This window comes from Mesorhizobium sp. M0019, from assembly GCF_040323975.1.
Lineage (GTDB): Bacteria > Pseudomonadota > Alphaproteobacteria > Rhizobiales > Rhizobiaceae > Mesorhizobium.
This window is the reverse complement of record NZ_JAMYVK010000051.1, coordinates 1-45,692: the sequence shown is the minus strand read 5'-3', so window position 1 is coordinate 45,692 and position 45,692 is coordinate 1. Positions and strand designations below refer to the sequence as shown.

Below are 45,692 nucleotides of genomic sequence, written 5' to 3'. Positions count from 1 at the left end.
CGGCCTGACCATCGCCATCCTCGCAGCGAAGGGCATGGGGATCGGCTTGGTCAATCCCTCCGTCATTGCGGACGGCATGATCGGCGGTATTTTGGCCAGGCCATTCGAGCCAGCCGTCAATTTCCGCGCGCTACTCCTGCGCCCGCCGGACGGCATCAATTCGACTTTGATCACCGACTTCATTGGCGAACTCTATGCCGCTCGCAATATGCTATCGAGCGAGGCCTAGGCAACTGGCTCGACGCCTGGTTCTAGCTGCACACGAATGCCATCGACGAGAAGCAGGACACGCAATCCCGGTCCTATCCCTCCCCCATCGTCGAGCGGAGAAGAGCTTGCATATGCTCTGCCAAGTCGAGCTCACCGCGCGCCTCGATCTTCAAAAGATATCGGGCCTTGGACCGGCGATCACCTTCCCTGACCGCAGGATAGGCGCATACAGCCAGCAGCGCCCTTTCCTCAGCCCGGCTGGCTCTGTCGTGGTCGCGGTTACTGCCGCCCATTTCGTGGATCGCCTTGCCGAATGCCGCGTACGCTGCCTTGTGCGCATTGATCAGCGCCCGCAGATCGCGGGACGGTTCCCGGTCCTCCCGTCGCGGCTTTGTGGCGAAAGCCGATGCCGCAACCGTCGAGGCGACAACGGCGCTGGCGGCGTTGAGAAGCAAGGCGCGGCGATTCATTCTGGACATGGTGAACTCTCCTCTTCACTTCATGGCAGGCTGCCAGAACGATGTCGTAGGATCGGCCAGCTGCGCTTCCACAGTAGCATGACTGCCGGCGCGTTCATGTCAGGATGGATGGTAACGTTGGATGCGTTGCAGCCAGAGCATAGCTGGCGCGACTGCGCGAATCGGCATCTCGCGAACTGTTCAATCAATTGTCCCTCGGCCTCGCCACCAAAGAAAGGATCGCCATTCCCGAAAAACTCCATAACTTCGAAGAATTGCGATCCCTTTCGGCGCGGCTCACGAGGCGTCCTCGACGGTGATGGCTTTCATCACCCGTTCGTCCACCATTGTCCGGGCCTCGTTAAGATGGCGCTGCCAAGTGCCTTGCGACGACGGCGACCAGCGAAAGCCGTTGGCTTCAGCGCCCACCGGTCGCCTCGTCGGGCTTAGCCGGGAAGATCATCTGAATGCGAGCCATGTCGACGTCGATGATGTCGACGGCTCTGATTCCGATCTTGGCGATCTGGCTTTCGTTTGCCCACTCCTGCATCCTCACCAGTGATTTCAGTCGCGATTGCAGACGGCGGATTTCGGCCCGGTTGCCGACCTGTCGAAACCGCGTTTCCGTTGCCAGTCTGCCAGTATGATGGCTGTCGACCGACGCTGATGATTGCGTGCTCCGACAATTTCAATGCGGCACAAGTCGGCAGAAGCATGCGCAAGTTCCCGAGAAGGCGAGCGCCGCGTAGGCACGCTGCCGGCCTTCACCGCTTTCCCAGCCAAGCACTAGGTAGTTTCCCGTAGGGATAGAACCGAATTTCGCGACCTGCTGATTCGCGCGATTGCTGTGCTACGGATCAACCGGGAAACAGCCATGCACGCCCAATCGACCTCCAGAATTTCACTGCCGTCGCACGGCTTACAGTCGAGCCTGCCTACGGCATTCGATCCGACACTGCTACAGCCGGTCAGCTTCTTTCGCTGCGGTTCGGAAATCTATGCGCAAGGTGAAAAGGCCGGAGCCTTCTATCAGGTCGAGTTTGGCGCCGTGCGTGTTTACCGCCTGCTTGCGGACGGTCGCAGGCAGATAAGTGCCTTCCATCTGGCCGGAGAGACATTCGGTTTCGAAGCCGACACCACCCATCATTTTTTCGCCGAAGCCATCAACGCCGTGGGTGTCCGCGTCTTCCGCTTTGCCACTGGTGCGGATCTCTCCCGTCAGCTGCTGCCGTTGGCTCTCAAGGGCCTGACGAGAGCGCAGGAACATCTCTTGGTTCTCGGCCGTCAGAATGCCATCGAACGCGTCGCCGCGTTCCTGGTCGACATGGCGGAGCGGCAGGGCGGCTTGCGACAGGTCGAACTGCCGATGTCGCGCATGGATATCGGCGATTATCTCGGCCTCACCATCGAAACCGTGTCGCGGGTTTTCACCCGGCTGAAGGACAAAGGCGTCATCCGCCTGCTCAATCTGCGCAGCATCGAGATCATCAAGCACGACGTGCTTCATGCGATGAGCGAGTGAGGCTACTTGGTCACTTGCCGCGCGTGGCAGACCGTAAGCGTTGCCGCTTTTTCGACCGACTTTGGTCACTCGGGCTTCAATCGCCATGCGGCCTTGGCCAAGCGCGCAGCTAGGCCGCCTTCTTGATCTCCGCGACCTGAACGCCCAGTCGGAACGCCTGACCGTCTGCAAACGAACGCGCGTAGCTCTCAGATGTAAAAGGGACCGTGGTGGTGGTGCCGTTGACCGTCACGCGAACCGACCACTCTTTGTCCCTAATGATTTCAACGGCATGTTGCTCATGCGCAGCCATGCGTTCCTCCCAGAATGGTCCGTTGAGGATGGGAGGATAGCGTCGTAAAACTGGTTTGCATGCAAATAATCCGACACCGCGACGTCGAAATGTCAAAACACGCACAGCTAGGCTCAAGTCGATGGCGTTGCCTTGAGCTTGGTCGATGCAAGAGGACACCACAGCGGCGAACTCACCTTCAAGGGCGACTGCGCAGTTCACGCCCCTGTCTGGGGAACATGCGGATTACCAGGCGGACAAAAAAGCCCCAGCGCTGGGTCGATGCGCCGGGGCTTTGGGCACGTACAAGCTACACCAACATGTCCGCATATGAACGTGCGCTAATAAAGTGAAGGAATGGTGAACCACGCATATGCCGAAGGGCGCACGCTAAAAGCTGGGGTGAAGCGCAGTATCAGTAATGACAAGTTTGCGCACTCTGATTGTCCCACCTTACTTTCGACCAAACGACGGGGTGAGGATGCGGGCAGTCTTATTGCTTTGATGACGTATGCCGTCACCGCTCATGCCGATGAAGCGAGCCGGCTCACTGACGCCGTCCTCGACCGGCTGCGAAAGACTGTCGCAAGACCGGCTGATTGTATCGAACCCGGAAACAGACCAACGCCGGCGCAACCTCACCCTGAAACCAAAAGACAATATCGATGACCTCCAACAGCTATGCTCCCAAGGGTTCAAGCGCCTGCAAACGTTGACCACGCCCACTTTCGCTATCGCCGCCTGGATGATGACGGCCGCATCAATTTCATGGGGCAAGCATAGCCGCCAAGGGGTTCTGCCCGATGGCCGCGACCAGGCTCGTGGATACCTCGAACCATCACCAAGACACCGCGAGACGCGAAAGAGGCAAGCCGCTTCATCAACCGGCAACACCGAAAGCTGCTGATCAATGTGAGCCGCAGTAACGAAGCGTAATCGGGTTCCCACTACAAAAAGGCTCAAACCGCGCAAGACCGCGGATCGATCCGACCAGGATCTTCAACGGTCTGCCCAATGGAAGTCGCCGCTATGGAAATCGTCACGAACAACCCCACGAACAGTCATCTGATGACTTCACGGCGTTTTGCGCCTCTCTTCTGGACGCAGTTCCTGTCCGCCTTCAACGACAATTTCCTCAAGAACACGCTGGTTTTCCTTATTCTGTTCACCCTGGCGGCGGACAAGGCGGCATCACTGGTCACCCTGGCGGGTGCCGTCTTCATGGCTCCTTTCCTGCTCCTGTCCGCCCTTGGTGGCGAGATCGCCGACCGGTTCGACAAGGCGCTCATCGCCCGTCGGCTGAAATTCACCGAGATCGCCGCTGCGGCTGTCGCTGTCGTTGGGATCGCGCTGTCGTCGATCCCGGTGCTGATGATGGCGTTGCTCATGTTCGGCATCATCTCGGCACTGTTCGGACCGATCAAGTACGGCATCCTGCCGGATCATCTCGAGCGCAAGGAATTGCCCCGCGCCAATGCCTGGATCGAATCGGCAACCTTCGCCGCCATCCTCGGCGGCACTATCGCCGGAGGCGTCGTCTCGGCCGATGGCATAGGCGTCTCGGTCTTCGGGCCGATGATGATGATCCTCGCCATCGGTTGCTGGTTTGTCAGCCGATACATTCCGTCAACCGGTTCTGCTGCACCCGACCTCGTTATAGACCGGAACATCTTTCGCTCGACGTGGCGACAGGTCAACGGCTTGCGTGCCGACAAGCGGATCTGGCGCGCCGGACTGATGACGTCGTGGTTCTGGCTTATCGGGGCCATTGTCCTTTCGATCCTGCCTACGTTGGTCAAGGATTCGCTCGGTGGCGGAGAAATCGCTGTCACCGCCTATCTCGCGGTGTTCGCCGTCTCGATCGCGATTGGCTCTGCCATAGCCGCATGGATGTCGCAGGGCCGCATCGTGCTCTTGCCAGCCCCGGTTGGCACGGCGTTGATGGCACTATTCGGCTTGGACCTGGCCTGGACCATCTGGAGCATGCAGCCCTCGCCCAGGGCCGAAACGCTCGCAATATTCTTCGCCGGGCCAAACACGGTCCATGTTGCGATCGACCTTGCCGGCATGGCTATTGCCAGCGCCTTTCTTGTCGTGCCGACCTTCGCCGCAGTGCAAGCCTGGGCGCCCGAAGCCAGCCGCGCTCGCGTCGTCGCCGCCGTGAGCATCGTCAATGCAGGCTTCATGACGGTGGGCGGCATACTTGTCGCCGCGATTCAAGCAGCGGGCGTCTCCACTGGAGGTATCCTGTTCGGCCTCGCCGCACTCAACGTGGTCGCCGCCTGGCTGATGCTGAGATACCTTCCGACAAACGCCTTCCGCGATTTCGTTTCCATTCTGTTCCGAGCCTTCCATGGTCTGGAGGTGGAGGGGCTGGAAAACCTCAAGGCGGCCGGCCCGGCACCCATCCTGGCGCTCAACCATGTCAGTTTCCTCGACGGTCCGCTGGCCCTGACGCTGACCGAGGAAGAGCCCGTCTTTGCCATCGACCACACTATCGCCCAGGCCTGGTGGATGAAGCCTTTCCTCAAGCTCGCCCGTGCGCTGCCGCTCAATCCAGCCAAGCCGATGTCGACCCGCACGCTGATCAAGATCGTGCAAGGCGGCGATCCGCTGGTCATCTTCCCCGAAGGGCGGATCACCGTCACCGGCGGCCTCATGAAGGTCTATGACGGCGCCGCCATGGTGGCCGACAAGACCGGCTCGATGGTCGTGCCCGTGCGCATCGACGGGCTGGAGAAGAGCTATTTTTCGCGGCTGACCTCGCTGCATATTCGCCGCCGGCTGTTCCCGAAGGTCAAGGTGACCATTCTGGAGCCCGTCAAACTTGAAGTACTGCAGGATCTGAAGGGCCGGAAGCGCCGCGCCGCGGCGGGCGCTGCCCTCTACCAGGTCATGTCGGACCTCGTCTTCCGCACCCAGGACATCGACAAGGCTGTGCTGGAGAAGATCATCCAGACGGCGAACGAACGCGGCATGAAGCAACTGGCCGTTCAGGACCCGGTCACCGGTTCGCTGAGTTACGGCAAGCTGCTGACAGCCGCCGCCGTGCTTGGCGAGAAATTCAAGAAACTCTATGCCGGCCAGCAGACGCTCGGCATCATGCTGCCCAACGCTAATGGCGCCTGTGCGACGCTGCTCGGCGTTATGTCGGCCGGCAAGGTTCCGGCGATGATGAACTTCACAGCCGGTGCAGCTAACATCCTCTCCGCTTGCAAAGCCGCCGAGGTGCGCACCGTGCTGACCTCGCGCGCCTTTGTCGAACAAGCGAAACTCGGCGCCGTGGTCGAGGAACTCGGCCGATCGGTCGACATCGTCTGGCTCGATGATCTGCGGGCCACCATTGGCCTCAGGCACAAGCTGCTCGGCCTTCTGCGCAAGAGCGCACCCCGGGTCGCCCGCAAGTCTGAAGATCCGGCGGTGATCCTGTTCACCTCGGGGTCCGAAGGCACGCCCAAGGGCGTGGTGCTCACCCACCGCAACATCCTGGCCAATGCCGCCCAGGCCGCCTCGCGTATCGACTTCCACTCGGGCGACAAGGTCTTCAATGTGCTGCCGATCTTCCATTCCTTCGGCATGACGGCGGGCACGGTGCTGCCGCTGATCTCGGGCGTGCCGGTCTATTTCTACCCCTCGCCGCTGCACTACCGGATCGTGCCGGAGTTGGTTTACGCCTCGAACGCAACGATCATCTTCGGCACCGATACGTTCCTTGCCGGCTATGCCCGCACCGCACACCCCTACGACTTCCGGTCAGTGCGCTACTGCTTTGCCGGCGCGGAACCGGTCAAGCCTTCGACCCGCGCGATCTATATGGAAAAGTTCGGCCTGCGCATCCTCGAAGGCTACGGCGTGACCGAAACCGCGCCGGTGATCTCCATCAACACGCCGATGTACAACCGGTCCGGCAGCGTCGGCAAAATCATGCCGGGTATGGAGTATCGCCTGGATCCGGTGCCTGGCGTCGAGGATGGCGGACGGCTGTTCGTGCGTGGGCCCAACGTCATGGCAGGCTATCTGCGCGCCGAGAAGCCGGGCGTGCTCGAACCGCTCGAAGACGGCTGGCATGACACCGGCGACGTCGTCGCCGTCGACGATGTCGGCTTCATCACCATTCGAGGCCGCGCCAAGCGCTTTGCCAAGATCGGTGGCGAGATGATCTCGATGGCCGCCGTCGAGGCGCTGGCGGGCGAATTGTGGAAAGGCTCGCTCTCGGCGGTCGCCGCCGTGCCAGATGCGCGCAAGGGCGAAAAGCTGATCCTCATCACCGAGGCCGTCAACGCCACGCGTGCCGAATTCCTGGCCTTCGCTAAGGCCAACGGCGCCATGGACCTGATGGTGCCCGCCGGAGTGCGCGTCGTTGCGAAAGTGCCCGTCCTCGGCTCCGGGAAGCTCGACTTCGCCGCCGTGACAAAGATGGTGCTCGGCGCAGAGATGAAGATTAACGCCGCTTGAGCACGTCCTACCAACGGCCGACGAACCAAGCTGGCCCGCTCTCCCGCGCAGTCCGCATCCAGTTGCCGCCCGCGTAGGTAACGCCGATACTTCATTAGGTCCCGAAAATCACCGGATGCGCGGCAGCCGTCTCTGTCTGACCTTTGGAATCTTAAACATATAACTATGACGATCGCCGAACTCAGCACGAGCAGTTCTGGACTCTTTATGAACGCCTTCGGCTTGTTGCCCGCTCTCTGCCGAGAAAGGACCGAGCATGACTCCCATCATCGGGAAGCCCTAGCGAGCGTTGTCGCTCCATAATGAACCTTTGTCGATCGACGACGTGGGCCGATCAGGGCAAGCGATCCGGCAGCAATACTGTGAGGCGAAGGGTATGCGGCATGCCCCGAACTTCCCTGCGCGCCGGTGTTCCACCGCGTGAAAAAAAGCCCGCCGCACGGTTAGGTGCGGCGGGGCGGGACGGGCGCTGTTGCACCAAGCGGGGGACTAGGGTGGGCGGGCTTGCCAGGTGCGCGCGGGCCGTAGGCAAACTTAGGCGCATGAGTTGCTATACGTCTAGCAACCGCCAGTTGGACTGGCCCGAAATCAGGGTTCCAGTGCCAAGGGACAGGACAGTTCCCGGAGCCCAGCCCGAGGCGCCCGTCGGGGCCGGCTCCGTGCTCCAGCCTACCGGTTCAGATCATCCGAGCCGTGCCCACATCTTGAACAGGCAAAGCCGCGCACGCCTGTGAGGTACGAACCGCCGCTGATTTCCATAATGACGCTACACGTGTCGGCCCTTGATACCTGCGTGAGGGGAGCTGTGCAAAGACCGGTTCTCGGGGCTCCTCAAGCTATGTCCTTCAACGTGTCCAGCGGCCCTTTCAGAGCCGACCTGGGTTGGATCAACTCCGGCGCAATCAGGAAAATCTGCGGTGCCGCCCGGGGGTTGATCGATCAGCTCAAACTGCAATCAAACAGATTGGCGCGACCGCAAGAACGCCTCCTCAACACTGGGTCTTGCGATATAGCGGTCTACAACTCGAACCCGAACACGTTCGCCAATTGTTGACGTATCCGAGAAGACCCTGAGGCATAGCGAGGATTGCTATAGCTCACCTGTCGTGGCATAATGAGTTATAGAAAGGTGCTCTATAACTCATGGTATGGAATTGGGAGCAGGCTGACTGGCCGCATTTTACCTACGCTGAGAAGGTATTGGAACCGCTGGAAAGCGAGTTCCTGTTGCGATCGGGCGAGTTCCTGGGCGTCTTTCGTCATGTGGGTGCCAACGATCGCGACCAGATCCGCATCGACCTTATCAGCGAAGAGGCCTTGAAGACATCCGCGATTGAAGGGGAATACCTCAACCGCGAGAGTCTGCAATCATCCTTACGCCAGCAACTTGGCCTGGGAAGCGAGATCAGGCACATTCCGCCGGCCGAGCGCGGCATCGCTGAAATGACGGCCGATGTTTACTTGCATTTCGCCGATACACTCTCGCACCGCACCCTCTACGCTTGGCACAAGATGGTGATGTCGGGTGAGCGGGGTATCGGGACCATCGGCAGCTACCGCCAGCATGCCGATGCTATGCAAATCGTTTCCAATCGGCTGGATAAGCCCAAAGTGCATTTCGAAGCGCCGCCGTCGGCCCGGGTGAAGACCGAAATGGACGCCTTCGCGGCTTGGTTCAACGTAACCGCGCCCAAAGGCAAGATACCGATTCCGGCGTTGACGCGTGCCGGAATCGCGCACCTTTATTTCGAGAGCATTCACCCGTTCGAGGATGGCAACGGGCGCATAGGGCGTGCCCTCTGCGAAAAGGCGTTGGCGCAAAGCCTGGGTGAGCCCAGTCTCATCGCTTTGGCGTACACGATTGAACGCCACCGCAAGGCCTACTACGACAATCTCGAGGCCAGCAACAAGAGCAACGCGATTACGGATTGGCTGCTCTACTTCGCTAAAACGATCCTTGAGGCGCAGCGCGTAACGCTTGCCCGTGTCGAATTCTCCGTCGCCAAGGCCAAGTTTTACGAACGCTACCACGGTCACTTCAACGAGCGACAGGAAAAGGCCATCACCCGGATGTTCCGCGAAGGTATAGATGGTTTCAAGGGCGGTCTCAGCGCCGAGAATTACATCGCCATCACTCAGGCATCTCGCGCGTCAGCGACAAGAGATTTGCAGGACCTCGTTGCCAAGGGTGCACTGATTAGAACTGGCGAACGACGATACACACGTTACGCATTGAACACTCTTGCTGGCCGAGCGTAAACCACAACAGGGACAGAAGAAGCGGGCTGTCGAAGAGCCTGCCTGCCTGGACCGTCAGCACCCAGTAGAAGCCGAACAGCGGGCGAAGCTGATGTTCGACCACCAGCGCGTGGATGAAAGGCAGAAATCGGTTTGATTTGTTCGTCTATGTGACGTACATTGTCTGCGAAACATAGACCATGACAGGAGTGATCCCAATGCCGCGCAAACAGCCCCAGATCGAACGAGAGACGCCCAACCGCGTCGAACGCCTCGGATTCCGGTTGGATGAAGAGACTAAGGATCTTATCGAGCGGGCAGCGCATCTGTCACGACGCAAAGTCAGCGACTTCTGCGTCACTGCGCTCACTGACACCGCGCGCCGCACGATCGCCGAGCATGAGACGTTGGTGCTGTCCGATCGCGACCGCGCGGCATTCTTCGACGCGCTGGTCAATCCGCCAGAGCCGAGTGAGCGGCTGGTCCGCGCCTTGGCCGAGCACAAGCGCCGGGTCGCGTCCTGAGCATGGCGGCGTCTCGGCCAGATTTGAAGATCGAGGCGCTCGCGTCGCATCACGACCGGGACGGCTTTGCCTGCGGCGTCGACAGACTCGACCGTTATCTCCGGACGCAGGCAAGCCAAGATGTGCGGCGCAAGGCGAATGGGGTCTTCATTCTAGTGGAGCCTGATAAACCGGATGTCGTGCTGGGCTATTATACGCTTTGCGCAACCAGCCTTGCACAGGGCAACGTGCCGGCCGCCGCGCGCAAGCACATCCCGCGCTATCCGCTGGTCAGCGCCACGCTGATCGGACGGCTGGCGGTCTCGGAAGCCCGTCAGGGCGAACGCCTGGGTGCGATGCTTCTCGCCGACGCCGTGCGGCGCGCCTATGCGAGCGCGGCCACAGTCGGTTCCTCGATGCTGGTGGTGGATGCCATCAGCGAGCGCGCCGTTGCCTTCTATGAGGGAAACGGCTTCGTGTGGCTGCCGGACTCCCTCCGGCTCGTCCTACCGATGCACGCAATCCAGCAACTGGTGGAGCCATGATCGACGCAGCACCTACATCGCCTAACGCGGAGCCTTCGCCGTCGGACCGCGACGGGTTCGGCCACCCTGTGCTTTGCCGAAGCCCTCAGAAGCATCTCGCAGACCCAGTAAAAAGACCCTCTTTCGTCGTGCTACGGCGCCCTGTCAGGTGCTCTGTCGCCCGGGCAGCCAAAGCCGGGCGACAATTTCTCAAACATCGCGTCACAGCATGCCCTGTTGCCTCTTCGACAAAACAGAACCGAAAGAAGGGAGAACTTTGTGTGCAGCGAGTGTGCACGTCGCCCTCTAAACACTGGTTCCTATCCTGATGCCGAATCTATCACTTGATACCTCAGAGTACCCTGAATGATCCAAACGAAATTCGGCAGCGGCTGGTCGGCCTTCAAAGTCCCTTGGCCGGGAAGTTGGTACGGATAGTCGGAATCTTGCAACACCCGTTTCCGAACTGGATTTTGAAGCCGTGAATGAGCGGCTATGATGAACGTGCCGAATGCAAGCAAGGTCGCGGAGGCCTCGAACAGTCGGCTATAGAGGAGACTACGTCGATGACGAACATTCGCGCCCTTGTCCTTGAACGCCAGCACGAACTCAAGCTGCGTGAGATCGATCGGCCACAGACCGTCGGCGCGGGCGAAGTTCGCATCAAGATCCATACGGTGGGCATCTGCGGCTCGGACGTGCACTACTACACGCATGGCCGCATCGGCCCGTTCGTGGTCGAAGCGCCGATGGTCTTGGGCCACGAAGCCGCCGGCACCGTCGTCGAAACAGGGGAAGGCGTCGAGCATCTGAAGGTCGGCGACCGCGTCTGCATGGAGCCGGGTATCCCCGATCCCAATTCGCGGGCGAGCCGGCTCGGTCTCTACAACATTGACCCAGCTGTCAGATTCTGGGCAACGCCGCCGATCCACGGTGTGTTGACGCCCTATGTCGTCCACCCCGCCAACTACACATTCAAACTGCCCGACGATGTCAGCTTCGCCGAAGGCGCCATGGTGGAGCCCTTCGCTGTCGGCATGCAGGCGGCTGCCAAAGCAAAGATCGCGCCTGGTGACACGGCGGTGGTGATTGGCGCCGGGCCGATCGGGACGATGGTGGCGATCGCGGCACTCGCCGGCGGGTGCGCCCGCGCCATTGTTGCAGATTTCGCCCAACCCAAGCTCGACATCGCCAGCGGCTATCAAGGCGTGATCCCGGTCAACATCCGCGACAAGAACCTGGCGGCGGAGGTAAAGCTCCTGACCGATGGCTGGGGCGCCGATGTCGTTTTCGAATGCTCGGGCTCGTCCAAGGCATGGGAGACCCTGCTCGATCTGCCGCGGCCCGGCGGCGCGGTGGTGGTGGTCGGCCTGCCGGTGGCGCCTGTGGCGCTCGACATTGCCACCGCCTCGACCAAGGAAGTCCGCATCGAGACTGTGTTCCGATATGCCCACCAATATGAGCGGGCAATCGCGCTGATGGGGTCGGGCCGGGTCGACCTAAAGCCACTCATTTCGGCGACCTTCCCGTTTGAAGATTCCATCACCGCGTTCGACCGCGCAGTCGAAGCCCGGCCCGCGGACGTAAAGCTTCAGATCCTGTTGCCGGATTAAGGGGAGTTCCAAAAGCCCCCGGGCTGTCCTCCCGATCTCCTCGATGCTTTCCGTAGCTTTCCTTGGGCTGCCAAAGTTGGCGGCGGCCCTGAGTGCTTTTGATGCTGGTCCACCGCATTTACCGGCGATCCCTCCAAAAACAACTTCATACCCGGCGATGTCGGGATCTACCACGAGCAAATCCCTTGAGCGCTGACAGACCCGACACTTGACAAATCGGCGGCCGTCCGACACGTTCTTAACAAAAGGCACAACAAACTTACAAAAGTTCAAGTTGGCACAATCTGGCCGATAGGGAGAAGGCCGATGCGTCTCTGTGACCGAGCGGAGATTTGCACGTGAGCAGCGCTATCCTCACGCGGCCGACTTCCAGGTGGGCCCTACCCCGGTTCATGACGGCCGAGCATCCTTTTCCCTGGCTCGCGCCGATCACGGTGATGCTTCTCGTTTTCGGCATCTATCCCCTCGCCTATTCAGTCTGGCTGTCGTTTCACAAACGCAATGTCGTTTCCCGGCAACTCGACTTCGCCGGGCTCCACCAATGGACGCGCGCCTTCTCGGATGCGCGTATGTGGCATTCGCTGGAAACCACGCTGATCTACACCTTCGTCGCGCTTGCGGTTCAGCTTGCGCTCGGCATCCTCATTGCCCTTCTGCTTGACACCGATCGCAAAGGTTACGGCGTGCTGCGGGCGCTGATGACACTGCCGCTGGTGGTGCCGCCTGCCGTGACCGGAATGATGTTCCTGCTGATGCAGGACGGCTCTTTCGGCGTCCTGTCGTTCTACCTCTATGCCCTCGACCTGATCTCGCCGGCACAGCCGATCCTGACGCAGCCCGGAACCGCATTGGCGGCGATCCTGCTGGCAGACATATGGCAATGGACGCCGTTCATGGTGCTCATCATCCTAGCAGGGCTCAGGGCGCTGCCGAAGGAACCTTTCGAAGCCGCCGCGATCGACGGCGCCAACGGCATCCAGACGTTCTTGCGGCTCACATTGCCCATGCTGCGCAAGGTGATAGCGGTCGCGGTGCTGATCCGCGGCGTCGATCTCTTTCGCATCTACGACTACGTTTACATCATCACCGCCGGCGGGCCAGGCACGGCCACCGAGACACTTTCATTCTACGCGGGTCGAATCTACTTCACCGGAGACTTTCCCTATGCCGCGACCCTGTCGCTGATCGTGCTCGTCGTCTTGATCGTCGTGTCGAACCTGTTCGTCAGGCTGTTCAAGGTGAGGTTCTGATGGAGTCGTCGCGCGCCCAAACGATCACCCGTGACGTGCTCGCCGTCCTGGTGGTGGCGATCTTCATGTTCCCGATCGCGTGGTGGGCGCTGTCGTCCATCAAACCCTATTCGGCGATCTTCGACCGCAGCGGACCGGTTTACACCGGTTTCACGCCGACGCCGGACAATTACCGTGTGACCTTGCTTGGCGTTTCGCGCGTCGACATCGGCATGGAACAGGGCGGCGAGGCGGCCGGGGTCATCAAGGGTGGCGCCAGCTCCTACGATTCCCGCCAGTCGTTGCTCGATAGCGCCGTCATAGCCGTCGGATCGACGGCGCTGACGCTGCTGCTGGCCACGCTGGCCGCCTATTGCCTGTCGCGAATGCAGTTCAGCGGCCAGCAGTCCTTCCTGTTCTGGATTCTCTCGCAGCGCTTCATGCCGCCAATCGCGATCGTCATTCCGATCGTTTTCATGTTCCGCGATCTCGGCTTGCGCGATACTTATACGGGGCTCATCCTCGTTCACAGTTTGATTAACCTGCCGCTGGCGGTTTTGCTTTTGAAGTCGTTCTTCGACGATGTTCCGCGCGAGGTTGATGAGGCGGCGCTGATTGACGGCGCGACGCGCTGGCAGACGTTTCGACGCGTCGTCCTTCCCATGGTCAAGGGCGGCATCGCTGCGACGGCCGTGCTGTGTTTCATCTTTTCGTGGACCGAGTTCCTGCTCTCACTGTTTCTGACAACGTCGATCCGCACTGTGCCGGTGAAGATCTCGACCTTTGTCACATCGACCGCGACCGAGTGGGGCTACATCACAGCGCTCGGCACATCCGCGATCATACCCAGCTTCATCTTTATCCTGCTGGTTCAACGGCATCTGGTCCGCGGCCTCACCCTCGGATCCCTGAAGGAGTGAGGCGCAGACGAGAAGAACGACGACAAAAACGCAATGGAGGAACGATCATGAGCTTCAGTGAACACGACAAGAAGACATTCGTCGCCGATACCTGCAATGACTTTACGGCGCGCCGAATAAGCAAACGCGACTTCATGAGGAAGATGGCGCTCGCTGGTGTCGGCTTTTCCGCCTTCGGATCAGCCATGCTAGGTGGTGGCCGCACCAGTCGGGGGATGCTGGGCCTCGGGGTTGAAGAAGCCCGCGCCCAGGACGCCGATATGCTGAAGTGGCTGGCCGACGTCGGCAAGCCATATGCCGGCACCAAAATCCGCTACACTTCGGAAGCGACGCCGCCAACGATCGTTGCCAACCAGCTTGTCGCGGGTGAATTCACCAAGGCAACCGGCATTGAGGTGGAAGTCGAGATCGTGCCGCTGGAGCAGGTTCTCGCCAAGGCGACGCAAGACGTACAGGGCCAGCTTGGCACCTACGACGTCTACTATCTCGACCAGTCCTGGATGGCGACATTTGCCCAGGATGTCGTCGATCCGCGCGAGTATTATGACCAGAACAAAGACCTGGCGATGCCCAACTTCGACTGGGACGATTTCTCCAAGCCGCTGGTCGACGGCATTGCCATTTACAACGGCAAACAGTGCGGAATTCCATTCGATATTCCGATCTTCATCCTGATGTACCGCAAGGATCTATTCGACAAACACAACATTGCCCTGCCGACAGACCTCGACACTTACCTCAAGGCCGTGCAGGCGCTCACAGAGGCAGAAAAAAGCAACGGCATCTTCGGCACCGCGTGCCAGGCGAAGTCCGGCCACTATTCGCTGGAATGCGACTGGACCTTCGCATTGTGGGGCCATGGCGGTTCGATCTTCAACAAAGACAAGAAGTTTGTCGGCAATGACGAACGCGGCGTGGCCGGGCTGCAATTCTATCAGGAGCTGGTCAAGAACTCGCCGCCCTCGGCGACGACGTGGACCTGGGACGGTCAGGGGCAGGCACTGACACAGGGTCAGGCCGCCATGGCAATCACCTGGGGCGAGGATTTCCCCGGCTTCGACGCCAATGATTCCAAGGTCAAAGGCCTGTTCGAGGCCCTGCCCGCGCCCAAGGAGGTTCCTGGCCGTCGAGCCGCCGCCGATTGCGGCTTCAACGAAATCCCGGCCGTCGGCCACCAGGGCGGCTCGACGATCTCGCTGTCGCAATATTCCAAGAACAAGGAAGCAGCATGGCTGTTCATGCAGTGGGTCTGCTCGAAGGATGTGATGGCGCGGGTATCGACGCTCGGCGGCGGCGCCTCGCCGATGCGCAATTCCTCTTTTACAGATCCTCGGGTCAAGGCGAAGGCCGTTGTCGGCCCCGGAACGACACGCCACTTCGACGCGATCAAATACACTATCGACAACCAGATGGGATCGGAGCCGGACATGCCGATCTGGGCGGATTTGTCGAACAACGACATTCCGGTTGAGCTCGGCAAATTGCTTACGGGCCAAGACTATGGCGACGACGCCAAGGCATGCCTGGATGCCATTGCCGGCATTGTCGACGGCAAAGTCAAGGATGCCGGTCTTTAGTGGGTAATCGGTGATTTGGGCGAAGGCGGTTTCGACCGCCCTCGCCCGTTGGCAACGTGGCGGCAATGGTTCCTGATCTCGTCATCGGCATTGATTCCTCGACCTCGGCAACCAAGGCGATCGCCTGGGACCGCAACGGTCTGGCCGTGGCTGAAGGTCGTGCACCGCTTGCGCTGTCGAACCCGCGTTCGGGCTATTTCGAGCAGGATCCGGCCGAATGGTGGGCCTCGACGGTCACGGCGCTTCGTGCTGTCGCGGCAACAGTTTCGCCGGCACGCATTGCCGCCCTTGCGATTGCCAACCAACGCGAGAGCTTCGGCCTTTTCGACGAGCAGGGCCAGGCGGTCGGGCCCGCAACGCTCTGGCTCGATGAGCGCGCCCGGCGGAAGGCACACCGCTTCGGCGAGAGCTTCGGCGCGGCACGCGTCCACGCAATATCCGGCAAGCCGCTGGACGTCATTCCTTGCCTTTACCGCATGATCTGGTTCCGCGAGCAAGAGCCCGAGATTTTTGCCCGGGTGGAGCGAATGGCCGAAGTCCACGGCTATCTGGTCTTTCGCTTGAGCGGCCGGTGGGTGACGTCCACCGCATCCGCGGACCCGATGGGCATACTCGATATGCGAGCTATGGAATGGTCGAACGATATACTGGAGGCAGCCGGCGTCGCCCGGCGCATGATGCCGGACCTGGCGCGGCCCGGCACGGTTCTGGGCCAACTGACTTCGGAAGCGGCCATGCTGACGGGCCTGCGGGAGGGCACGCCGATCGTCGCCGGCGGCGGCGACGGTCAATGCGCCGGCACGGGCGCGGGTGTGTTGCAGGCGCGATGCGCTTACATCAACCTCGGGACGGCGGTCGTCTCCGGCAGCTTCGGCACGGACTACGTCCACGACCAGGCCTTCCGCACCGAGACGGCGGTCGCCGATGATGGCTATATCTACGAGACGTGCCTTCGCGCCGGTACTTTTCTTGTCGACTGGATGGCGCGCGAGATGCTTGGCGTCGATCTGCATGGCGCAAGCGATGCCCTGGAGGCGCTCGAGGCCGAAGCCGCTGCCAGCCCGATCGGCGCAGGCGGCATAATGCTCCTGCCCTACTGGCAGGGCGTCATGGACCCACACTGGGATAGTGCGGCCCGTGGTGTGATTGCCGGGCTTTCGGGCTCCAGCCGCCGCGGCGACATCTATCGCGCCGTGCTGGAAGGCATAGCGCTGCATCAGGCCGCGACAAGTCAGCGGGCGGCTGCGGCCGCCGCCCAGACCATCGACCAGTTCATAGCGATCGGCGGAGGAGCGAAGTCCGACCTGTGGATGCAAATTCTGGCGGATGCACTCGATCGTCCCATAAAGCGTTCGACGACCGTCGAAGCCTCCTCGCTTGGCGCGGCGATGGCGGCGGCAAAGGGCGTGGGCTGGTTTTCCACCATCGCCGAAGCGTCGCTCGCAATGGCCAGCGAGCCGGCCAAAACCTTCGAACCGGACACGAAACGGGCCGCGCTCTACGCCGAACTTCTTGCGATCCATGCCGATCTTTGGCCAACGCTTTCAGCCTGGAACCAGCGCCTCGCGGCCTTCATGGAGGCCGATCATGGCTGAAACGACCAACTGGAACGCGTTGATCGAGGACGTTGTCGCGGGACGCTGGACAGATCCCAAGACCGGCGCGGCCGCGGTCCTGCCGTTCCAGACGATCGAACTGCTGGAGACGACGGAGGGCCGCGAGTCGGATCTCGTTGCGCCCCTGGCGCTAGGCAGCCGCATCGCTGTTGTGTCGGATATCAACACCGTCGATGTGATGGGCAGGCGCGTCGCGAAGGCGCTGCGTGCCATCGCCGACATCGATGAAATCGTGCTGCCTGACGGCCTCGACTGCGATGAGGCAATGATCCAGATGGTCAGGGAGAAGACGCGTCACGCCGACGGGGTCGTGGCCGTCGGGTCGGGCGTCCTCAACGACGGCTGCAAGCATGCAACCTTTCTCGACGAGCGGCCCTATGCCGTCTTCGGCACGGCCGCCTCGATGAATGGCTACGGCGCCTCGACAGCGTCGGTGACCTTGGCCTCCGGGCTCAAGATCTCGCTGCCCTCACACGCGCCCCGGGGCATCTTCCTGGACCTTGGCGTGTCGGCCGCAGCGCCCGCCTGGCTCAGCGCTGCCGGGCTTGGTGACAGCCTCTGCCGCTCAACCGCCCAGATCGACTGGTGGGCTTCGCATCGGCTGTTCGACACTTACTATTCTGAGGTGCCCTACCTGCTGCAGGCGGGCGATGAGGAGCCGATGCTGGCCCATGCGCCTAGCCTTGCCAGGCATGACGTCACCGCTGTCGGGCATCTCCAGCGCGTCCTGACGCTGTGCTCGATGGGCGTGTGCTTTGCCGGCGTTTCCCATCCCGGGTCCATGGGAGAGCACCAGATTTCCCATTGGGTCGACATGTTCGCGGGAGAGCGCCATCCCGGCACCACGCATGGTCAGCAGGTTGGGGTTGCCTCGCTGGTCATGGCGCGTCTGCAAGCGCGGCTGCTGGACATGAAAGAGCCGCCGCAGGTGAAGCCGACCGCCATCGACGAAGCGGCGATGCTGGCACGCTATGGAGCGCAGCTTGGACCACTTTGCATTGCCGAGATGAAGAAGACGGCACTCGACGCCAGCCAGTCGGAAATCTTCAACCGCAGGCTTGCGGAAATCTGGCCGGCGCTGCGCCAGGAGGTTCGGCCCATGGCAATGCCGGTCGCCCGCATGGCGGCAGCACTCAAGGCTGCGGGAGGGCCGGTCACCGGCGCGGAACTAGGCCTGCCGCGAGCGCTTTGGCACGACGCCATTCGCTATTCGCGGGAAATCCGCGGTCGATGGTCCTTCATCAATCTGGCCGCCGATGCGGGACTCTTGGAAGAGTTTCTGGAGAGCGAATGGTGAGAGCGCATCCGATCGCCAATAGCTCGCATAGCGAAAATGCGATCCAACCCGCAAGGGCAATCGAAGGGTAGCAATTTATGGCGTCTGTCACCATCAGCAACATAAAGAAGGACTATGGCGCCCTCTCGATTATCGATGGACTCGATCTCTCGATCGAGGATGGCCAGTTCGTCGTTCTGTTGGGGCCGTCCGGCTGCGGCAAGTCCACGCTGTTGCGCATGATAGCCGGTCTCGAGCCCATCACATCCGGTGAGATCGCCATAGGCGACAGGGTCGTCAACACGCTCCATCCCAAAGACCGCAACATCGCGATGGTCTTCCAGAATTACGCGCTTTATGCGCACATGACCGTCTTCGACAACATGGCCTTTTCCATGCAGTTGAAGAAACGCCCAACCGAAGAAATCAAACAGAAGGTCGGATGGGCGGCGGCGATCCTCAATCTGACCCCCTATCTGGAACGGTACCCTCGCCAGCTTTCGGGCGGCCAGCGGCAGCGCGTCGCCATGGGCCGCGCCATCGTGCGGGACCCAACTGTGTTCCTGTTCGACGAGCCGCTGTCCAACCTCGACGCCAAGCTGCGCGTGCAGATGCGCACCGAAATCAAGGAGCTCCACCAGCGGCTGAAGACCACCACCGTCTATGTCACGCATGACCAGATCGAGGCCATGACCATGGCCGATGTCATCGTCATCATGCGCGACGGCCATATCGAGCAGATCGGGCGCCCGCTCGATGTCTACGATCGCCCGGCAAATCTCTTCGTCGCCTCCTTTATCGGCTCGCCCGCAATGAACATGTTCCATGGCGAGGTGGCTGCCGAGCGCGACGTCTGGGTGGTGCGGACCGACGAGCTATCGCTCCCGCTGCCGCCAGGGGCTGCGGTTCGGCCCGGCCAAAAGGTGATCTACGGCATTCGCCCCGAACATCTTCGACCAGTGGCCGACGGGCGCGGCATTCCGGCGAGGATTACGGTTGTCGAGCCGACCGGCCCCGAAATCCACATCTTTGCCAGCATGGGCAACATCGCGATCTGCTCGGTGCTGCATGACCGCATGGAGCTCGCTCCAGGAGCTGTGATCCATCTGGAGCCGGCGCCTGAGCGAATCCACCTGTTCGACCAGGGTAGCGGCGAGCGGCTGGACAAGGGAAGAAGTTGAATGGCGCGGATCCTCATCCTCGGCGCCGGCGTCATGGGCTCTGCCATGACGCTTCCGGCCGCTCACGCTGGTAACCGCATCACTCTTGTCGGGACCCATCTCGATGAGGAGATCGTCGGCTCGGTGGCCAGCACAAGTCATCACCCACGCCTCAACATCACTCTGCCTGATGTGGTAACCGCCTGTTCCTGGACCGAATTCGGGGCGGCGATGAACGATGGACCCGATCTGCTTGTACTCGGCGTCTCGTCGGCCGGCATTCCTTGGGCGATCGACCGCATTGCAGAAAGCATCAAGTCGCCCGTGCCGATACTGATGATTACGAAAGGACTTGCAGCAAGCGACGAAGGCGTGGGAATCCTGCCACATCTGCTTGCCCGCGAGATCGAGCAACGCACTGGCTTGTCTGTCCCGGTCATGGCCGTCGGCGGACCGTGCATTGCCGGCGAACTGGCGGCACAGCGCGACACCTCTGTGATCCTGGCCGGGCACAATCCCGACCAGGTGGCCGCGGCGTCCCGCATTCTGCGCGCGCCTTTCTATCATGCGCGATCGTCATCCGATCTCGTCGGCGTCGAGATCTGCGCTGCGTTCAAGAATTTCTACACACTCGCCGTTGGGGCTCCCGTCGGGCTGCTCGAGCGCGACGGCAAGGCGCCCAATGGCGCGCTCATGCACAACCTAGCCTCGTCGCTTTTCTCGCAGTCCCTCGCCGAGATGGCGATTCTGGTCGAAGCTCTGGGTGGAAAGGTCGAAACGGTGCTGGGGCTGGCCGGCTCCGGCGATCTTTATGTGACCTGCCAGGCGGGCCGTAACGGTCGCATGGGGCGCCTGCTCGGCCGCGGCCTGCCCTATTCGGTGGCGAAGCGCGAACATATGAGTTCGGACACGGTCGAGGGCGCGCAACTGGCGCTGGACCTTGGTCCGACTTTGAAGAATATGATGGCCCGGGGTGTACTTCCCCACGATCGCCTGCCGCTGACGAGGGCCATCATCGACGCGATTTGCCATGATGCTCCGCTGGTTTTGTCCTTCGACCGCTATCATCGAGGCTAGCGGAGCCGGGAAACTCGATTGATACCTCATCTCGATGAGCACATGGCTCCGCCGAGCCGCTCTGGACCCGCTGCCGCGGAGTGGACAGGATGATCTGATGGAGAAACCAGCACGAAAGAAACGCGACGGCCGCCAAGCCGTAACGAGTTCCGTCACGGCCGATCGCGAGGAAGGGCTGCTCGTGCGCGCCGCCTGGCTTGCTTACGTCGGTGACCTCACCCAGGCGCAAATCGCCAAGTCTCTTGGCCTGACACGTCTTCGCGTCAACCGGATGCTGGCGCATGCCCGTCAGCGGGGGATCGTTCAGATTCGCATCAATTCCAAGGTGGCGAACTGCATCGAGCTGGAGAACCGGCTGCGGGACGCCTATGGCGTTTCCGACCCAATCGTGGTTCCGACACCGCCCGATCCTACCCTGGTGCCACAGGTCATCGCAGCCGCTGCCGGTGAAGCCCTGTCGCATAGAATCCGTGACGGGATATCGGTGGGCGTGGGATGGGGACGGACGCTCCAGCTTAGTCTGCGGTCAGTGACCGTACGCCCCGTCAGAGGGATGTCGGTCGTTTCCCTGCTTGGCGGGCTCACACGTGGATCGGCGATCAACATCTACGAGATCGCTTCCCGGCTCGCGGCGCTCTTCGATGCGGAATGCTTCTACATCGCAGCACCGGTGTTCACGGATACGGAGGCCACGCGCGATCTGCTTATGCGCCAGTCCATTCTGGAAGACGCCTTCACCCATGCCCGCGACGTTGACGCCGCTTTCGTTTCGGTGGGCGCGGTGCACAAGGACGCCACCATCTTTCGGATCGGACTGGTAGGAGACGATGATCTCAGATCGCTCCGCGAAGCCGGAGCCGTCGGCGATATTTGCGGCCACTGGATCGGCGCCGACGGACAACTCGTCGATCACCCGCTAAACAGCCGTGTCATCGGCCTCGCCCCCGAACATCTGCGCGACGTCGACACTGTGATCCTGCCCTCCGGCGGCCTCGACAAGGTTCCGGTGCTGCGCGCCGTGTTGCGTCTGGGAGTCGTCGATGTGCTGATCACCGACGAGAAAACCGCTGAGGCGATCCTTGCGGAAAAGCCGTAGCGCAGACTGACCTCTGTCAGCAGAGTGGCTCGCGAGTGATCGCTTCTCCACGTCACAGAACCTCGTGGATTTCCTCGATCGAAGTCTCGCCGATCCGCTTGTCGAGAACGATCTCGCCGCGCGCCATCGCCACGACCCGGTCACAGCATTCGAAAACATGATGCATGTTGTGGCTGATGAAGACGCTGGTGATGTTCTGGCCCTTGAGGGCGCGAACGAAGCCGATCACCTTTCGCGTCTCCTTCACCGAGAGATGATTGGTCGGCTCGTCGAGGATCATGACTTTCGACTTGAAGTGCATGGCCCGGGCGATCGCCACGCCTTGGCGCTGGCCGCCCGACAGTTCGCCGACCAGCGCATCGGGCGACCTCAGATGCAGATCGACGTCGGCGATCGCCTTGACGCTTTCGTCACGCATGCGCTTCTGGTCCAGGATGCCGATGCCGAAAACCGAGCCCTTCACCGGCTCGCGTCCGATGAAAACGTTGCGGGCGATGGTCATGGTCGGGACCATCGAATTGTACTGGTAGATCGTCTCGATGCCGCGATCCATGGCGTCGCGCGGGTTCGAGAAGCGGACCGGTTCACCGTCGATCCTGATCTCGCCGCCATCGGGCTTTTGGGTGCCTGACAGGATGTTGATCAGCGTCGATTTGCCGGCGCCGTTGTCGCCGACGAGGCCCAGCGCCTCGTCTGGATAAATGTCCAGAGTGACGTTCTTCAAGGCGTGGACGCCGGAATACCATTTCTGGAGTCCCTTGATCGCGATGATGGGTGCCGCCATGATCAGGTCTCCACCTTCATTGCCCTGCCCCGCTTTCGAAGCCAGGCGTTCACGACGACCGCGAAGATAGTCAGGAAGCCGATTGCCATCTTGAACCAGTTGGCGTCAACCTGGCTCAGCACCAGTCCGTTGTCGATGACGCGGATCAGGGCAGCCCCGATGATGCCGCCGAAGATGGTGCCGATGCCGCCAGCCAGCGAGGCGCCACCGATGACGGCAGCCGACACGGCTTGCAACTCCAGCCCCTCGCCGATCGACGGCAGCGGCGCGCCGAGCCGCATCACCTGAATGGTGCCGGCAAAGCCGGCGAGCACCGAACAGATCATGAAGCAGGCGACCTTCACCCGGGCCGTCGGGATGCCCATCGACTGGGCGGCGGGCAGAAAGCCGCCGGTGGCGCGCACCCAGTTGCCGAAATTCGTGCGCGACAGGAGCACCGTCACCAGGATTGCCACGGCGACAAACCAGAAGAACGACATGCGAAAGAGGTCGCCCGGTCCCACATAGATCGTAAACAGCCATTTCGGCAGAGCGTTGGCTGGGATGACAGGAGGGAAGCCACCGGAGATTACCACCGTCAGCGAACGCGCGATGAACAGCATGCCAAGCGTGGTGATGAAGCTTGGTATCGCGAAACGAATCGTTATGAACCCGTTGAAGAAGCCAATCAGGGCGGCGATCGCGAGCCCGGCGGCAAAGGCCGGCGCGAACGGCACGCCTGCCGCCAGCATCACCGCCATGGTCATCGGGGTCAGCGCAAATACCGAGCCTACGGAAAGATCAAACTCGCCGCATATCATCAGCAGGGTCACGCCGATCGCGACCAGCCCCATTTCAGGCAGCAGCCCAAGCATTCCGCGCACGTTCTGTGTATTCAGAAATACGCCGTTCGAGCGTATCTGAAAGACGAGGAGGAGGAGGAGCAGGAACACGACCGCGGCAAGCTCCGGCTTCTCCAGATAAATCTTCATCAAGCGCTTCATCATTCGCTCCGGCCTGGATTGTTGGCGCTGGCTTGCCGCATCGGCAAGCGGGATGGCGGCAGTCTGTCTTCTCCCGCCCTTGACGGGGAGATGTGGTGGCAGGATGAGGGGTGGAGCTAAAACGCCCAAAGGCCACGCGGCCTGCCCCCCACCCTTGCCCCCCTCCCGTAAAGAACGAGGAGAGGACGCCGGCTTCGCCGCCTACCGCACGCCTTGTGCGGCCAGTTCCTTGAGCTTTGGCACGTCTTCCTTGACGATGATGCCTTTGCCGGTGTCGATGTCTGCCGGCAGCAGACCGACGTTCTTGGCGAGATAGGCTTCCATCACCGGCATGAAGCCCTGCATGTAGGGCTGCTGGTCGACCTGGACCTGGATGTAACCCGCTTCCATCTGTTGCAGGACTTCCGAGACGATGTCGAAGCCGCCCATCAGCACCTTGCCCGGCTCGATGCCGCGATCGACCAGGACCTGGGCGACGTAGGCATGCCAAAGGCCGGTGTCGAAATACACCGTGGTGTCCGGGTGGGCAGACAAATAGGCGCCAACACGATCGGCGACGACGGCGCCATCTGTGCCGGTGTCGAGCCGTTCAATGACCACTTCGCGTCCGGCATTCGCGGCCTTGTATTCCTCAAGGAACTTCATGACGCCGGCAGCGCGCTGTTCCGACCAGTTCTGACCGGGCGCGGAGACGCCGACGAGCGCCCTGATCTTGCCTTCCTTGGGGAAGAACTCGGACATCTTCTTGCCGAGTTCGTAGCCGGCGGGAATGAAGCCCTGGCCGATGAAAGCCTGGCGGGCATTGCCGGCTGCACCCTCGGTGTCGTCGACGTTGGACGCGATGACCGTGACGCCGGCAGCGCGGGCGTCGGCGATGATCTGGTCGAAGGCATTGTTGTCGACGATCGAGGTGATCAGCGCGTCCGGTTTTGCCGCGAGTGCCGCCTGCATGTTGGCCGATTGTTGCTCGATCGAGCCTTCGGTCTGCGTGAAGACCATCTGGCAATTGGCCTGGATCTTGGCGCAGGCGTCGTCAAACCCCTTCTTCACCGCCTGCCAGAACGGGTTCGACGCCGACGAATGATGCGTGAAGACGATGTTCATCGGCTCCTGTGCGCGTAAGCCGATTGCCGAGCCTCCAGCCAGTACTGCTCCCAAGGCTGCCGAGATAAGTAGCTTCTTCATGGTTCTCCTCCGTAGAAAGCTGCTTCAGGTTCATTTTCAGAGAGTAGATGCGTCAGTCACCCGTCGAAGCGCCGTGAAGGCGCGATCGATCTCCGGGTTCAGTTCCATGCCGAGGCCCGGTCCGGGAGGCACGGTGATCATGCCGTTCTTCACCTGCGGCAAAGCGGTCACAAGGTCGCGGTACCAGGTCTTGTAAAAGGCCCTGACACTCTCCTGGACAAGCGCGTTCGGCGCATTCAGTGACAGGTGGGTCGATGCGCCGAGCACGACTGGACCGGTGCAGTCATGTGGCGCGACCGGCAGGTGCCATGCTTCAGCCATGGCAGCGATCTTGCGCGCCTCCGAGAGCCCGCCGCACCAGCTGATATCAAGCATGATGACACCGGCCGCTCCGGTTTCGAGAAGGTCGCGGAAGGCCCACCGGGAACCGAGCGTTTCCGAAGCCGATATCGGCGCCAGCGAAGCCTCGGCATAGCGTTTCAGGCTGGACAGGCTGTCCATCCTGATCGGATCTTCGTGCCAGAAGGTCTTGTAGGGGGCAAGCTCGCGAGCGATCTGCATGGCCGGCAGCAGCTGCCACATTGAATGGAATTCAACCATGATGTCCATCTTGTCGCCGACCGCATTGCGGATTTTCTCGAATGGCACCAGCGCGGAATTCAAATCGGGCTGCGATACATACTGGCCGCGCGTTTTCTCGGCGGCCATGTCGAACGGCCAGATCTTCATGGCCGTGATGCCTTCCTCCAATAACGAATGCGCCAGTTCGTCGGCGCGGTGAAGGAAGCCGTTCAGATCATCATAGGCGTCGCCGGGCTTATCGAGCCCGTAGTTGGCCGTTGTCTGCCCGGTGGCCTTCTTGATGTATTCGGTTCCGGCACAGGTGTTGTAGGTCCTGATCTCGTGCCTGGTGAACCCGCCGAGGAGTTGTGCGATCGGCTGACCCGTCGCCTTTCCGAACAGATCCCAAAGCGCGATATCGAAAGCGGAATTGCCCCTGACTTCCGCGCCCGTCGATCGGAAACCGAGATAGCCGACGAGGTCGGCGGCAAGCAGGTCGATCTGCAAGGGGTCGCGCCCGATCACGCGCGGCGCGACATATTCGTGCAGATAGGTCTCGACGGTTTCAGCCATGAAGAAGGTCTCGCCCAGTCCCACGAGGCCTTCGTCCGTGTGAACCAGGACCCAGAGAAGGTTCGGCCGCTCCTCGAGCCGCAGCGTTTCCAGTTTCGTGATCTTCATTGCGCCCCTGCTCCTCAGGCGATGCCGGCCGCCAGCAGGGCCTTGACGCTCTCGTCAAAATGCCTCGCCATCAGGTCACGCGCCGACTGGGGATCACCGGTCTCGATTGCTTCGGCGAGGTCGATATGGATCTGGATCATCGCCAACTGCTCGGCATCCGAAGGGCGGGTCCGCCAGCCGATCGGCCAGGTCTGGCGCGATACGCGCTCGAACGCGCCGACGATGAGGCTGAAAACCGGATTCTTCGCAGCCTTGGCGATTTCGAGGTGAAAGGCGAGATCGTGCTCCATGACCTGTTCCGGCCGCTGGAAATTCTCGCGCATGGCGAGCGCGTGCGTCCTGATCCTTTCCACTTCGTCGGCTGTTCTGCGCAAGGCCGCCAGCATGGCGGTGCGGGTCTCAATCGTGCGGCGCACGTCGTAGATTTGCTGCACCGTGATCTGCTCGGTGTGGACGCCATGCTCGATCACCAGCGACATGGCGCCATAATCCAGCTCGGCGACGGTAGCCCGTCTGCCTGCCCTCAAGTCGATAAGCCGCATGGCGGCGAGCGAGCTGAAGGCCTCGCGCACCACGGTACGCGAGACGCTCAATTGTCTCGAAAGCGCGGCCTCGCTGGGCAGCCGGTCGCCGGGCCCGAGCTCATGCGCGCGGATATGGCGCGTGATCTCGCCGATCGTATTGCTGACCAGGCTCGCTGCGTCGGAATGTTTTGCGGATGCGGCCGTGCTCACGCAATCTCCAGTTCAGGAGTCGGCAAACCTGTATGGCAGGTTTTCCAGATATGTTGATAGTACATAGGAAAGCTGTATGTCAATCGAGTCTTCGCCGGGAGACCCTCGGCATCATCGCCGGGGAGATCGATGACCAGAGGCTTGCATGACCGATGCTGTTGACGCGACCGATACCGGTCGGCCGGGTGCGGGAGCCTGCGTGATCGAACAGCGATCATCGCGCTTGGGTAGGGCAGACATTCTCGTCGTGAACACTGGCGGGTGGCCGACCATGCCGCCCGAAAATATCTCGGCGGACAATTCACTGATATTTCGATCGACGCACCCCATATGAGCGGAAAGAGTGTCACTTGAGGACTTGCCTATGCTGATTTCGCGTTGGGGACGGTTTGCAGTTGTGTTTGCGGGGTTGTTCCTGGCATTTTCCATGGTCGCTGTGGATCACGCCGATGCGCGCCGTGGCGGCAGCTTCGGCAGTCGCGGCATGCGCACTTTCCAGCCGGTCCCGCCGACCAGAGTTGCGCCGCAACCGGCCGCACCGGTCGAGCGCTCGATGTCGCCGAATGCCGCAACGAACAATGCGGCCCGTCAGCCGCAGGCATTCCAGCGCCCGGGCTTCTTCAACGGCCTCGGCGGGTCGATGATGCGGGGGCTGCTTCTTGGCGGTTTGATCGGCGTTCTTCTGGGCCATGGGTTCGGCGGCTTGGCCGGCATGTTGGGTCTTTTGCTCCAAGTACTGCTGTTCGGCGGCGCGATCATGCTGGCGATCCGCTTTTTCCGCTCGCAATCGGCCTACAACCCAGCGCCCGCTACGGCTGGAGCCTTGCGGGGCGCAGGGAATTTTGGGCGAAACGCAGCAGCCCGGCCCGAGCCAAGCAACGTCCAAGCATTCCCCATTCCGGGCGTGGGGTCGGGATTTGGCGGAACGAGCCAAGCCAACGCTTCCGATGAGATCACGCTCACCAAAACCGACCTCGACACGTTCCAGCAACGGCTGACGGAAGTTCAGGAGGCATTCGGGCGCGAAGATCATGCTGCATTGCGCCGGTTGGCGACACCCGAGATGGTGTCCTATCTGTCCGAGGAGCTTGCCGACAATGCCAAAAAGGGCGTCAGGAACGACGTCTCGGAGGTCAGCCTGTTGGAGGCCGATATTGCGGAAAGCTGGCGGGAGGGTGATCGCGACTACGCGACGGCCGCTTTGCGCTATGAGTCTCGCGACGTGACCCGCGATCGCGTCAGCGACAAGATCATTGAGGGCCAGGCCGATCAGCCGACGGAGACAACCGAACTGTGGACCTTTACGCGCCAGGCCGGGGGTGACTGGAAGCTTGCCGCAATACAGCAGCCTGGCTGATGTGCTTGCCTTCATTGAGATATCGCGCAGAGGTTGTTCAGGTTTCGCGCTACCACTCGAAGGCCAGCGCCCTTTTCGCGCGCTTGATCAATCCATCACGGACTGATGAGGTAGCTCACCAGGGCGCGCCGGCGTCGCCTTGGGCCGGTCGGTCAATCGAGTCTTTAGCACATCGATGAGGCTGATTGTGATGGCGATCACCGCAGGTCCGAGGACAAGGCCGGATGCTCCGAACAAGACGATGCCGCCGACCGCGCCGATAAAGGCCACCACCGTGTGGAGGCGCAACCGGTTCCCGACAAGCATCGGATAGAGCAGATTGTCGATGCCGCCGACGATGACGCCGCCCCAGACGGTCAATATCGCCGCACTGGCCCAAGCTCCCTCCAGTGCGAGATAGACCGCTGCGGGCACCCAGATCACAAATGCCCCGAGCACGGGCACGATGGCAAGAAGTCCCATGACAAGGCCCCAAAAGACTGGCGTCGGCAGGCCGAGCCACCAGAATATCAGGCCACCCAATGTTCCCTGGACGGCGGCGACGAACACGGTGCCGAGTAGTGTTGCATGGACGGTCTCCGCAAAGCGGGACAAGATGTAGGCTGTCTCCGGAGCGCGCAGGGGCGACAGGCCCGCGACGGCTTGCAGGCCATGTTGGCGGTCGCGCAGAAAATAGAACAGAAGATAAAATGTCAGCCCGAACATCGCGACTTGATAGATGGAGCCACGCAATAGCGATGTGCTTTGTCCCGTCAGCCATTGCACGAATGCGGCGACTGAGCCGGCCGGATCGAATTGGTTCTCGATCCATTGGGCAATGGCCGAAAGCGTGGGATAGCCAGACATGAAGCCGTCTGCGTCCCAACCGCGGATGACCTCCTCCAGATAAGTCGCTCCGTTTACCGCCTCGCGAACGAGCTGTTGTGCGACGAGCGCCAGCGGCAGGCCGACGGCGATCGCCGCGACACTTACCGATATCAGCGCTGCCAGGTTTCGATTTCCGACCCGTCTCTCAACCCACCGGTGAGCCGGAGACAGAACGATTGCCAGGACGAGCGCCCAGGTCAATGCCGGCAAAAAAGGCAACGCCAGCAGATAGCAGACGTATAGACCGATCACCGTCGCTGCCACGACGCCGAGCAATCTCAATTGTTTTACATCCGGCATCTGTTTCAGATCGGGCACCTCTCGCTGTCTCGCAAGCCCAGCGAGCCTAATGGGTTTCCTGAACAAAAGTCAGGTCGGTTGCCGTACCCTTACGGTCAGGCTGCCGGTGAGGCGCTTCGAGTGACCTTCAGGGATTTTGACGGCATGCAAATCGAACCTGATATCGCTCGCCTGCGCTTGGCGGCCTTTCAGGCCGTCTGTGACTGGCAGATGGGGCTTGAACAAAAGCGCCGACAGGAAAACGTTTCAGAACTCCCACGGAGATGTCAGAACGAGTCCTGCCGTCTCGAAGTCAGTCAGATTGCGCGTGGCGAGGCGGCCACCGTTTACTCGAGCGATCGCCGCGATCATGCCATCGGGTGCCGACATGCCGCGTCCCTGGCGAGCAGCAGCACCCATAATTTCCCCATAAACCAGCGCAGCTTCTTCTGTCAGACCGAAGATGCGGTCTGCGAAACGCCGGCGCCAGTCGGCCAACCCTTGCTCCAGCCGTTCGGCACGTTGATCCGGTCTTATCTTCTGGATGCCGAAGGCGATCTCGGCAATCGTCACCGTTGGAAGCGCGAGTTCGGCATCGTATCGGATCAGCCAGGCAATGACTGCCTCGTCTGGGGTCTTTTTCAACGTTTCGGAAACGACGTTGGTATCGACAAAGATCAAAGCTCGACGCCTCGATTCGGCCGGCGACTCTCACGGATCACCGCCTCAAGGTCGATGTCTGTGCCGGATTGCGCTGAAAGCCGCGGATAGAAGGCAGAAGCAGGCTCACGACCGGCCTCGCGGACCTCGTAAGATTCGAGGGCGCGCTCGACCACCTCCGCAATCGAGCGGTTTTCACGGCGGGCAAGCCGGTGTGCAAGATCACGCGCCTTAGCGCTGCGGACTGAGAGTTGTGGCTCGGCCATATCGGACTCCTTGGCACCCATTGTATAGGCTCATTTCGCCTGCTAGCAAGATGGCTTCTGATGGCTTGATGTCAAAACCAATCTTGCAGGGCATATTGGCGGTCGCGCAGAAAACAGGCAGTAGACCTGCCCAAGCTCCACCGACCGAAGAGTCCGTGCGTTGCGGCCGCCCTAACGCCGGATGTGAGCGCCGCATCTACCGCTCGCGACTTCGCCTACTGCGCTCAACATCCGGGCGTTTCGACGGGCAACTCTAAGTTCGGCAAGCGTCGGTCTCCACCAGCCGCTGAAGCGTTCGGTCGGTTTGGCCGAGAGCCGAGCGGGCCATGTGCTTACAAGTTCTGCAAGCGTAGCCGAACGCCACCTGCCCCAAACGAAGTCGCCGTTCGCAGGCAGTCCATGGGAATAGAAGGCGGCTGCGTCTGATAGCTCAACGAGTTCACCGGAAATCTCAGTGAACACGACAGTCCCGTACTGCTCGGTCGCGACAGCGCGGCCCAGGGTAGGTAGATCTTGAACTGGCAACGGATAGCGATGACGCCGGCGCTCAGCAGCCCGCTTTTGTGCGGCCCTATAGGATTCGGTGTTCCTGGCGGCCGCCCGTTGCCCTTTCCTTTCCTCCGGTTCGGCTTGCTGCGCAGCCTTTTCGATGCTTGGCCATCGGCGCCGGAGCTCTTCATATGAGCGGAATGGAACTCTCCAGGCCCGCAACTCATCGTCCCAACTCGCCCACGGAACCGCACGCAATTCTTCAAGCACCGTCCTCGAATACGGCGTGCGAATACGGAGGTCGTCCGCAATTTCCAGATACCGGCTCGAAATTGGGTCGAAGGCGAAGGCATCGCATCCCTTGCTATCGTCATGGGGCGCCCGTAACGCTACCTCTTTCGCCAGCCAGCGGTCGATCCGCCGGGCTGCTGTGTTGCCGGGGACAAACCAGCTCCTGCGCTCGTTGGCGGGGCTCGGCCTCGCGGTGCTGCCCCGCATCATCGGAGATAGCGAGCCGGGGTTGCGGCGGTTGACCGGGGAAATCCTGGGGCGGCAGAGCCTCTCGGTCGTCTACCGCCGCGAGGCCGCGCTGGCGAGTTCGGTTCCAATCATCGTCCGTTTCCTGATCAACGTGATGCGGCGACATTTTGGCGCGATGCCGCGCTGAGCGGTCAGAACCTGAAGGTCGACGAGACAATCGACGGCTTGTGTGAGTTGAGCCTTTGCCCATGGCCGTGCGGCGGCTTCCCTTGCTGTGTTGAAGGCCAGTGCCAACTGTTGCTACCGGTGGTGCTCGGCTGGTGCGACGAGAACTTCAGCCATAGTGAAAGCGCGGTTTGGGCACTGTTTCGGTGAACTGCACACCGACGCGGTCGTTCCTGCGCCAGCGCAACACAGACCGATAGGCAACGCCATCGGTCGGCACGTAGAGAAGGAAATGCTCCGGCACCAGGGCTTCGACCGGCACCTTGAGTTCGGCTCCGCCGACGTTCTGGTTTCGAATGGTGCAGCTGATTTCGGAGTTGTTGATGCCGTTAATGATCGCGGCACCCTTCAGGACGCGCTGTCTCCGTTCGCGGCGGTTGTCGCCTTCTTCAACCATTGTGACCTCCGTTAGGCGCCCCACTTGTATATCAGAACCGCCCACGCGCGAGCCGGATTAAATCGCGGAGCGTTGTTACCCGCGTCGAGCTGCGATCGCTGTCCAGTCGGGTCAAAAGGGTGTTTCCATATGCCTCGGCCCCTTGCCTCGGCCTGATACAGCGCCCTGTCAGGATTCTTGAACTACCCTTCCGGGTAGCCTATGGGTCCGCCCGGAGGGGGTGCCAACGTCCGCCTTTAGCCGTTGCGCCAAGTTCTTCATGAGCCGCGTCGGGAGGCTAACGTCGCCGGTCCCATCGCAGGGCCGGACATCAGCAGAGCGAATTCATCTCCACCAATCTCGCAACCAAGCCACCACGTCTGATTGCTTTCTCAAGACGCCGCGCAATCGCGACCAGAAGCGTCTCGCCAACGGCATGCTCGAAATTGTCCTCGCGTGGCGTCGCCAGTTTTTTTCGGAGAGATGATCGTCCAGGCTTGTGCCCGGACCAAGCGGCTCCTCCCGATGTTCGACAGGCGCCTGAATGATATCGGCGAATTTGTCCGCGGCACCCGCAGGTGCGCTGTGCGAGGGAATAACTGCCGGAATATGTGCTCTTCGTCGCCAGGCCGGCGCCGACCGCCGTTAAGCGATAGCGCCCGCTGTGCATGGACTTCCGCACTGGCGAGATCGTGAGCAAGCGCGGAGCCGGCGGCCGGCATTATCTCCGTCAGGGAGTCTCTGCCGTCGGTCCGCGCTGTGCAGCGCGCGGTGTTAGGCAGGGAATAGCGGCCGAGGTGAGGGACGGCAAGCCGCGCATTGCCGGGGCAAAGGCCGTGATCATACATGCCGTCCCCGATCTATAGCCAGGATGAAGGCCCGCGCCGAAGTCTACGTTCCGCGCCGGTGGCGGTGAAGCAGACCTGAACGCAAGCAAAGAAGAACAAGCCGATCACTGCGCATGTTGCCTAAAGAGACTATTGGGTGCGCTCATGACGCAACCAACGGAACTGTGACAGTTGTCGCATAATTTATCGAGTATCGGTCGAAGTACGGAAACTCGATCGCGAACGCATATTTGGCGGTCAGATGGGCCATTCGAAAGCCGCCGCTGGGGGCGTCGATTGCTATTGTTATGTCGACATCGGTTAATCCCAAACTCAGCAATTTTGCCGTGGCTATCGCTTTTATCTCGGCTTCGGTCAGCGAATTCTTCATTTGCAGCGCTCGTGAGGACGTTTCCAGAGTATAGCGAACACTTGACATGGCATTCAGAGCCCAGCCGAATGCGAAGATGCCGATCAAAAGCATTATCAGAATAGGCGCGATCAGCGCGAACTCCAGTGCGGCTCCGCCTGATGCCTCACGTATGAAGGCTCTCCCTTTAGCGAACACGTATCACCTGTTTGTGGCTGAGCTCGCGCGAGAGGGAAAACTCGCCGAAACTGAAGGGCGGGGACCAGGTGGCCGTCGCCTGTATTTCAACGAAAACCGCGGAAGCTTTCAAACTGTCGCACAGCACAGATGGATCGACCACGATGATCCCGCACATATATTTCCGGCTCAGCGTCACCTGCGCGTCATCGGGATGATTTTCCCAGCTCGAAAGGGCGACGGTCTGGGTAGCCGCGTCGTCGGCTGCGCCTTGCATCACGAGATTGGCCGCCGTTTTCACGCCCGCACGCATCGACAACGCGCTTGATACAAAAGACCAGCCGTCAATGATGCCAAGAAGTACCAGGCAAAGGATCGGCACAACCAGCGCAAACTCCACCGCGGCAATACCCGAATCGCTCCCGAACATCCGGGCTGGTAACCGTGCCACGAAGATTACTCGACAAGCTTTATCGATTGCGTGGCCGGAATGTCTCGCATCCCAAGGCTCGTGCAATCCTGATTGACGTTCGCATTGCCGGACCACTGCACGGTACTGGCGACGACCTGAGTGCAACCACCTTTGCCCGAGAAATTGCCGAGGTAATTGACATCCTGTGTTGGAAAATACAAAGCGCCGGTCAAAAGCGAATCTGCCGTGCCATTAAACGTGTTCGATCCCGTCTGGTTAGCTTTGTCTCCGTAAAACAGCACCCCCGAATAGGTGCCTAACGTCGGTGCGCTGAGCTTGACAATGGCCGTGCCGTTCATGCTGACGCCCGAGCTGCCGGCCAGATAGATAATGACTCCCTCGCCTGAAATATTTGCATTCGAGTTCGCTTTGAAATCTCCTCCCTGAATGACGTATACCCCGGGCGAGAGCGTCACATTGCCGCTCAAGCTGAGCCCCCTGCAGTATGTTCCAGGTTGCAACGTCGACTGATTGCTGTTTTGACAGGGGTTCGTGGCCGGTGGCGCCGGCAAGTCGGCAAAAGGATCGGCAGCGGGCAACGCCTGGGTTATCGGACTGGCGCAGACGGTCGTCACGGGGTTGCTCAACGAAACACCGCCTGCCGATATTAGGCAATCGACCTGAAGGTTTGCCGATCCCTGAAGCTTGATGGCGTCCGCGGCTATCGAATTCGACATCACGACGCAGCCGGTCAGTTTGAGATTCGAACTGCCGGAAAACAGCGCCGCTTTCGGAGCGGAACGATTGAGCGACAAAGCGCAGGCCTTTGAAGAATCCGTGATAAGAGCCACCGCTCTTGCCCGTGCGCCGACCGGGTTTTGCGTGAATATCGATGTGAAAAACCGATCGAGGGTCTGATGAACGATAACCTCGACGGCCTTTTGGGCGACATTCGGGCCAGAGGACGGAGGCGTGAAGATTTCGATTGTGCCTGTTGACGGGTCCCAGCCGTTCGTCGTCGCTGACAGTGTCGCGGCGGCGACAATCGTTGGCTTGTCAGATCCCGAAATCTTTTCCAAAGCGCCAGCATAGGCCGCCGCATCCGCCACCGCCTGTAATTTCAGGCTGCTAAAATACCAGTAGGAGGTCTCGATACCGAGACCCGCTGCGCCGACGACAATCGGCAAAGACAGGGCAAAAATAGTAGCAACGTTGCCGCTCTTGCCTGTTTGTCGCAGACAGCTAACAAACCGCCTCAAGATACGGGCACCCCATTCCATGGAAATATTTAAGCCAGGATGAATGAAGGAACGACTAAGGATTTCACTCCATTTGACAGGTGCGCTCCTTGGGCGGCCGGCACGAGCTCCGGCGGCCGCACTCGGCCAGCACGCTGCTAATAGCTGTACCTGCGCGCCGGCGATGCCGATGTCGCGATTCGTTACGCGCACAGGATGCCTCCGGCCGTTGTGATTGTGGACCCGCCAGAGCGCAACTGCTCGACGACGCCTTTGCTATTGATGATAATGCAAATTTGCATTATCTAATCGTGTGGATGAGTTGGAGCTGCGAAAATGACTACATTGACGGTGACGGCACGGGGACAGGTGACCTTCCGCAAGGACGTTCTGCAGCATCTGGGCATCAGGCCGGGCGAGAAGATCGAACTTGATCTGCTCCCCGACGGCCGGGCGGAATTGAAGGCGGCGCGGGCAAAGGGATCATTCCGGGAGCTCTACGGTTTTCTCAAGGGCAAGACGAATGGCCGGGTGTTGAGCATTGAAGAGATCAACGAGGCAATCGCGGAAGCGGGTACTGCAGCGGGATCGAGCAAGGAATGAAAGTCACGGCCGATACCAACGTTCTGCTGCGTGCCTATGTCGCCGACGATGAACGACAGGCGGAAGCGGCCGTCGATCTCTTGGCGAAGGCAGACATCGTGGCCGTTAGCCTTCAGGCCTTGTGCGAGTTCGCATGGGTTTTGGGCCGACAGTATCAAACCGCACGCGCAGATATCGTGGCGGCAATCCGAGCCTTGGCGAATACCGCAAATGTCGTCGTCAACCGGCCAGCTGTCGAGGCAGGGCTTGCAGTGCTTGAGGCCGGCGGTGATTTTGCGGACGGCGTGATTGCCTTCGACGGCGACTGGCTGGGCGGGGAGACATTCCTCTCCTTCGACCGCAAGGCGGTCAAACTGCTGTCAGTGCAAGGACATCCTGTTCAGCTTCTTTCCTAGCTGTCCTCAGGCGTGTCGACATTGTATTGCCTGACGCGCCTGGCGGAATCCAACCCATTAAATGCCGGGACTAAACAGCTAGCCACAACGAGAGCAACTGCTGATCTGTAGAATGAGCAGGTTCGGTGAACTTTGCGTTCTCCTTACAGATCGTTTCCTGGACACTCCGCAGTTCACGTTCGACGCGCTTGCCGGCGCCCGCGTCTGGTACATCTCGAATGATGTGACAGTGCAATATGCTGGGTTCTCCTTGTCGCGCGAGGAGGATTTCGGCTGGGTCGATCCGGTGATCGGGGCGCGCGCCTTCTACAACATCACCGACAGGCTTTCCGTGATGGCGCAGGCGGATATAGGCGGGCTTCGGGGTGGGCGCCGATTTCACCTGGCAGGTGCTGGGAACCGTGAATTACCTGCTTACCGACCACCTCTCGGTTTCCGCCGGCTATAAGCACTTGGCGATCGACTACGATGACGACGGCTATGTGTTTGATGCAACCCTGTCCGGTCCGGTTCTCGGCATAACATACCGCTTCTGAGCCGCCCATGTCTGACGTTCCATACTGACGGTGTGCCTTTCCTGGTCGTGGATTGATCCTTCTGCCACGGGAGTGCTGATTGCTTCACGTGTCGGCGGTTCGGCATCTTCGCCGTCATTCTGCTATTTTCGGCTCTCCGCTGAAGCTGGCGGTCTGGTTGGGTCGGAACTGGTTGACCAATGTCATCCTGCGCCGACAAACTCGATCACGGCGCGAGCTGGTCAAAGCACCCGATCGGTCCATCGCGTTCCGCAACGGGCCCGACACGGTCCGTCGCATGGACATCCGCTACGGCAAATCGGCAAATGAAGCGACTTGGCATCAGTCGGCCCGCGTAGAGGGCACTTCCGGCATTTCGTCTTCCGAAACTCTCGCTTCAGGAAATTGAAGGGCAAATCGTGACCCTGAGCGGTCCCTGACCGCGACTGGCACAAACGTCGCCAAAGGTATACCTAGCGCCTATTCATAATCCCCTGAGAGACACGATTGCGCTACCAAGGTCAGGCATGTAGCCGCTCATCGCTGTGAGGCAGGGCTCAATGGCTAAGCTGCCAGCTCCAATACGCGCTGCCAGCGCGGATGCTCGTGCAGTGGCGCAAAGTCAGAATCCTGCTTCACCCATGCCTTGGTCTCGTGGTTTGCATGAGGCAGCAGGCGTTCCAGCAGATCGAGCGCACGATCGAGCTCGCCGAAATGACAGCAAAGGCAGGCGGTATTGTATTGCGTCAGAATGTCGTCCGGATCGATTGCCAGCGCACGTGCCGACCATTCCTTGGCACGTTCGGTCTCCCCGATCAAGGCGAGAGCATTTGCGCCGAGATAGGCTGGCCGGGGGTTCTCAGGATACTTCGCCAATTCGCGCTCGGCGCGTAACACGCCTTTGCGAGCCGCTTCCCTTTCGTCTTCCGGCCGCCCTAGAGAACGATAAACCTGCATAAGCAGAAGAACAGACTGATAGTCATCGGGCTTGATCTCGGCGGCCCGCTCGTAATGGTGGGCAGCCCCTTTGAGCTTACCTTGTGCATAGCACGCACGCGCGTAGAAATAATGCGCTTCGAATAGATTGGGATCACTTGCGATAGCCTGCTCGAACTCCTTTTCGGCCTCTTCATATCTTTGGCCGACCGAGAGAGCGAGACCACGCGACGCGTGTGCTTCTGCAAGTCCACTTTCGATATCGAGCGCCTTACCGCTGTTGGCCAGAATGCTTTCGAGAGAAACTTTCTCGTCGTAATTTAGGAATAGAAAGGAGTCGCAGTCGGCGATGCCCGCATAGGCGCGCGCATAAAGTGGGTCGAACTCGATTGCTTTGCCAAACATCCGCTTCGCCAGCACATAGTAGGTTTTGGACGTTCGGTGAAAAAACTCTCTCCCCCTCAGATAATACGTATAGGCCTCTACATTGTCAGTGGGCGCAGCCCTGATCGCCTTCTTTTCGGCCGGCAGCAGCTTGACCTTGAGCTGATCGACGATGGTGTGAGTGATCTCGTCCTGGATCGCGAAGATGTCGGTGAGTTCACGGTCGTATCGGTCGGCCCAGACGTGACCGCCATCAGCCCCGTCGATAAGCTGTCCCGTGATACGGACGCGCTGACCTGCCTTCCGTACGCTCCCCTCGAGCACGAACTTGACGCCGAGTTCCCGCGCCACTTGCTGCACCTTCACGGGCTTGCCTTTATAGGTGAACACCGTGTTGCGGGCGAGGACGTGGAGGCCGGAGATTTTCGACAGGTCGGTGATGATGTCTTCGGTAATTCCGTCGGAGAAATACTCCTGCTCGGGGTCGCCGCTCATATTTGTGAACGGCAGGACAGCGATTGAAGGTTTTGCCTTCATGTGGCTTTGAGGAGATGCTGTCATCGCGCTGTCCTCAAAACTAAACGGCGCCGCGAGTGCGACGTGGTAGACCCTGACCGGCCGGTCGATGTTCTTGAGCTCGTGTTCCCCCGTGTCCTCGAAATCCAGATCAAGATTCTTGCCAAGATGGTCACGAACCGCGCCGGAGATAGCGATACCTCCGGGCCGGGCGATGCTTTCAATTCGCGCCGCCACGTTGACGCCGTCGCCATAGATGTCGTTGTCATCGAAGATAATGTCGCCAACATTGATGCCGATGCGAAATTCGATGCGGCGCTCCTCTTGCACGTCGGCGTTGCGCTCGAGCATCCTGCGCTGGATGTCGGTCGCGCAAGCGACAGCGTTCACCACGCTCTGGAATTCCACCAGCATACCGTCGCCTGTGAGTTTCACGATCCGGCCCTGGTGCTCGGCGATCTTGCTGTCGACCAGTTCTCGCCGATGCGTCTTGAGCGCCGAAAGCGTGCCGCCCTCGTCGAGACCCATGAGCCGGCTATAACCGACCACATCGGCAGCAAGTATCGCGCTAAGTCTCCGTTCCATGCGCGGCTAGCCTGTTTTACGGCGAGTCAGGGTAACAGGTTCTCACAGCAGCGGCATCACACTAAATCGGCTCCTCGTAATATTCGGAAGGAGAAGGCATCAACTGAGGTGCGGACGAGGCGTGTCACGGAGATGAAGCGGAAGCGATGAAAGCCCCTGCGTCAAGAGTGTCACCGCGGCCTCATGGTTTTTTCTACGGCGATCACGGAGCGTCCGCTTACTGTAGCTATCCGAAGTTGACAGGCACGTTCTGGAAGGCCCGCTACTGGCGCTCCTTGTCCTGCTGGTGCAAGCGTTTCCCTACCCCCGCACCGTACTGCGGTCGGATTCAGGCATCTTGCCGGAACTCACGATAATCGTCATCCTTGCCAGCCCGACGGCCAGCGTTCCGACCGGCCGTCACGGAGTGCCCCGCCCTTGCAAGAAGACGACGCCGGAAACGCATTCCAAGAGGCGATCCTCGCTTCGGTGGTTCGCTCATCGCTCGACTGCGTGATCGTCACGGACGAAGCCGGATTCGTTGTTGAATTCAACCCGGCGGCCGAGGCGACCTTCGGCTATTCGCGCGCTGAAGCGGTCGGCAGACAGATCTCGGAGCTCATCGTCCCGCCGCATCTGCGCAAGGCGCACGCAAACGGGCTTGCGGCCTATCTGGCGGGTGGCGCCCCGCGGTTGCTCGGGCGTCGTACAGAGCAGACTGCCATGCGAGCGAACGGCACCGAGTTTCCGGTGGAACTCACGATCACCGAAGCCCGGAGCGGCAAACGTCGTTTCTTCACGGCGAGCTTGCGCGACCTGTCGCAGCGCCACGCTGCCGACGCCGCTCTGCGTGCCAGCGAAGCCCGATTGGCGGCGTTCATGAAGCATGCTCCCGTAGGCATGTACCTGAAGGATACCGACGGGCGCTATCTGATCGCCAATCCCGAAATGGGAAAGGTCTTCGGCCGGCCGGCCGAGAGCGCAATCGGATTAAGCGCGGCCGACATTTTCGGGCCCCAGGAGGCCGCGATGATCGCGGAAAACGATCGCCGCGTCCTGGAATCGGGACAGGCGATTGCAATCGAGGAATTCCTAAGCAACGCGGCCCACTATGCCTGGAGCCTTGTCGTCCGCTTTCCCGTTCTGGGGGCCGATCAGCAGCAGGCGCGCATCGGCGGCTTCGATATTGACATTTCCGAGCAGAAGCGCGCGGCCGAGCGCCTGCTGCGAAGCGAGCGGCGCTTCCGAGACCTCACTCACCATCATCCGGTTCCGGTCGTGTTCATAGACTCGCGAACGAGGCAGCTGATTAGCGCCAATCCCGCCTTCCGCGAGATCATGGGTATAGGCCCGCATGACGAGGACCGCTTCCGGCGGCACCGCTGGTTCGCCACACGGGAAGACTATCGGCGCCTCAGAACCCTGTCACGTCAGCAGCCGCGCGCCGACGGCGTGGAGGCTCAACTTCGGCGTCTGGACGGCTCCGCGTTTACCGTGTCGCTGAGTTGGCGCCACATCGAGATGGACGATCGACCGGTGATCGTCGGCAGCATTCTTGATCTCACCGCAACCAAGGCGGCTGAAGCCGAACTGGCGCGGTCGCGTGAGGCATTGGCTCAGAGCGAGCGGCTCAACGCACTTGGTTCGCTGCTTGCCGGCGTTTCGCACGAACTCAACAACCCCTTGGCGGTCGTCGTCGCGCAGGCCCAGTTGCTGGAAGAATTTCTAGGCGGAACCGCCCACGCACAGCGGGCCGGCAAGATCAGACTCGCCGCCGAGCGCTGCGCACGCATCGTGAAGACCTTCCTGGCAATGGCGCGACAACGCCAGCCGGAGCGCCGCAGTACCAACATCAACGATCTGATCCGCGCAGTTCTCGGCATCGCCGGCTACGGTTTGCGCACGGCGGGCATCGAGGTGCTATGCCGGCTCGCCGAGGGCCTGCCGCCTCTGGAAGTCGACCCTGACCAGATGCATCAGGTGTTCTACAACCTGATTGTCAACGCGCAACACGCCCTGCAGGAGATACCCGCACCGCGGCGGATCGAGATCGAAACGTCGCTTGAAGGCAATGACCTCCAGATCGTGATCGCCGACAATGGCCCCGGTGTGCCCGCCGAGATCCGGAATCGCATTTTCGATCCGTTTTTTACCACCAAGGCTCAGGGGGCGGGAACCGGGATCGGGCTCGCTTTCTCGCTCAGTGTGGTGCAGTCGCACAATGGACGACTGGCCCTGCTTGACCGTGCGGACGGCGCGCATTTCCGGTTGCTGTTGCCGGTGGAGGCCTGCACTTCATCAGATTCAGTCGAAGGTGTTGCGGCGCACTCGGTCGCGGGCATCGGTTGCACCGCCCTTGTGGTCGATGACGAGCGGGAGGTTGGAGAAACGATGGCAGAGCTACTAGAGGCTGAAGGTTTTGCCGTCAGGATCGTCGAGGACGGCGCCGGCGCCAAGGCAGCGCTGATGAGTGCTGTTTTCGATGTGATCTTTTGCGATCTGCGAATGCCGAACATCGACGGCCCCGCTTTGTTCGACTGGGCCTGTCAGGCAACCCCGGGCATAGCGGAGCGATTCGTTTTCGTTACCGGCGACACGCTCGGCGGCGCTGCGGCGCGCTTCGTTGAACGGGCCGGTCGACCAGTTGTCGAGAAACCGTTTTCGCGCGATTCTATCCGCCGGGCACTAAGCTCGTTGGCAGACGTTCCGCGCTAGCCAACGACCCTCTTTGCGCGCTGGCGCCTTCGGACAACACCGCAGCGTCAGCGAACACGCATCGCAGTCCAGCTTGCTCGTGCAATACCGCATAAAGCCTTTTTCTTTGACACTGGCCTTGGAATACCTGCGTTTCACGAAACTCGGCCCGCAATTCGATCAGCCGGTAGCGACCAGAAGACCTTCCGTTCAGGGAAAGCGTGAAGGGCTGCTATCCCATCGGTAAGCTGCTGATCGCAGTCATCTCTCCAAAATTCAGGTTATGGCGCGACCGAGCCGGCCGAAGGGTTCGGCTCCACCCTACTGCCGTGGAGCGTTTTACGTCGCGGTTGGGTGGTGAGCAGACCTCCGGTTCGCTAGAGTCCCAAGTCTCCACCGGGCTGCAGACCGAAACCCGGAAAACGCTTAACTCATAGTAAGCTGATGAATCTGGAGCGCCTATGATGAAGCCGACCGGATCCAACGAGGCAGTGAGGATCGAAGACCTTGACGACGCCGGGCTGGTTGAACACGCGCGTCAGCGTGACCCCGCCGCATTCTGGTTAATCATCAAGCGTCACAATCAGCGGCTTCACCGGCTCGCCCGCGCCGTCCTGAATGACGACACTGAGGCGGAGGACGTACTTCAGGAGACCTATATCCACGCCTTCACCCATCTGGCCGAATTCCGCGCGGAGGCGCGGCTGTCGACCTGGCTCACCCGGATCGCGCTGAACGAGGCGCTGGGACGCCGCCGGAAAAGGCGGCCCACTGTCGATGTGAAAGTCATCGAAGGCATGGTCGCTCCGTTCAGCGCCCACAAGCCTGATCCCGAAGAGGCGGCCGCTCTCGCTGAAATCCGCAGCCTCCTGGAGCGAGCCGTCGGTGGCTTGCCAGAGCCCTTTCGGATCGTCTTTGTCATGCGGGACGTCGAGGAAATGAGCATTGAGGAAACGGCTTTTCTTTTGGCATTGCGACCTCAGACAGTGAGCACCCGCCTTTATCGCGCACGCCGGCTGCTTCGCGAGGCGCTGCGGGACAAGCTCGCCACCGTGTTCACGGATACGTTTCTCTTCGCTGGCGCCCGTTGTGACCGCCTCGCGCAATCAGTCTTAGATCGGCTCGCAATCAGCCTGGTTCGAAAAAATACTCATCAGTTGAACGTGGCGAGCGAGCGCACGTAGACGCAGTCCACGTCGAGCTTACGCCGGCTCCCTTCGCAGGGCTTTTGTAGCGGGACGCGGGAATATTTTGGCGCCCCGGACCATCCAATCGTCGGGCAAATGCATTCGGCGCCGCGGTGCTGACAGCGGTGTTGAATCAACAAACATAGGAGACCGCCATGCAGGGCGCACTTCACCTATCCCGGCGTCAGTCGCTTCAGGGACTTGTCGTACTCGGTGCCGGAGCGGCACTCGGCGGAATCGCGCGGCCTTCTCCGGTATTGGCACAGGACATATCGGACGAGGACATTTTCCGTTTTGCGCTCAATCTCGAATATATGGAGGCTGAATACTACCTCCGCGGCACCACCGGAAAGGGTATCGACGACGCCGATGCCGGCTCGAAACCGGGCGATGTCGTCGGCGGAAAGAAAGTGTCCTTCGAAACACCTGCCATCGGCCAATTCATGCAGGAAGTTGCTGAAAACGAACTCGCGCACGTCCGATTCTACCGCAAGACGCTTGCAAAGAACGCCGTCGACAGGCCGGCCATAGATTTCGATGCGGGGTTCAAGGCGGTTACGGAGGCAGCTGGCCTCGGGCGGGACTTCGATCCCTTCGGTAACGAAACGAACTTCGTTCTCGGCGGCATGCTGTTCGAGGATGTCGGGGTCACCGCCTATGCGGGTGCGGCGACAGTTCTGAAAAACAAAGACTTCCTCGCCGCCGCCGCAGGCATCCTGGCGGTCGAGGCCTACCACATGGGAATGGCGCGATCTACGCTATACCGGAAGGGAGAGGAAGCCTGGAAGGCCGCCAACGCTGTCTCAGATGCCCGAGACAAAATCGACGGATCGGACGATAAGGACCAGGGGATCCAGGTGGACGGCAAAGCCAACATCGTTCCTTCAACGCCGGACGCAATCGCCTTCACCAGAACACCGCAACAGGTGCTCCGGATCGTCTATCTCACCGACAAGGACGGAGTGAGCAAGGGTGGCTTCTATCCGGAAGGGATGAACGGCACGCTCAAAAGCACCTAAGCCAGTTGCGACGGGTGACGATTGGCCGCCGGAAACTGAGCGGCCTGATATCGGCTGCTCTCGGAAAAAGACCATGAATAATGATGATAATGGAACCACGGATCGTCAGCTTCGCCACAAGCGAACCTCGGCCCTTCTATGCGCCATGAGTGAATCCTGGCGCTGACGACATCGCTGTGGCTTGTCGGGTAGTACAACGCTACGCTGCCTTGGCCCTAGCCGACACAGCGCTCTTCGCAAAGTCGCGCACGACCTGCACGAATGCCTCCGGTCTTTCGAGGGGCATGAACTCGCCAGCTCCACTGATGACCTTACCTGTCAAGGCCTCGGCACCAATTGCCTCGATCCCAGCAACATAGTCCTCGATTCCGCGGCCGTCCGCGTCGCCGCGCAGATAAAGCATGGGCGTCTGATCCGCTTGTGCCGCATGTTCTTCTTGGCGTCCGCCTCGAACGCTCGATACCAGTCGATTGAGATCGTAGGCCACTACGGCTCGGAAGACCTTCCCATTGGCGCGCGCAGGGTCTTCGTTGTGGTTGAAAATACCGCCAAATCGGTCATTCGGGGCCAAGAGCTCCAAACAGAGCAAATCAGAAATCGATGGGATAGAAGAAGGTTGGTCGCTGATCTGAAACGTGACCGTTGAAGCGCATGAGAGGCCAGTGCGGAGCGTCAGTTTTGCCGCTTGGCAGTTAATCAGCCGGAGTGCTTTTCATGGACCTGGTCGAGCTTGGCCCAAATCAGCCGGTGATCGTCAAAGTCGAGCCCACCGGTGACGACGATCTTTGAGCCGGGAGGAAAGAGCACCTCATAATCGAACCGCTTCTTCGTCATCGAGGACGTCACGGCTGTCGATCCATCGCCGAGGTGAATTGCGGTGGTTGACCTTCGACCCGCTGTGCGCAAGTGAGATTTGCCGTGCTGCTACTGAAAAATTCGGAAAGCCCACTTGTCCTGCCTCGGGTTCCGACGCACACGCGAGAAGCACGGTTCGGCCATAACTCGAGGGCACGCGCCGCGGTCTGGAGCGGCGATCGCTGTCTGGTCGAGACCGCCGGCACTATCCGAAACAATGTGAGGCGCGATCGCGATCATGTGGCGCTCTATGGCGATCCTCGTAGTCCTGCCCGGGTTGGACAAGGAAGCTGTGGCAGAGCAAATTCGCGGGAACATTGAGGCCCCCGCTTTTCCGAGCCCTGCACCTGGCGTGTCGCACCGCGTCACTGTCAGCATCGTAGTTGCGGTTCAGGCGGCCGACGAGGCCATCTCACCGGAGCATCTTCAGTGTCAGGCGGATGCGCGACTCTATCTTCCCAAGCAGACCGGCTGCGCCGAGTGCTGCTCCACAGACCGGAGTCGTCCGAGCGCAAAGATATTCGGTTGACGGTAATGCCGTCAGCCGGGTGCAGTGCAAGAATAGTCGTTTCGCTCCGCCCTCCTTGAACGGCCGAGGTCGATTTTGCGGAGGACCGCTGCTGCTGGTCGCCATCTCCGCGCTCAGAACACCTAGTCTCAGTCTAGCGAGGAGCTCGATCGACGTGGCCGTGACGATCGGCTGAAGCCATCGCAGGACATTATTTTGAAGGGCCCGCTGCACCTTCCCGGGGCAGCGGGCTTGGCATTTGTGCGAATGCTAACTCCTTTGGTACGACCCCAAAATCAACCATCCAGGTTTTCATAAATGGCCCCTTCCCCGCAGCACGCTGTCTGGGATGTTTCGGCACACGATCGTGATATCGAAGCTGCATATCAGGCTGCAGCAAAAAGCTCATGCTGACCGGCCGGACGAGATCGAAAGAAGGTTCGGCTGCGTCAGGCGTCCTGGCAATCCGCCCGACTGAGCACCAGAACCGACCCTCCCGACGGATTTTCGCGAGCTGCATTCCTCCCTCCCCTCCTTACCAAAACCGCCGCTCGCGAATTCGCTGGCGAGTATATCTCCGATGTGATATACATATATCACTCGGAAGATATACAAATGCCGCTCTTCATTCGCGATCCCGACGTCGATGCCATGGCCGTCGAGCTGCAGCAGATTACCAACGCGCGCAGCAAGACCGAGGCCGTCAGAACCGCCTTGCGCCATGAGATCGAGCGTAACCGCGGCAGCGTCCCGCTGCGCGAGAGACTTGCCAAAGTCAAGGAAATGGCGCGGCGGATCGGGCCGGCCAACCCTGATTTCG

42 protein-coding genes and 3 pseudogenes are annotated in these 45,692 nt (G+C 60.6%); 26 read left to right on the top strand and 19 right to left on the bottom strand.

The window, feature by feature from the left end; translation table 11 throughout:
• Positions 1-229 (top strand): annotated as a pseudogene (locus tag NKK47_RS28185) (LysR substrate-binding domain-containing protein); the annotation flags it as partial.
• Positions 230-302: 73 nt separating this feature from the next.
• On the opposite strand, the gene NKK47_RS28180 reads toward NKK47_RS28185, so the two are convergent.
• The 3 genes from NKK47_RS28180 to NKK47_RS28170 all read right to left on the bottom strand — a co-directional run bounded on the left by NKK47_RS28180 (position 303) and on the right by NKK47_RS28170 (position 1,224).
• Entirely contained in the window at positions 303-689 is a 387-nt protein-coding gene (locus NKK47_RS28180) for a hypothetical protein (RefSeq protein ID WP_352579053.1), read from the bottom strand.
• Between the two features lie 276 nt (positions 690-965).
• Positions 966-1,097 (bottom strand): hypothetical protein, encoded by a 132-nt coding sequence (locus tag NKK47_RS28175; protein WP_352455521.1) that lies wholly within the window; start codon positions 1,095-1,097, stop codon positions 966-968.
• Entirely contained in the window at positions 1,087-1,224 is a 138-nt protein-coding gene (locus tag NKK47_RS28170) for a hypothetical protein (RefSeq protein WP_352455520.1), read from the bottom strand. Before NKK47_RS28170 ends, NKK47_RS28175 begins: the two co-directional genes overlap by 11 nt.
• Positions 1,225-1,542: 318 nt before the next feature.
• On the opposite strand from NKK47_RS28170, the gene NKK47_RS28165 reads away from it, so the two are divergent.
• Entirely contained in the window at positions 1,543-2,190 is a 648-nt protein-coding gene (locus tag NKK47_RS28165; RefSeq protein ID WP_352455519.1) for a helix-turn-helix domain-containing protein, read from the top strand.
• Between the two features lie 109 nt (positions 2,191-2,299).
• On the opposite strand, the gene NKK47_RS28160 is transcribed toward NKK47_RS28165, so the two are convergent.
• Positions 2,300-2,482 (bottom strand): hypothetical protein, encoded by a 183-nt coding sequence (locus tag NKK47_RS28160; protein ID WP_023679139.1) that lies wholly within the window; start codon positions 2,480-2,482, stop codon positions 2,300-2,302.
• Positions 2,483-2,987: 505 nt separating this feature from the next.
• On the opposite strand from NKK47_RS28160, the gene NKK47_RS28155 reads away from it, so the two are divergent.
• The 14 genes from NKK47_RS28155 to NKK47_RS28090 all read left to right on the top strand — a co-directional run bounded on the left by NKK47_RS28155 (position 2,988) and on the right by NKK47_RS28090 (position 21,745).
• The gene (locus NKK47_RS28155) at positions 2,988-3,368 is read left to right on the top strand and encodes a hypothetical protein (RefSeq protein WP_352579052.1); all 381 of its coding nucleotides are present in this window, start codon (positions 2,988-2,990) and stop codon (positions 3,366-3,368) included.
• Between the two features lie 122 nt (positions 3,369-3,490).
• Positions 3,491-6,916 carry an acyl-[ACP]--phospholipid O-acyltransferase gene (locus tag NKK47_RS28150; protein WP_352579051.1) on the top strand — a complete coding sequence of 1,142 codons (3,426 nt, stop codon included), beginning with the start codon at positions 3,491-3,493 and terminating at the stop codon, positions 6,914-6,916.
• A gap of 1,143 nt (positions 6,917-8,059) precedes the next feature.
• On the top strand, positions 8,060-9,175 hold the full coding sequence (locus NKK47_RS28145; protein ID WP_352579050.1) for a Fic family protein: 1,116 nt from the start codon (positions 8,060-8,062) through the stop codon (positions 9,173-9,175).
• A 197-nt stretch (positions 9,176-9,372) separates the two neighbouring features.
• Positions 9,373-9,678 carry a type II toxin-antitoxin system TacA family antitoxin gene (locus tag NKK47_RS28140; RefSeq protein WP_352455514.1) on the top strand — a complete coding sequence of 102 codons (306 nt, stop codon included), beginning with the start codon at positions 9,373-9,375 and terminating at the stop codon, positions 9,676-9,678.
• 23 nt (positions 9,679-9,701) lie between these two features.
• The gene (locus NKK47_RS28135) at positions 9,702-10,202 is read left to right on the top strand and encodes a GNAT family N-acetyltransferase (protein WP_352579049.1); all 501 of its coding nucleotides are present in this window, start codon (positions 9,702-9,704) and stop codon (positions 10,200-10,202) included.
• 545 nt (positions 10,203-10,747) lie between these two features.
• Entirely contained in the window at positions 10,748-11,794 is a 1,047-nt protein-coding gene (locus NKK47_RS28130; protein WP_352579048.1) for an NAD(P)-dependent alcohol dehydrogenase, read from the top strand.
• A 338-nt stretch (positions 11,795-12,132) separates the two neighbouring features.
• Complete coding sequence (locus tag NKK47_RS28125; protein ID WP_292655834.1) at positions 12,133-13,044, top strand: carbohydrate ABC transporter permease; 912 nt, start codon at positions 12,133-12,135, stop codon at positions 13,042-13,044.
• Positions 13,044-13,943 carry a carbohydrate ABC transporter permease gene (locus tag NKK47_RS28120; protein ID WP_352579047.1) on the top strand — a complete coding sequence of 300 codons (900 nt, stop codon included), beginning with the start codon at positions 13,044-13,046 and terminating at the stop codon, positions 13,941-13,943. The genes NKK47_RS28125 and NKK47_RS28120 overlap by 1 nt, the downstream gene beginning before the upstream one ends.
• Positions 13,944-13,990: 47 nt before the next feature.
• Positions 13,991-15,520 carry an ABC transporter substrate-binding protein gene (locus tag NKK47_RS28115; RefSeq protein WP_352579046.1) on the top strand — a complete coding sequence of 510 codons (1,530 nt, stop codon included), beginning with the start codon at positions 13,991-13,993 and terminating at the stop codon, positions 15,518-15,520.
• 65 nt (positions 15,521-15,585) lie between these two features.
• Positions 15,586-17,115 (top strand): xylulokinase, encoded by a 1,530-nt coding sequence (locus tag NKK47_RS28110; RefSeq protein WP_352579045.1) that lies wholly within the window; start codon positions 15,586-15,588, stop codon positions 17,113-17,115.
• On the top strand, positions 17,108-18,433 hold the full coding sequence (locus NKK47_RS28105; RefSeq protein ID WP_352579044.1) for an iron-containing alcohol dehydrogenase: 1,326 nt from the start codon (positions 17,108-17,110) through the stop codon (positions 18,431-18,433). Before NKK47_RS28110 ends, NKK47_RS28105 begins: the two co-directional genes overlap by 8 nt.
• Before the next feature lie 77 nt (positions 18,434-18,510).
• Positions 18,511-19,593, top strand: coding sequence for an ABC transporter ATP-binding protein (locus NKK47_RS28100; protein ID WP_352579043.1), 1,083 nt, complete (start codon positions 18,511-18,513; stop codon positions 19,591-19,593).
• Complete coding sequence (locus tag NKK47_RS28095) at positions 19,594-20,649, top strand: hypothetical protein (RefSeq protein ID WP_352579042.1); 1,056 nt, start codon at positions 19,594-19,596, stop codon at positions 20,647-20,649. It begins immediately after the preceding gene.
• Between the two features lie 181 nt (positions 20,650-20,830).
• Positions 20,831-21,745, top strand: a complete 915-nt coding sequence (locus NKK47_RS28090) for a sugar-binding transcriptional regulator (RefSeq protein WP_352579041.1) — start codon at positions 20,831-20,833, stop codon at positions 21,743-21,745.
• A 52-nt stretch (positions 21,746-21,797) separates the two neighbouring features.
• On the opposite strand, the gene NKK47_RS28085 is transcribed toward NKK47_RS28090, so the two are convergent.
• From NKK47_RS28085 to NKK47_RS28065, 5 genes are all read right to left on the bottom strand, one after another.
• Entirely contained in the window at positions 21,798-22,529 is a 732-nt protein-coding gene (locus NKK47_RS28085; RefSeq protein WP_352579040.1) for an ATP-binding cassette domain-containing protein, read from the bottom strand.
• A 2-nt stretch (positions 22,530-22,531) separates the two neighbouring features.
• A complete protein-coding gene (locus NKK47_RS28080; RefSeq protein ID WP_352455503.1) occupies positions 22,532-23,512 on the bottom strand; it encodes an ABC transporter permease in 981 nt (326 codons plus the stop codon).
• A gap of 201 nt (positions 23,513-23,713) precedes the next feature.
• Positions 23,714-24,697 carry a sugar ABC transporter substrate-binding protein gene (locus tag NKK47_RS28075; protein WP_502905063.1) on the bottom strand — a complete coding sequence of 328 codons (984 nt, stop codon included), beginning with the start codon at positions 24,695-24,697 and terminating at the stop codon, positions 23,714-23,716.
• Positions 24,698-24,733: 36 nt separating this feature from the next.
• Entirely contained in the window at positions 24,734-25,939 is a 1,206-nt protein-coding gene (locus NKK47_RS28070; RefSeq protein WP_352579039.1) for a mandelate racemase/muconate lactonizing enzyme family protein, read from the bottom strand.
• A gap of 14 nt (positions 25,940-25,953) precedes the next feature.
• Positions 25,954-26,673: a FadR/GntR family transcriptional regulator gene (locus NKK47_RS28065; RefSeq protein ID WP_352570962.1), complete on the bottom strand. Its 720-nt coding sequence runs from the start codon at positions 26,671-26,673 to the stop codon at positions 25,954-25,956.
• A 367-nt stretch (positions 26,674-27,040) separates the two neighbouring features.
• Here NKK47_RS28065 and NKK47_RS28060 point away from each other — a divergent pair, with 367 nt between their 5' ends.
• A complete protein-coding gene (locus NKK47_RS28060) occupies positions 27,041-28,030 on the top strand; it encodes a Tim44 domain-containing protein (RefSeq protein WP_352579055.1) in 990 nt (329 codons plus the stop codon).
• An 87-nt stretch (positions 28,031-28,117) separates the two neighbouring features.
• Here the strand turns inward: NKK47_RS28060 and NKK47_RS28055 are convergent, their stop codons facing one another.
• From NKK47_RS28055 to NKK47_RS28045, 3 genes are all read right to left on the bottom strand, one after another.
• Complete coding sequence (locus tag NKK47_RS28055; protein ID WP_352579038.1) at positions 28,118-29,215, bottom strand: AI-2E family transporter; 1,098 nt, start codon at positions 29,213-29,215, stop codon at positions 28,118-28,120.
• A gap of 228 nt (positions 29,216-29,443) precedes the next feature.
• Positions 29,444-29,857: a type II toxin-antitoxin system VapC family toxin gene (locus NKK47_RS28050; protein ID WP_352579037.1), complete on the bottom strand. Its 414-nt coding sequence runs from the start codon at positions 29,855-29,857 to the stop codon at positions 29,444-29,446.
• Positions 29,854-30,102 carry a plasmid stabilization protein gene (locus tag NKK47_RS28045; RefSeq protein WP_352455498.1) on the bottom strand — a complete coding sequence of 83 codons (249 nt, stop codon included), beginning with the start codon at positions 30,100-30,102 and terminating at the stop codon, positions 29,854-29,856. Before NKK47_RS28045 ends, NKK47_RS28050 begins: the two co-directional genes overlap by 4 nt.
• A gap of 952 nt (positions 30,103-31,054) precedes the next feature.
• On the opposite strand from NKK47_RS28045, the gene NKK47_RS28040 reads away from it, so the two are divergent.
• Positions 31,055-31,258 carry a hypothetical protein gene (locus NKK47_RS28040; protein ID WP_352579036.1) on the top strand — a complete coding sequence of 68 codons (204 nt, stop codon included), beginning with the start codon at positions 31,055-31,057 and terminating at the stop codon, positions 31,256-31,258.
• Between the two features lie 147 nt (positions 31,259-31,405).
• On the opposite strand, the gene NKK47_RS28035 is transcribed toward NKK47_RS28040, so the two are convergent.
• The 4 genes from NKK47_RS28035 to NKK47_RS28015 form a co-directional block, all read right to left on the bottom strand.
• The gene (locus NKK47_RS28035; protein WP_352579035.1) at positions 31,406-31,693 is read right to left on the bottom strand and encodes a PilZ domain-containing protein; all 288 of its coding nucleotides are present in this window, start codon (positions 31,691-31,693) and stop codon (positions 31,406-31,408) included.
• 969 nt (positions 31,694-32,662) lie between these two features.
• Positions 32,663-33,067 (bottom strand): TadE/TadG family type IV pilus assembly protein, encoded by a 405-nt coding sequence (locus tag NKK47_RS35255; protein ID WP_352455495.1) that lies wholly within the window; start codon positions 33,065-33,067, stop codon positions 32,663-32,665.
• Positions 33,057-33,476: a TadE/TadG family type IV pilus assembly protein gene (locus tag NKK47_RS28020; protein ID WP_352455494.1), complete on the bottom strand. Its 420-nt coding sequence runs from the start codon at positions 33,474-33,476 to the stop codon at positions 33,057-33,059. Before NKK47_RS28020 ends, NKK47_RS35255 begins: the two co-directional genes overlap by 11 nt.
• Before the next feature lie 26 nt (positions 33,477-33,502).
• Entirely contained in the window at positions 33,503-34,909 is a 1,407-nt protein-coding gene (locus NKK47_RS28015) for a pilus assembly protein TadG-related protein (RefSeq protein ID WP_352579034.1), read from the bottom strand.
• A 123-nt stretch (positions 34,910-35,032) separates the two neighbouring features.
• Between NKK47_RS28015 and NKK47_RS28010 the strand changes: the two genes are divergently transcribed.
• The 4 genes and pseudogenes from NKK47_RS28010 to NKK47_RS27995 all read left to right on the top strand — a co-directional run bounded on the left by NKK47_RS28010 (position 35,033) and on the right by NKK47_RS27995 (position 36,618).
• On the top strand, positions 35,033-35,299 hold the full coding sequence (locus NKK47_RS28010) for an AbrB/MazE/SpoVT family DNA-binding domain-containing protein (RefSeq protein ID WP_059186960.1): 267 nt from the start codon (positions 35,033-35,035) through the stop codon (positions 35,297-35,299).
• Positions 35,296-35,694, top strand: coding sequence for a type II toxin-antitoxin system VapC family toxin (locus tag NKK47_RS28005; protein WP_352579033.1), 399 nt, complete (start codon positions 35,296-35,298; stop codon positions 35,692-35,694). Before NKK47_RS28010 ends, NKK47_RS28005 begins: the two co-directional genes overlap by 4 nt.
• 151 nt (positions 35,695-35,845) lie before the next feature.
• Positions 35,846-36,230 (top strand): annotated as a pseudogene (locus NKK47_RS28000) (porin family protein); the annotation flags it as partial.
• Positions 36,231-36,309: 79 nt separating this feature from the next.
• Entirely contained in the window at positions 36,310-36,618 is a 309-nt protein-coding gene (locus NKK47_RS27995) for a hypothetical protein (protein ID WP_352455491.1), read from the top strand.
• A 155-nt stretch (positions 36,619-36,773) separates the two neighbouring features.
• Here NKK47_RS27995 and NKK47_RS27990 read toward each other — a convergent pair whose 3' ends face one another.
• Positions 36,774-38,630, bottom strand: coding sequence for a TPR end-of-group domain-containing protein (locus NKK47_RS27990; protein WP_352455490.1), 1,857 nt, complete (start codon positions 38,628-38,630; stop codon positions 36,774-36,776).
• 417 nt (positions 38,631-39,047) lie between these two features.
• On the opposite strand from NKK47_RS27990, the gene NKK47_RS27985 reads away from it, so the two are divergent.
• From NKK47_RS27985 to NKK47_RS27975, 3 genes are all read left to right on the top strand, one after another.
• Entirely contained in the window at positions 39,048-41,324 is a 2,277-nt protein-coding gene (locus tag NKK47_RS27985; RefSeq protein WP_352579032.1) for a hybrid sensor histidine kinase/response regulator, read from the top strand.
• A gap of 440 nt (positions 41,325-41,764) precedes the next feature.
• Positions 41,765-42,487, top strand: a complete 723-nt coding sequence (locus NKK47_RS27980; RefSeq protein ID WP_352579031.1) for an RNA polymerase sigma factor — start codon at positions 41,765-41,767, stop codon at positions 42,485-42,487.
• A gap of 158 nt (positions 42,488-42,645) precedes the next feature.
• Positions 42,646-43,509 carry a ferritin-like domain-containing protein gene (locus NKK47_RS27975; protein ID WP_352648065.1) on the top strand — a complete coding sequence of 288 codons (864 nt, stop codon included), beginning with the start codon at positions 42,646-42,648 and terminating at the stop codon, positions 43,507-43,509.
• A 199-nt stretch (positions 43,510-43,708) separates the two neighbouring features.
• Here NKK47_RS27975 and NKK47_RS27970 read toward each other — a convergent pair whose 3' ends face one another.
• Both NKK47_RS27970 and NKK47_RS27965 read right to left on the bottom strand, forming a co-directional pair.
• Entirely contained in the window at positions 43,709-44,080 is a 372-nt protein-coding gene (locus NKK47_RS27970) for an alpha/beta fold hydrolase (protein ID WP_352579030.1), read from the bottom strand.
• A 134-nt stretch (positions 44,081-44,214) separates the two neighbouring features.
• A pseudogene (locus NKK47_RS27965) lies at positions 44,215-44,407 on the bottom strand (SLOG family protein); the annotation flags it as partial.
• Between the two features lie 1,080 nt (positions 44,408-45,487).
• On the opposite strand from NKK47_RS27965, the gene NKK47_RS27960 reads away from it, so the two are divergent.
• On the top strand, positions 45,488-45,692 hold a 205-nt coding region (locus NKK47_RS27960; protein ID WP_352579029.1), incomplete at its 3' end, for a type II toxin-antitoxin system VapB family antitoxin.

What these genes read in the sequence shown, in the direction of transcription:
- NKK47_RS28180 (WP_352579053.1), bottom strand. Translation starts at nt 689, where the DNA reads ATGTCCAGAATGAATCGCCGCGCCTTGCTTCTCAACGCCGCCAGCGCC.
- NKK47_RS28165 (WP_352455519.1), top strand. Translation starts at nt 1,543, where the DNA reads ATGCACGCCCAATCGACCTCCAGAATTTCACTGCCGTCGCACGGCTTA.
- NKK47_RS28160 (WP_023679139.1), bottom strand. Translation starts at nt 2,482, where the DNA reads ATGGCTGCGCATGAGCAACATGCCGTTGAAATCATTAGGGACAAAGAG.
- NKK47_RS28155 (WP_352579052.1), top strand. Translation starts at nt 2,988, where the DNA reads ATGCCGATGAAGCGAGCCGGCTCACTGACGCCGTCCTCGACCGGCTGC.
- NKK47_RS28150 (WP_352579051.1), top strand. Translation starts at nt 3,491, where the DNA reads ATGGAAATCGTCACGAACAACCCCACGAACAGTCATCTGATGACTTCA.
- NKK47_RS28145 (WP_352579050.1), top strand. Translation starts at nt 8,060, where the DNA reads ATGGTATGGAATTGGGAGCAGGCTGACTGGCCGCATTTTACCTACGCT.
- NKK47_RS28140 (WP_352455514.1), top strand. Translation starts at nt 9,373, where the DNA reads ATGCCGCGCAAACAGCCCCAGATCGAACGAGAGACGCCCAACCGCGTC.
- NKK47_RS28130 (WP_352579048.1), top strand. Translation starts at nt 10,748, where the DNA reads ATGACGAACATTCGCGCCCTTGTCCTTGAACGCCAGCACGAACTCAAG.
- NKK47_RS28120 (WP_352579047.1), top strand. Translation starts at nt 13,044, where the DNA reads ATGGAGTCGTCGCGCGCCCAAACGATCACCCGTGACGTGCTCGCCGTC.
- NKK47_RS28115 (WP_352579046.1), top strand. Translation starts at nt 13,991, where the DNA reads ATGAGCTTCAGTGAACACGACAAGAAGACATTCGTCGCCGATACCTGC.
- NKK47_RS28110 (WP_352579045.1), top strand. Translation starts at nt 15,586, where the DNA reads ATGGTTCCTGATCTCGTCATCGGCATTGATTCCTCGACCTCGGCAACC.
- NKK47_RS28105 (WP_352579044.1), top strand. Translation starts at nt 17,108, where the DNA reads ATGGCTGAAACGACCAACTGGAACGCGTTGATCGAGGACGTTGTCGCG.
- NKK47_RS28100 (WP_352579043.1), top strand. Translation starts at nt 18,511, where the DNA reads ATGGCGTCTGTCACCATCAGCAACATAAAGAAGGACTATGGCGCCCTC.
- NKK47_RS28095 (WP_352579042.1), top strand. Translation starts at nt 19,594, where the DNA reads ATGGCGCGGATCCTCATCCTCGGCGCCGGCGTCATGGGCTCTGCCATG.
- NKK47_RS28085 (WP_352579040.1), bottom strand. Translation starts at nt 22,529, where the DNA reads ATGGCGGCACCCATCATCGCGATCAAGGGACTCCAGAAATGGTATTCC.
- NKK47_RS28080 (WP_352455503.1), bottom strand. Translation starts at nt 23,512, where the DNA reads ATGAAGCGCTTGATGAAGATTTATCTGGAGAAGCCGGAGCTTGCCGCG.
- NKK47_RS28075 (WP_502905063.1), bottom strand. Translation starts at nt 24,697, where the DNA reads ATGAAGAAGCTACTTATCTCGGCAGCCTTGGGAGCAGTACTGGCTGGA.
- NKK47_RS28070 (WP_352579039.1), bottom strand. Translation starts at nt 25,939, where the DNA reads ATGAAGATCACGAAACTGGAAACGCTGCGGCTCGAGGAGCGGCCGAAC.
- NKK47_RS28045 (WP_352455498.1), bottom strand. Translation starts at nt 30,102, where the DNA reads ATGGCCGAGCCACAACTCTCAGTCCGCAGCGCTAAGGCGCGTGATCTT.
- NKK47_RS28035 (WP_352579035.1), bottom strand. Translation starts at nt 31,693, where the DNA reads ATGGTTGAAGAAGGCGACAACCGCCGCGAACGGAGACAGCGCGTCCTG.
- NKK47_RS28020 (WP_352455494.1), bottom strand. Translation starts at nt 33,476, where the DNA reads ATGTTCGGGAGCGATTCGGGTATTGCCGCGGTGGAGTTTGCGCTGGTT.
- NKK47_RS28010 (WP_059186960.1), top strand. Translation starts at nt 35,033, where the DNA reads ATGACTACATTGACGGTGACGGCACGGGGACAGGTGACCTTCCGCAAG.
- NKK47_RS28005 (WP_352579033.1), top strand. Translation starts at nt 35,296, where the DNA reads ATGAAAGTCACGGCCGATACCAACGTTCTGCTGCGTGCCTATGTCGCC.
- NKK47_RS27990 (WP_352455490.1), bottom strand. Translation starts at nt 38,630, where the DNA reads ATGGAACGGAGACTTAGCGCGATACTTGCTGCCGATGTGGTCGGTTAT.
- NKK47_RS27980 (WP_352579031.1), top strand. Translation starts at nt 41,765, where the DNA reads ATGATGAAGCCGACCGGATCCAACGAGGCAGTGAGGATCGAAGACCTT.
- NKK47_RS27975 (WP_352648065.1), top strand. Translation starts at nt 42,646, where the DNA reads ATGCAGGGCGCACTTCACCTATCCCGGCGTCAGTCGCTTCAGGGACTT.